This is a genomic window from Burkholderia sp. Ap-955 (genome assembly GCF_011753045.1).
GTDB classification, from domain to species: Bacteria; Pseudomonadota; Gammaproteobacteria; order Burkholderiales; family Burkholderiaceae; genus Burkholderia; species Burkholderia lata_D.
Genome location: NZ_VWWH01000033.1, coordinates 1 through 57,478, shown reverse-complemented (window position 1 = coordinate 57,478; position 57,478 = coordinate 1). Strand labels below are relative to the sequence as shown.

The 57,478-nt window shown below is 65.1% G+C and carries 48 protein-coding genes and 1 pseudogene (1 of these 49 cut by a window edge); 32 read left to right on the top strand and 17 right to left on the bottom strand.

The genetic code is table 11. The features are described from left to right. Positions 1-1,215, bottom strand: partial view of a bifunctional 3-(3-hydroxy-phenyl)propionate/3-hydroxycinnamic acid hydroxylase gene (locus F3J15_RS18980; protein WP_166893406.1) — the 5' portion only. 354 nt of this gene lie to the left of the window's left edge; only the first 1,215 of its 1,569 coding nucleotides appear in the window; the start codon lies at positions 1,213-1,215; its stop codon lies beyond the left edge, outside the window. Positions 1,216-1,369: 154 nt separating this feature from the next. On the opposite strand from F3J15_RS18980, the gene F3J15_RS18975 reads away from it, so the two are divergent. The 4 genes from F3J15_RS18975 to F3J15_RS18960 all read left to right on the top strand — a co-directional run bounded on the left by F3J15_RS18975 (position 1,370) and on the right by F3J15_RS18960 (position 3,878). Beyond that, positions 1,370-2,059: a TetR/AcrR family transcriptional regulator gene (locus F3J15_RS18975; RefSeq protein WP_089486771.1), complete on the top strand. Its 690-nt coding sequence runs from the start codon at positions 1,370-1,372 to the stop codon at positions 2,057-2,059. Between the two features lie 293 nt (positions 2,060-2,352). Further along, positions 2,353-2,778 (top strand): TOBE domain-containing protein, encoded by a 426-nt coding sequence (locus tag F3J15_RS18970; protein WP_069249909.1) that lies wholly within the window; start codon positions 2,353-2,355, stop codon positions 2,776-2,778. Positions 2,779-2,862: 84 nt separating this feature from the next. Beyond that, positions 2,863-3,453 (top strand): nitrogen fixation protein NifQ, encoded by a 591-nt coding sequence (locus F3J15_RS18965; protein WP_166893403.1) that lies wholly within the window; start codon positions 2,863-2,865, stop codon positions 3,451-3,453. Positions 3,454-3,512: 59 nt separating this feature from the next. Continuing rightward, on the top strand, positions 3,513-3,878 hold the full coding sequence (locus F3J15_RS18960; RefSeq protein WP_166893401.1) for a bleomycin resistance protein: 366 nt from the start codon (positions 3,513-3,515) through the stop codon (positions 3,876-3,878). 120 nt (positions 3,879-3,998) lie between these two features. Here F3J15_RS18960 and F3J15_RS18955 read toward each other — a convergent pair whose 3' ends face one another. Beyond that, entirely contained in the window at positions 3,999-5,060 is a 1,062-nt protein-coding gene (locus F3J15_RS18955; RefSeq protein ID WP_166893399.1) for a DMT family transporter, read from the bottom strand. A gap of 501 nt (positions 5,061-5,561) precedes the next feature. Next, positions 5,562-6,224: a ProQ/FinO family protein gene (locus tag F3J15_RS18950; protein WP_166893397.1), complete on the bottom strand. Its 663-nt coding sequence runs from the start codon at positions 6,222-6,224 to the stop codon at positions 5,562-5,564. Positions 6,225-6,954: 730 nt separating this feature from the next. Here F3J15_RS18950 and F3J15_RS18945 point away from each other — a divergent pair. Further along, on the top strand, positions 6,955-7,539 hold the full coding sequence (locus F3J15_RS18945) for a DUF2889 domain-containing protein (protein WP_166893424.1): 585 nt from the start codon (positions 6,955-6,957) through the stop codon (positions 7,537-7,539). Between the two features lie 94 nt (positions 7,540-7,633). On the opposite strand, the gene F3J15_RS18940 is transcribed toward F3J15_RS18945, so the two are convergent. Both F3J15_RS18940 and F3J15_RS18935 read right to left on the bottom strand, forming a co-directional pair. Continuing rightward, positions 7,634-8,125: an NAD(P)H-dependent oxidoreductase gene (locus tag F3J15_RS18940; protein ID WP_069249914.1), complete on the bottom strand. Its 492-nt coding sequence runs from the start codon at positions 8,123-8,125 to the stop codon at positions 7,634-7,636. A 194-nt stretch (positions 8,126-8,319) separates the two neighbouring features. After that, positions 8,320-8,973, bottom strand: a complete 654-nt coding sequence (locus F3J15_RS18935) for a TetR/AcrR family transcriptional regulator (RefSeq protein ID WP_166893395.1) — start codon at positions 8,971-8,973, stop codon at positions 8,320-8,322. Positions 8,974-9,056: 83 nt separating this feature from the next. Here F3J15_RS18935 and F3J15_RS18930 point away from each other — a divergent pair, with 83 nt between their 5' ends. The 4 genes from F3J15_RS18930 to F3J15_RS18915 all read left to right on the top strand — a co-directional run bounded on the left by F3J15_RS18930 (position 9,057) and on the right by F3J15_RS18915 (position 14,832). Next, the gene (locus tag F3J15_RS18930) at positions 9,057-10,181 is read left to right on the top strand and encodes an MBL fold metallo-hydrolase (RefSeq protein WP_166893393.1); all 1,125 of its coding nucleotides are present in this window, start codon (positions 9,057-9,059) and stop codon (positions 10,179-10,181) included. A 125-nt stretch (positions 10,182-10,306) separates the two neighbouring features. Beyond that, positions 10,307-11,323 carry an AraC family transcriptional regulator gene (locus F3J15_RS18925; RefSeq protein ID WP_166893392.1) on the top strand — a complete coding sequence of 339 codons (1,017 nt, stop codon included), beginning with the start codon at positions 10,307-10,309 and terminating at the stop codon, positions 11,321-11,323. A gap of 1,789 nt (positions 11,324-13,112) precedes the next feature. Then, positions 13,113-13,808, top strand: a complete 696-nt coding sequence (locus F3J15_RS18920; RefSeq protein ID WP_011350423.1) for a ParA family protein — start codon at positions 13,113-13,115, stop codon at positions 13,806-13,808. Next, the gene (locus tag F3J15_RS18915) at positions 13,801-14,832 is read left to right on the top strand and encodes a ParB/RepB/Spo0J family partition protein (RefSeq protein WP_166893390.1); all 1,032 of its coding nucleotides are present in this window, start codon (positions 13,801-13,803) and stop codon (positions 14,830-14,832) included. The genes F3J15_RS18920 and F3J15_RS18915 overlap by 8 nt, the downstream gene beginning before the upstream one ends. 94 nt (positions 14,833-14,926) lie before the next feature. On the opposite strand, the gene F3J15_RS18910 is transcribed toward F3J15_RS18915, so the two are convergent. Next, positions 14,927-16,243: a replication initiation protein gene (locus F3J15_RS18910; RefSeq protein WP_039369202.1), complete on the bottom strand. Its 1,317-nt coding sequence runs from the start codon at positions 16,241-16,243 to the stop codon at positions 14,927-14,929. 2,606 nt (positions 16,244-18,849) lie between these two features. Between F3J15_RS18910 and F3J15_RS18905 the strand changes: the two genes are divergently transcribed. Continuing rightward, on the top strand, positions 18,850-19,158 hold the full coding sequence (locus F3J15_RS18905; protein ID WP_046547226.1) for a hypothetical protein: 309 nt from the start codon (positions 18,850-18,852) through the stop codon (positions 19,156-19,158). A gap of 179 nt (positions 19,159-19,337) precedes the next feature. Here F3J15_RS18905 and gcvA read toward each other — a convergent pair whose 3' ends face one another. After that, positions 19,338-20,243: a transcriptional regulator GcvA gene (gene gcvA / locus F3J15_RS18900; protein ID WP_166893388.1), complete on the bottom strand. Its 906-nt coding sequence runs from the start codon at positions 20,241-20,243 to the stop codon at positions 19,338-19,340. Positions 20,244-20,382: 139 nt separating this feature from the next. Between gcvA and F3J15_RS18895 the strand changes: the two genes are divergently transcribed. The 3 genes from F3J15_RS18895 to F3J15_RS18885 all read left to right on the top strand — a co-directional run bounded on the left by F3J15_RS18895 (position 20,383) and on the right by F3J15_RS18885 (position 24,162). Continuing rightward, a complete protein-coding gene (locus F3J15_RS18895; RefSeq protein ID WP_166893386.1) occupies positions 20,383-21,681 on the top strand; it encodes an adenylosuccinate synthase in 1,299 nt (432 codons plus the stop codon). A gap of 300 nt (positions 21,682-21,981) precedes the next feature. Next, positions 21,982-22,923: a LysR family transcriptional regulator gene (locus F3J15_RS18890; RefSeq protein ID WP_069249922.1), complete on the top strand. Its 942-nt coding sequence runs from the start codon at positions 21,982-21,984 to the stop codon at positions 22,921-22,923. Positions 22,924-23,190: 267 nt separating this feature from the next. Beyond that, a complete protein-coding gene (locus F3J15_RS18885; protein ID WP_166893384.1) occupies positions 23,191-24,162 on the top strand; it encodes an aliphatic sulfonate ABC transporter substrate-binding protein in 972 nt (323 codons plus the stop codon). 79 nt (positions 24,163-24,241) lie between these two features. Here the strand turns inward: F3J15_RS18885 and F3J15_RS18880 are convergent, their stop codons facing one another. Further along, positions 24,242-25,222 (bottom strand): AraC family transcriptional regulator, encoded by a 981-nt coding sequence (locus tag F3J15_RS18880; RefSeq protein ID WP_166893382.1) that lies wholly within the window; start codon positions 25,220-25,222, stop codon positions 24,242-24,244. Between the two features lie 596 nt (positions 25,223-25,818). On the opposite strand from F3J15_RS18880, the gene F3J15_RS18875 reads away from it, so the two are divergent. The 4 genes from F3J15_RS18875 (at position 25,819) to F3J15_RS18860 (ending at position 32,933) form a co-directional block, all read left to right on the top strand. After that, a complete protein-coding gene (locus F3J15_RS18875; protein ID WP_166893380.1) occupies positions 25,819-26,703 on the top strand; it encodes a LysR family transcriptional regulator in 885 nt (294 codons plus the stop codon). Positions 26,704-26,934: 231 nt separating this feature from the next. After that, on the top strand, positions 26,935-28,191 hold the full coding sequence (locus F3J15_RS18870; RefSeq protein WP_089449022.1) for an efflux RND transporter periplasmic adaptor subunit: 1,257 nt from the start codon (positions 26,935-26,937) through the stop codon (positions 28,189-28,191). A gap of 15 nt (positions 28,192-28,206) precedes the next feature. Then, positions 28,207-31,398 (top strand): efflux RND transporter permease subunit, encoded by a 3,192-nt coding sequence (locus tag F3J15_RS18865; protein WP_089449023.1) that lies wholly within the window; start codon positions 28,207-28,209, stop codon positions 31,396-31,398. Between the two features lie 2 nt (positions 31,399-31,400). Further along, positions 31,401-32,933, top strand: coding sequence for an efflux transporter outer membrane subunit (locus tag F3J15_RS18860; RefSeq protein WP_166893378.1), 1,533 nt, complete (start codon positions 31,401-31,403; stop codon positions 32,931-32,933). A 144-nt stretch (positions 32,934-33,077) separates the two neighbouring features. Here F3J15_RS18860 and F3J15_RS18855 read toward each other — a convergent pair whose 3' ends face one another. The 3 genes from F3J15_RS18855 to F3J15_RS18845 form a co-directional block, all read right to left on the bottom strand. After that, on the bottom strand, positions 33,078-33,791 hold the full coding sequence (locus F3J15_RS18855; protein ID WP_069249928.1) for a dienelactone hydrolase family protein: 714 nt from the start codon (positions 33,789-33,791) through the stop codon (positions 33,078-33,080). Between the two features lie 348 nt (positions 33,792-34,139). Further along, positions 34,140-34,451, bottom strand: a complete 312-nt coding sequence (locus tag F3J15_RS18850) for a DUF4148 domain-containing protein (protein ID WP_069250304.1) — start codon at positions 34,449-34,451, stop codon at positions 34,140-34,142. Positions 34,452-34,767: 316 nt separating this feature from the next. Next, positions 34,768-35,733, bottom strand: coding sequence for a GlxA family transcriptional regulator (locus F3J15_RS18845; protein ID WP_166893374.1), 966 nt, complete (start codon positions 35,731-35,733; stop codon positions 34,768-34,770). Positions 35,734-35,947: 214 nt separating this feature from the next. On the opposite strand from F3J15_RS18845, the gene F3J15_RS18840 reads away from it, so the two are divergent. The 5 genes and pseudogenes from F3J15_RS18840 (at position 35,948) to F3J15_RS18820 (ending at position 38,729) form a co-directional block, all read left to right on the top strand. Beyond that, complete coding sequence (locus tag F3J15_RS18840) at positions 35,948-36,589, top strand: HD domain-containing protein (protein ID WP_089449026.1); 642 nt, start codon at positions 35,948-35,950, stop codon at positions 36,587-36,589. Positions 36,590-36,704: 115 nt separating this feature from the next. Beyond that, positions 36,705-36,981, top strand: a pseudogene (locus tag F3J15_RS18835) (catalase); the annotation flags it as partial. A 255-nt stretch (positions 36,982-37,236) separates the two neighbouring features. Further along, positions 37,237-37,440 carry a DUF1289 domain-containing protein gene (locus tag F3J15_RS18830; RefSeq protein ID WP_166893423.1) on the top strand — a complete coding sequence of 68 codons (204 nt, stop codon included), beginning with the start codon at positions 37,237-37,239 and terminating at the stop codon, positions 37,438-37,440. A gap of 357 nt (positions 37,441-37,797) precedes the next feature. Beyond that, positions 37,798-38,253 (top strand): antitoxin Xre/MbcA/ParS toxin-binding domain-containing protein, encoded by a 456-nt coding sequence (locus F3J15_RS18825; protein WP_039362838.1) that lies wholly within the window; start codon positions 37,798-37,800, stop codon positions 38,251-38,253. Then, complete coding sequence (locus tag F3J15_RS18820; RefSeq protein WP_069249931.1) at positions 38,250-38,729, top strand: RES family NAD+ phosphorylase; 480 nt, start codon at positions 38,250-38,252, stop codon at positions 38,727-38,729. The genes F3J15_RS18825 and F3J15_RS18820 overlap by 4 nt, the downstream gene beginning before the upstream one ends. 41 nt (positions 38,730-38,770) lie before the next feature. On the opposite strand, the gene F3J15_RS18815 is transcribed toward F3J15_RS18820, so the two are convergent. The 4 genes from F3J15_RS18815 to F3J15_RS18800 form a co-directional block, all read right to left on the bottom strand. Further along, on the bottom strand, positions 38,771-39,709 hold the full coding sequence (locus tag F3J15_RS18815) for a site-specific integrase (protein WP_166893372.1): 939 nt from the start codon (positions 39,707-39,709) through the stop codon (positions 38,771-38,773). An 81-nt stretch (positions 39,710-39,790) separates the two neighbouring features. Next, on the bottom strand, positions 39,791-40,303 hold the full coding sequence (locus F3J15_RS18810) for a DUF2165 domain-containing protein (RefSeq protein ID WP_166893370.1): 513 nt from the start codon (positions 40,301-40,303) through the stop codon (positions 39,791-39,793). A 274-nt stretch (positions 40,304-40,577) separates the two neighbouring features. Next, entirely contained in the window at positions 40,578-41,933 is a 1,356-nt protein-coding gene (locus tag F3J15_RS18805) for a uracil-xanthine permease family protein (RefSeq protein ID WP_166893368.1), read from the bottom strand. A gap of 58 nt (positions 41,934-41,991) precedes the next feature. Next, positions 41,992-43,116, bottom strand: a complete 1,125-nt coding sequence (locus F3J15_RS18800; RefSeq protein ID WP_166893366.1) for an aryl-sulfate sulfotransferase — start codon at positions 43,114-43,116, stop codon at positions 41,992-41,994. A 102-nt stretch (positions 43,117-43,218) separates the two neighbouring features. Between F3J15_RS18800 and F3J15_RS18795 the strand changes: the two genes are divergently transcribed. Beyond that, a complete protein-coding gene (locus tag F3J15_RS18795; protein ID WP_166893364.1) occupies positions 43,219-44,175 on the top strand; it encodes a LysR family transcriptional regulator in 957 nt (318 codons plus the stop codon). Between the two features lie 223 nt (positions 44,176-44,398). Further along, positions 44,399-46,384 carry a gamma-glutamyltransferase family protein gene (locus F3J15_RS18790; RefSeq protein WP_069249937.1) on the top strand — a complete coding sequence of 662 codons (1,986 nt, stop codon included), beginning with the start codon at positions 44,399-44,401 and terminating at the stop codon, positions 46,382-46,384. Positions 46,385-46,421: 37 nt separating this feature from the next. Here F3J15_RS18790 and F3J15_RS18785 read toward each other — a convergent pair whose 3' ends face one another. Continuing rightward, positions 46,422-46,799, bottom strand: a complete 378-nt coding sequence (locus F3J15_RS18785) for a hypothetical protein (RefSeq protein ID WP_166893362.1) — start codon at positions 46,797-46,799, stop codon at positions 46,422-46,424. Positions 46,800-47,106: 307 nt separating this feature from the next. On the opposite strand from F3J15_RS18785, the gene F3J15_RS18780 reads away from it, so the two are divergent. The 8 genes from F3J15_RS18780 to F3J15_RS18745 all read left to right on the top strand — a co-directional run bounded on the left by F3J15_RS18780 (position 47,107) and on the right by F3J15_RS18745 (position 56,267). Beyond that, entirely contained in the window at positions 47,107-47,649 is a 543-nt protein-coding gene (locus F3J15_RS18780; RefSeq protein WP_089487587.1) for a hypothetical protein, read from the top strand. A 363-nt stretch (positions 47,650-48,012) separates the two neighbouring features. Continuing rightward, positions 48,013-48,783 carry a hypothetical protein gene (locus F3J15_RS18775; RefSeq protein ID WP_166893359.1) on the top strand — a complete coding sequence of 257 codons (771 nt, stop codon included), beginning with the start codon at positions 48,013-48,015 and terminating at the stop codon, positions 48,781-48,783. Between the two features lie 124 nt (positions 48,784-48,907). After that, entirely contained in the window at positions 48,908-49,516 is a 609-nt protein-coding gene (locus F3J15_RS18770) for a hypothetical protein (RefSeq protein ID WP_144020747.1), read from the top strand. 78 nt (positions 49,517-49,594) lie between these two features. Next, the gene (locus tag F3J15_RS18765) at positions 49,595-50,137 is read left to right on the top strand and encodes a CbrC family protein (protein ID WP_166893357.1); all 543 of its coding nucleotides are present in this window, start codon (positions 49,595-49,597) and stop codon (positions 50,135-50,137) included. A gap of 64 nt (positions 50,138-50,201) precedes the next feature. Continuing rightward, positions 50,202-51,452 (top strand): DNA repair exonuclease, encoded by a 1,251-nt coding sequence (locus F3J15_RS18760; RefSeq protein ID WP_166893355.1) that lies wholly within the window; start codon positions 50,202-50,204, stop codon positions 51,450-51,452. 3 nt (positions 51,453-51,455) lie between these two features. Then, the gene (locus F3J15_RS18755) at positions 51,456-54,926 is read left to right on the top strand and encodes a YhaN family protein (RefSeq protein ID WP_166893353.1); all 3,471 of its coding nucleotides are present in this window, start codon (positions 51,456-51,458) and stop codon (positions 54,924-54,926) included. 120 nt (positions 54,927-55,046) lie between these two features. Then, positions 55,047-55,571: an HD domain-containing protein gene (locus F3J15_RS18750; protein ID WP_166893351.1), complete on the top strand. Its 525-nt coding sequence runs from the start codon at positions 55,047-55,049 to the stop codon at positions 55,569-55,571. A 9-nt stretch (positions 55,572-55,580) separates the two neighbouring features. Further along, positions 55,581-56,267: a DUF429 domain-containing protein gene (locus F3J15_RS18745; protein WP_166893349.1), complete on the top strand. Its 687-nt coding sequence runs from the start codon at positions 55,581-55,583 to the stop codon at positions 56,265-56,267. A gap of 182 nt (positions 56,268-56,449) precedes the next feature. Here the strand turns inward: F3J15_RS18745 and F3J15_RS18740 are convergent, their stop codons facing one another. Continuing rightward, positions 56,450-56,887, bottom strand: coding sequence for an ATPase (locus tag F3J15_RS18740; RefSeq protein WP_166893347.1), 438 nt, complete (start codon positions 56,885-56,887; stop codon positions 56,450-56,452). Positions 56,888-57,478: the final 591 nt, after the last annotated feature.

Here is a 57,478-nt window from a genome sequence, read left to right as displayed (position 1 = left end):
CATCCGGCCGACGACGCTCTCATCGCCGAGCGGGCCGCGCAGCCATCCGGCCGCGAGCACGGGCGGCGCAATCAACGGTGGTTCAGGCGCGTCCGGGCAGGGCGGCGCGGCAAGGGCTGCCTGCTCGTCCTCCGACAGTTCCTGCTTGATGATGCGGCCGAGTTGAACGGCAAGCTGCGTGTAGAACGTCGCGTTCGGCCGGCGTTCCGTCTCGTAGGCATCGAGAAAATCTTCGGACAACGTACCGTTCAGCACACCGGAAAGTTTCCAGCCGAGGTCGAAAGCATCGCGCATGCCGGTCTGCATGCCCGCGCCGGCCCATGGCGGCATCAGGTGCGCGGCGTCGCCGGCGAGAAACGCGCGGCCGGCACGCCACGTATCGGCCATGCGCGTGTGATGCCGGTAGAACGCATACTGATGGATCTCGACGTCGTCCTCGCTTACGCCAAGCGCCTTCAGCAGCGGCCAGACCTGCTCGTGGGTCGCGAAATCGGCTTCGCTTTCCCCGGGCTTGAGCGGAAGCTCCCAGCGATGATTGCCGCCGGACAGCGCGATATCGACCACGGGCCGCTCCTTGTCGGACCAGAAGGTCAGCAGGTTGCGATCCGGCCACCAGCGCTTCACGCGGCAGTCGATCACGATCCACTGCACGTCCAGCGTATCGCCAAGCAGCTTGATGCCCAGCATGCCGCGCGTCGCGCTGCTCCCGCCGTCGCATCCGATCACGTAGCGCACACGCGTGTCATTCGTTTCGCCGGTCGCCGTATTTCTCGTACGCACGGTGACGCCCGCGTCGTCCTGCGTCAGCGAGATCACCTCGAAGCCGTAGCGCACGTCGATCTCGCGCTCGTACTTCGCCGCGCACTCGCGCAAGGCCGCTTCCATCGTCGGCTGATAGATGTTGAAGAAGCGCGGCTTGATGCCGAGCGTCGACGGCGGGTGTTCGATGCGCATGATCTCGGTACCGTCGTAGCGCATCCAGCGCAGCGCACGTTGCGGATCGATGTGTTTCAGCACCGCTTCGTCGACGCCGAGATTCTGGAAGATCCGCATCGTCCAGTCGTTGACCGTCACCGCCCGCGCCCGCGGGTAGATCTCGCGATGCCGTTCGAACGCCACGCAGGAAATGCCGTGCCGGGCCAGCGTGAGCGCGGCGATGACGCCGGTCGGACCATAGCCAACGATCGCAACGTCGGCGTCGTACTCGTGAGTCATGGGGTGTCTCCTTCTCCTGTAGTGCGTTCGTCACGTGGTGTGACGGTCCACGCCGTCGATGGGCGAATTGTACCGATAGGTCCAATACTGAAAATCTAGGGAAAACGCGTATTGGACCGATCGGTACAATAATTGGGAGGCGTATACTTTTGCCATGGACAATCCACAACAAATCGGTAACCGGCGCGGTCAGAAATCACGCCAGGAAATCCTCGACGCGGCGGCTCGTGTCATGTCGGCCTATGGCTATGCCGGCACATCGATGTCTGCGCTGGTCGAAGCGACCGGCATCCCGAAGAGCGCGATCTACCATCACTTCGGCTCCAAGGCCGGATTGCTCGCGGAAGTGATGGCGCAAGGCGCGCGGGGGTTTTTCGATGCGATGCGCAATGCGCACGCGAACCCGCCCGACGGCACGCCGCGCGAGCGGCTGGGCTGGTATCTGCAGAAGACCGGCGAGGTCTTCCTGCATCGCGAGAATTTCCTGCGCCTGCTGTTCGTGATGGTCATGAGCAACGAGGCGGCGGAGCCGGAAGCGATGCAGACCGTCGTCGATGTGCGGAATGAAGGTCGCGACTACATGCGCGAAATGATTCGCAACGCGTTCGGCCAGGATGGCAAGGGGATGACCGCCGCCGCCGCGGACGATCTCGCGTACTTCGGCATGATGGGTTTCGACGGCGCGTTCGTCTCGTTGCAGTCCGGCGACCCGAGATCGATGACGAAACACATGGCGCAACTGACCGATGCACTCGTCGCGCTGGGCGAGACGCGAGCCACCCCGGCCCGCAAGACGGCTTCGCGTCAGGCCGCGGCGCCGCGCAGCGCATCGAAGCGCAGCTAGGCGCGCTGGCCGCGAACGGCAGCGCGCTACGCGTCGTCCCGCAGCGCAGCATGGATTGCGGGGCGACCGTGACGCCGCCGCGCGACTCGCCGGGCGCTGCGCGCGAGGCCGCCCGGAGGCCGGCCGGAAGCTTCCGGCGAATGCCCGCCGGGCAATCGAGCGACCGTTCGCAACCGGAATGCCGGGCATCGCAAACCCGAGCCGCATTTCGCCGGCATTGAAGGTAAACTCGTCCGCAATTTCCCGTCTCTTACCCACCGCCCGCCGGGCGGCTCATTTTCCGGAGATCCACCATGCGAACCAGCGCCCGCAACCATTTCGCCGGCCAGGTCAGCGCCGTCAAGACCGGTGCCGTCAACGACGAAATCACGCTCCGCACGCAGGACGGCCTCGACATCGTCGCCGTGATCACCCACGGCAGCGCGGCTTCGCTGGGCCTCGCGGCCGGCTCGAAGGCATTCGCGCTCGTGAAGGCGTCGTCGGTGATCGTGATGGTCGACGTCGACAGCAGCAAGGTGTCGGCCCGCAACTGCGTCGCGGGCACCGTATCGTCGGTCGCGAAAGGCGCGGTCAATTCGGAAGTCGTGATCAAGGCAGCGGGCGGCGCCGAGATCGTCGCGATCGTCACCAACGACAGCGTCGATCGCCTCGGCCTCGCGAGCGGCACGGCTGCGTCCGCGATCTTCAAGGCATCGAGCGTGATCGTCGGCGTCGAGTGAACGCATGACGATCGCGATGGCGATCCGTTTGGCGCGGCGCATTCACACGAATCGCGCCGTGCGGCTGCCGGTGGGATGCGTGCGATGACAACCGCGTTCGATCACGCTCGGCAACGGGCGCTGCAGTCGTTGCTGTCCGCAACGGCCAGTGCCGACACACCCGATGCACGCCTGTTCGGCGCACTCGTTGCGGCACGCGCGCGCCGTGATGAACTCGGGCTGCTCGGCCTGTCTCATCGTCAATTGGCCGGCCTGCTGACGCGGCAGTTTCCGCGCCTGCCTGCGGCCGATGTCGCAGCGCTCGCGCCAACGGCCGCGATGGCAGTGCTGCCATCCACTCACGCGGCGTTCGTCGCAACGCTGCACACGCGGCTGATGAACGACGCGAATCCCGCCGCCGACCGCGACGACGCCGGCTGTCTCGCGTCGATCATCGCGCACGCCTGCCTGCGCCCCGATCATCTGTGGCGCGATCTCGGGCTTGACGGGCGTGGCGCGGTATCCGCGATGCTCGATCGCTATTTCCCCGCGCTTGCTGCGCGCAACATCGCTCACCTGCGCTGGAAGAAATTCCTCGCACAGGAAGTGGCCGCCTCGCTCGATGTGCCGCCGGGCCCTGCCCCCGGGTGCCCGGGCTGCGAGGATTTCGGCTTTTGCTTTCCGCACGCGCGATAACCACCGCGGCGGGCGGTCTGCCCATTCGAGTCGCCGCGTCGCCATCCGGAGAACCCGCCATGACCGACATTGCAAGCCCCAACCTGCCGTCGCGCGATTTCGAAATCACGTCCCGGTTCTACGAAAAACTGGGGTTCGCCGAGACCTGGCGCGATGACGGCTGGATGATCCTCAAGCGCGGCGACCTGTTGCTGGAATTCTTTCCGCACCCCGAACTCGATCCGGCGACGAGCTGGTTCAGTTGCTGCTTCCGGCTCGCGGACGTCGGCAGGTTCTTCGACGACGTGCTCGCAGCCGGCATTCCGGAGCAGGCGACCGGCTGGCCACGCGCGCACCGGCCGACTTGCGAAGCCTGGGGCGGCACGGTCGGCGCACTGATCGATCCGGATGGTTCGCTGATCCGGCTGATCCAGACCGAAGACTAGGCTCGCCCCCGCTGCTGCGGTCGCGCTCGGGCGGCGCTGCAAACAGATGCGCGCGCGATGCAACGCACGCCCCATAAACGGTTACCTTGCAAACCGTATCGCCTGCTGTTCGTGACGCGGTCAATGCCGGTGCCGGTGATGAATGTCCGGAAAATGCGCATGGCTGTGCGTGACCGGCAGATGCACGTGCGGATGCGTGTGCGGTTCGTTGCCGTCGTACGCAAAATCGTGCGCATGCTGGTGGTGTTCGTCGTGCCGATGCCGATGCGTGTGCTCGAGCTGCTCGTGCGTGTGCGTGTGTTCATGCCGTTCGCGAACGTGAAGCCAGATACCGAGCGCCATCAGCGCGGCCGCGATCCAGAACGTCGCGGGCGGCAGCGCGGGCCAGATCAGCAGCGACAGCACGACGCCGAACAGCGGCGCGATCGAGAAATAGGCGCCCGTGCGCGCGCTGCCGAGATGACGCAATGCGACGACGAACAGCACGAGGCTGATCCCGTAGCCGCCGAGCCCCGTCAGCATCGCGGCAGCCGTGACCGGGACAGCCGGAAGCGTCGCGCCGGTCGCCAGCGCGATGCCGATGTTCACGGGTCCGGCGATCAGCCCCTTCGCGCACGCGATGACCATCGCGTCGTTCGCGGCCACGTTGCGGGTCAGGTTGTTGTCGACCGCCCAGCACAGGCATGCGCCGACGATCAGCAACGCGCCGACCGGCACGCCGACCTGGCCCGGCGTCCACGACAGCAGCGTGCCGCCGGCGACGATCGCGACCATCCCGAGGAACACCTGCGAATCCACGTTCTCGCGAAACACGACCCACGCGATGACAGCCGTCAGCACGCCCTCGAGATTGAGCAGCAACGCGCTCGTCGCTGCTGGCGTGCTCGACAGCCCGAGCATCAGCAAAGCCGGGCCGGCCACTCCACCCGCCGCAATCGCGCCGGCCAGCCAAGGCAGGTCTGCACGCTGCAGCGGCGCGGCGCCTGCGGTCGGTGCGTGCCGGTTGTGCAGGCGGCGAAACAGGATACCCATACCGAGCCCGACGCCGCTGCCGAGATAGAACAGGCCGGCGACCATGAACGGCGACATCGCGCCGATCAGCGCCTTGGCGAGCGGTGTCGCGGCGCCGAACAGCGCGGCAGCGGTGAGCGCGACGAGAATCGCGGAATGTCTCGAGTGCATGATCCGGTTTGAATTGACGTTGAAGGGCGCCGGCCGTCGCAGCGGGTCGCGTCGCGGAGGGCTTGTCGTACCTTTCGCAATGCAAGCTGCATCGCAGGCGGCCAGCTTGCGCGCGACCTGACGGCCTCGGCGAGATTATCGCGCGTCATCATGTCACGATGACCGGTCGCAAACGTCCACGCGCCAGTCAGTGGTTACAGCATGCCTCTATGTTAGGAAAACGAATTAATTGAACGACGCGTTGCCGTATTCGGGGCATGCGTACCGTCCATGCGCAAACGACACAATCGAAACAACGCGCGTGCAGCGTCGATCGGCGAACTTTCTTCGTCCGGTCGCGTGGTCTGTTCGAGGTGGGACAGGTAAGAGCCCGGCACGTCGAGCACCGGTGGGAGCAGTCCTGACCTGCCTCGGTCGAGGCAGGTCAGTCCGTCGTGTCATTCACCGCGGGCGATGTGCCTGCGGGACTGCGCCGTGCGATATGCAGCGGCGCGGTGCGGATTACGCGTTTCCGGCCGTTTGCTGCTCGACCTGCGGCGCTGCGTCGGCTTGCGCTTCCACGTTGGCCGGTTGCGGCTCGGCGGCGGCCTCGGCCGGGTGTTCGGCCTTCGGCTGCTGCGGCGCGCCCTTGGCCGCTTGTGTCGCGCCCTTGCCGGGGCGGCGTGCCTTCAGCCGGCGCGCCCGCGCTGCGTCGTCGTGCGTGACACGCCCTGCTTCGTTACCCTGCAGATCGACCCGCACGGCGTCTTCGACGAGGCACGACCAGTAACGGTTGCCACGGCACCACGTCGACATCGCTTCACGCAGTTCGGCTTCGTTGAGCCCGACGGCCTGTGCTTCACGTGCGAGGTCGTCCCAGATACCGACCTTGAGCGGCACTTTGGGGGCCGGATTCTTCGGGAACGCACGCGGAAACTTGCGCTGCAGTTTGCCGATCGCAACGATGACCGGATCGACCGGCGCCGCCGGCTTCGCCGAAGCCGGCTTCGCGCGGTGCGCTGCTTTGCCGCCGGCCGCAGCCGGCTTGGCGCCACGCTGCGGCTGGTCGCCGGACTTCGGCTTCGCGCCGGTGTCCGCCGGCGCTGCCGGCCGCTTCGCGTTGCGCTCCTGCTTGGCCTTCGCTGCGAGCTGCGCCCGCAATTCGGCAAGTTGTTCAAAACCCATAAATTCAATCCACCAGGAATATAAGGTGTGGTTCGTGCGGCCATGCCGCGCGGCGCACAAGCTTCGCCGCCATGCGTGCGACCCGTCTGCCGCCGATGCGGAATACGACGGGGCCGCATCGCGCACGCCACTCTGTTTTCAGGCACCCGGCCACGATGCCGGACAAGGCAGGAGTGGAAGTATACCGGTACGCGCGGCGGCCGGTTGACTCACTGGTCTGCATTGGCCTGATTCGGGGTACCGGAAATGCGTCCATGCGGTCGTGTTGCGCATTATATGGATACGTTTCCGGAAGTCACGCCGTTCACTCTCGTTGGCGGAAATCGGGGCCATTTTCCGTGCTGCGATTGCCCCGGCAGTAATGATCGACGTCCGACACGTGGTATTCCGTCTCGGGACGTCGAATGCGATCGTGCCGTATCGGTGCGTCGCGGGCCCCGGCTGCGATTCTGCATCCCGGTTAGCGGCGTCGGCCGCGTGCGAATCAAAGATCACGGCGACGAATCGGCGCAAGCGCCGTGCCCATTCGAAAGCATCGGTGCCCGCACACGACTCGTTGCGTCCGCACCCATCCCGTGGCGCACGAAGCGGCCGAAAAGTGCGTAGTATGGCCGGTTCGATGTCGTCGGCAGCGTACCTCGGCCCGTTTCGCCTGGCCCCACGGGCGAGCCGCCGGCATCACGCTTGCCAGCCAAAAGAACGAACCGGTTGTACAAAACGGAGCAGATACATGGTTCCCCCACACGACATCCCGCACGACGGCATCATGCGCGAGGAGATTCACCATCGGCAGATCGATATGCGCGGCTATCGGCGCAGCGACGGCCGGTTCGAAGTAACGGCCTGCCTCTCGGACCGCAAAACCTTTGATTTCACGCCGCCGGGCGGCACGCGAACGGTCGCTGCGCTGTCGCCGATCCACGACCTCGGCGTGACACTGGTCTTCGACGCCGACATGGTCGTCCGCGCCGTATCCACGTTCCTCCGGTCGCATCCGTATGCGCAGTGCCCGGGCGGCGGCGACTCGCTGCAGGCGCTCGTCGGACTGAGCATCGGCGCGGGGTGGAACAGCGAGATTCGCAAACGCCTGCCGTCCTGCGATACGTGCACCCACCTGAAGGAGTTGCTCGGCCCGATCGCCACCACGGCCTATCAGACGATGGTCGGCATGCGGAAGTCATCGCTCGAGGCGCGCGACAGCGACGGAAAGCCGCTCAAGATCGACAGCTGCCATGCCTATGGCGCATCGCGCGATCTCGTGAAACGTCTTTGGCCCGAATATCACCGGCCTTCGGAGACGGCAAAGCGCAGCTAAAGGCCCGGCATTCTGCCGGTGCCGTACCGACAGAATGCGTGCGTGGCGTGCACAAACGTGCGTCGAGCAGTCGTCGCAGTTGCAGCGCCTGCGATCAAAAAACGCCCAGTGCAAGCCCCGCTGCAAGACCGGCGCCCAATTCGGCGCAGCGCGCGAGATCGCCGGCGTCGATCGTCTTCGCCGCGAGGATGCGTTCCGGCGTCTGCGCGTGCGTGCAGACGATCAGGCCCGGTGCCACGTTCTTCAACCGCCATCCGGTCGCGATCCGGTCGATCTGGCGCAGCGCGTTCTGCCCGTCGCTTCCTGCACAGATCATCACCGCATACGGGCGGCCGTTCACGCGATCGAGCGCCGCGTAGTAGCAGCGGTCGAAGAAATCCTTCATCAGCCCCGACATTGCCGCGAGATTCTCCGGTGTGGCGAACAGATAGGCGTCGGCGGCCAGCACGTCGTCCGCGCTCGTCGCATCGGCGCGCTGCAGCCTCACGTCGACGCCGGTTTGCTCGCGCGCAGCGCCGGCGGCCGCTTCGGCCATCTGTTGCGTGCCTCCGGTCATCGTGTGATAGACGATCAACAGCGTCTTCATTCGTCGTTACTCACGTTCGGTTTCAGGTGCGCTGACGGCATCGCCGATTTCCGCTGAATGGCCGGAGACCCGATGAGGCAATCCCGCATTCGCTTGCGCGGATCTGCCGGTTTGCCGGCTCGTCGTTGCGAGGCACGTATCGATCGTGCACGTCGCGCCAGGCTCGATTCGCGCAAGTTCGACCGGATACACGATCAGTCCGTTGCGTCGCGCGATGCGTCGGCGCGTTCCGGTTGCGCGTAGTACGCGAGAAACATGTCGGCAGCGGATTCAGCGACTTTTTGTTGCTCGGGCGCCGCGAGCGGCGGCTGGCCCATCGTTACCTGCGGCCAGAACGCGAATACCTTCACGACACCGTGCAACTGGTGCGCGGCAAACACCGGATCGGTGACCGACAGGCGTCCGGCGGCCGCGGCCGTCCGCACCCAGACTGTCATGTCTTCCTCGCGTTCGCCGAGGCGCTCGACCATGTCACGCGCACGTTCCGGCGAATGGATGGCCGCACCGATCGCGACGCGTGCGAGCGACAGAAATGCCTCGTCGCTGAGCAGGCGCATTTTGCGATCCAGCAACGCAAGCAATTGTTCGCGCAGGGGCACATCGGCACGATAGGTGGGCGAACTGCCTGTCCGGGTCGCATCCCACATTTTTTGCAGGATGGCGGCGAACAACGTTTCCTTGCCCGGGAAGTGGTTATAGACCGTGCGCTTCGACACGTCGGCACGCGCAGCAATGCGGTCCATGCTGGTCGCGTCGTAACCCGACGCGAGAAATTCCTCGATGGCCGCGTCGACGATGGCCGCGCGCTTTCGATCGGTCAGGCGCTGAGGGGGAGTGCTGGTATCCATTCAGAAATTTTACACCGGGTAGTTTACTTATCCCAGAAATAAACTACACTGTTTAGTGTACTTTCTATTCCGGACGAACCGACATGGCATCGCCTCTCGTTTTGATTCATCGCATTCTGGGTTTGGCGGCCGCCCGGCGCGGCCGCGCACTGTCTGGCGGCTCGCCGCAGCACAATGGCGAGCGTTTCAGCAATGTCGCGCCCCGTCCGGTCGAGGGGTTGGGCAAGACGCTCGGGATCGCCTGGAACGTGCTGTTCAACAAGCCGCGCAATACCGTGCCCGCAGGGCGGCTACCCGTCGATTCGCTGACGCGCGCGGAACTCGACGCTGCCCCCGATCGCAGCCTGTACCGGCTTGGCCATTCGACGCTGCTGCTCAAGCTGCGCGGCGAATTCTGGCTGACCGATCCCGTGTTCGCCGAGCGCGCGTCGCCGTTTCGGCGCGTCGGGCCGAAGCGTTTCCATGCGCCGCCGATCGCGCTTGAAGATCTTCCGCCGCTGCGCGGCGTGATCCTGTCGCACGATCACTACGATCATCTCGACCGCGACACGGTGCTCGCGCTCGCGGCAACCACTGGCGTGTTCGTGACAACGCTGGGTGTCGGCGACCGCCTGATCGAATGGGGCATCGACGCGAACAAAATCCGTCAGCTCGACTGGTGGCAGAGCGTCGACGTCGCCGGCCTGACGCTGACCGCGACACCTGCCCAGCACTTTTCCGGGCGCAGCCTGTTCGACGGCAACAGCACGCTGTGGGCGTCCTGGGTCATCGTCGACGACGACTTGCGCGTGTTCTTCAGCGGCGACACCGGCTACTTCGACGGTTTCCGGACGATCGGCGAGCGCCTCGGGCCGTTCGATGTCACGCTGATCGAAACAGGCGCCTACGACGCGCAATGGCCGTACGTGCACATGCAGCCGGAAGAGACCGTGCAGGCGCACATCGATTTGCGCGGTCGCTGGCTGGTCCCGATTCACAACGGCACGTTCGATCTCGCGATGCATCGCTGGCAGGAACCATTCGAGCGCGTCACGGCGCTGGCGATCGTGCGAGGCGTCGATCTGTCGACGCCCAGGATGGGCGAACGCCTCGCACTCGACGAACCGCATCGCGGCGAGCGGTGGTGGCGCACGGTCGACGAGCGCGTGACGTCCGTTGCCACGAAATCGCGCCGCTGGACGCTTTGCGCGTCGCAGGCCACGAAGTAAAACCCACCATCGTTGTACATTTTTTCCCCGGAGCGCGGCAATGTCGCGACTCCGGCAGGCGCGTTGCCGGCGTACCCGCACGTCGACGGGTTGTCTGTAGACCCGATTACCTGAGTAGAGAAGTCATGCCTCCGACACCCGTCCGATACGCACCAGGCCAACCCGTCGACGACGCCACCATCGCCGCATTCAACCCGGCAGTCCCCCGATCGACGAGCCATAGCCGGGAGAACGACCTGCGGCAAACGCTCGCAGAGCGCGTCGCGAGATGGACGGATGACGTCGATCACCTCACCACGGCCATTCCGAACCTGAGCCTCCATCGAAGGGAGGCGACAACGCAGCCGATGGACTGCATGGTCGAGCCGAGCTTCGGTCTCGTCGTCCAAGGCACGAAGCGGCTCATTCAGAGCGGCGATGTGTATCTCTGCGACGCCAACCGCTTTCTGATCACGTCTCTCGACTTGCCCGGTTCGACGCAGATCATCGAGGCCAGCCGCGAAAGGCCGTTTCTCGGAATCGGGCTCAAGCTTGATTTTCGGGTCATGGCTGAACTGATGGCGCAGGTCGCAGCGGATCACGAGGAAGCCCCTGCCGGCCGCGGCCTCGTCGTCGGGGATATGAACGAACCGCTCTACGACGCAGTGAATCGCTTGCTGGCGTTGCTGGATGATCCGAATGCCATTGCAGTTCTTGCACCGTACGTCGAGCGGGAAATCTATTACCGGCTGCTGACGAGCGACCAGGGCGCGCGTCTGCGCCAGATTGCGTCCGCCGGCAGTCAGGGCAACCGCGTGTCGCGGGCGATCCAGTGGTTGCGGACCCATTACGACGAGTCGCTTCGGGTCGACGATCTGGCGGCGCAGGTACAAATGAGCAGCTCGACCTTTCACCACCACTTCCGCCAGCTCACCGGCATGAGTCCGCTGCAGTACCAGAAATGGATACGGCTAAACGAAGCACGTCGACTGATGCTGTCCGAGCGGCTCGATGCCGCGTCGGCATCGTTCAGGGTCGGATATGCGAGCCCGACTCAGTTCAATCGCGAATACAGCCGGTTGTTCGGTAATTCTCCGCGGAGAGATATCGATAGCCTACGAAGTGGAGCGGATGTTGTTCTGTCGGTGGCCACGACGTATTGATCGCGGGGACGGTACTTGAGATGCAGGATCCGTGTTTGGTGGTATCCGTAGACGGGTCGCATCGACTCTCCACGTGAAAGGTCGATCCGGTTGAGCCGGACGAGCGCAGCGGGATACGCGCTTGTTGCTGACCGCCGGATTGATTGCCAGGCAGCCCGCCGCGAATTTCGATTTGAGTATCGAGCGGTCCGACCAGCACCCGAACTCGCAAGTGTTCCATCGGCGGGAGACGAGTCGTCTCATACCGACCTCATGAACTGATGGGGGCTTTGGCTCCTCTGCAACCAAGTCGCCTTAGTGCCCTCCTGTCGCTCGGCCACGTACTCTCCAGTGCCGGAAGTCTCGCGCCTCGTTGCAGCCCAACGATTCGCGCGGTGAGAGTGTGCGTTGTCACGTGACAACTCTCGCTGAGAGATCAGCGCAGGCACCGGATATGAGTGTTCTGGTTCGTGTCGTGAGGTATCGGATTCGCCTCACTTCGATTCAGCTCGATATCAGCCCAACAAAGACGTCTTGAATACTACGTATTACGTATCTAATGATACAATTTTCAGTGCCTCCTTACCGTCTTTGGCACGAAGCATGCGAAATGATCATACGCCCCTATTTACAAGGGTGATATCGGCGATTGGGCGTGAAACAACATGAAGAATAGAGCGCAACCCATTGCCAGGTAAGGATTTCCACGAACGTCGAATTTCCTGGAAATGTTTCACGATCCGGCCCGTCTGAGTTGTAATGTAGCCTTCAACACTGCAGTTCGTCGCAAATCAGAGCCTCGCATGCAGAGTTGTCGCGCAGAAGTTCCGGGCTTAACTCAAGGCTACGCGCGACCAAGGTCATACCCCCCCCCTTCCGACCCAAACATGGGCAAAGGTGATTCGAACAAAACACCCCGCATAAATGGGGTCATATCAAACACACCCGTGATACGTACTCACGGGTGCAGCCCGGCAAGCTAACCGGCGCCTTTCTTCTGGCATATGACTACGGATAGACAATGATGAAGCTCCCGGGTCTGCGAAGCAATTGATGACCATACTCTTCTACATAGGACGCCCCTCGTCCGACATGCGGCGCAAGCCGCCACTTCGACACCCAAGTCCCCCGATACAACACGCCAGTTGTCACGTGACAACGCCGCAGCCAATCCATCCAGGAAGCTGCATATTGCGATAAGTCCGCGACGCGAATCTCTTCTTTAGCGATCCACGTGCTCATGCTCTATTGAGTCCAATCACAACCCCTCCAGAGGAACGATTCAGCACTTCCGTTACCTTCCGCTCTGAATCGATTGTCACGTGACAACTCATCGCACGAGAGGCGGTCATTCCAAATCCAAAGTCGTATTTCGGGCATCGAATGATCTCCCCATTACCATAAGAGCGATCAAATCAGCGATGTTCGCGCACTGGACCACCTTGAGAAGGAGCAAATCCCTTCTGCTTGTCACGTGACAACCACGTTTCGTCGCGACGCCCATGAATTGGCTAACGGAAATTGTGGTGAGTCCTGCCGGAGACACTGCGACTCAAGGGGCCCGTCTCCATTCGCAAACGCAGGCATCGGCAATTTGTCGAACTTCCTCCCGATCTTCGTACGTAATTTCCAACCGCGATCGTCAGTTTTATTTTTACTCGACCGCCAATCACGATTGACTCGTTAGCCATTCGGCCCACTTGTCACGTGACAACCACATCGATCTTCAAGACATACATCACGTCGAAGGCTTTTCTGGACATTTCGATAACAATTGAATATATTACGCAAAACTCCGTGGAGGAATTTAATGGCTTTCAAGATCGCCGTCAGTAATCAAAAAGGTGGAACTGGAAAGACAACCATCTCCGTCAATATCGCCGCTGCATTCGAAGCCGGCGGCAACAAGGTCGCCCTGATCGATGCCGACCCTCAAGGCACGTCCGTCCGGTGGGTGACGAGCGGCGAGAACACGCTGCCGATGACGGTTCTCTCTCTGGCCCCTGCCGGTCGCGGCATCGGCGGCGAGATCAAGAAACAGGACGCGAACTTCGACGTGATCGTTGTCGACTGTCCTGGCAACCTCGAAGACCCACGCATCGCCTCCGTCCTCGAGGTCGCCGACTTCTGCCTCGTGCCGCTGTCACCGTCGCCAGCCGATCTCTACAGCACGGTCGCGATGATCCGCATGATCGAGTCGATGCGGTCCGTCCGTAACCCGAATCTTTCTTCCGCATTAATGCTGAATAGCGTTAATGGAAAAACTAAAATGCGTGAAGAAATTTTAAAAATTCTAAGGGCTGAAGAAATAGGGGAGCATCTGCTCGACAGCCAGATCGCGCAGCGCGAGGTCTACCGTCAGACGTTTGCGCTCGGCACCACGATCCATCACCACAATCGATATCTGAAGGGCCTGAAAGAAGCCCGTGCGGAAATCGAAAAGCTGGTCACGGAAATGGCCCAATACATCGCGTCGACGCGCGCTACCGGAGCCGCCCATGGCTAAGGACACCTCGAAGGACAAGAAGCCGACCGGCAACCTGCATCTCGCAGCCGGCCTGCTGCGCGGACTCGCGCAGGAGAATGCGGCACTCGAAACGCGGCTGCCCGAACCGGCGGCTGCACCGAATGTCGTCGGCGAAACGGCACCCGCCAGTGCGCCGGCCGCGGCCACGCCAGCCAGCACACCGGATCTTGGCGCGCCTCAGAAGGTATTGGTCAAGGATTGCATTCCGAACCCGTTCAACCCGCGCGTGTTCTACTCGGAGTCGAGTCTGCACGAGCTCGCTCTGACACTGAAACGGGAAGGGCAGATCGAGCCGATCAAGGTTACGCGCCTCCCGGAGTTTCCCGGCAAGCTCGTGGTGATCGATGGGCAACGCCGGCTCCGCGCGACGAGCATCAACGGCGATGAAACCATCAACGCCACGTTCCGCACGGATCACACGCCTGAGCAGCTCTACACGATCGCGTATCGCGCGAACCACGACCACGAACGCCAGACGATCTTCGATGATGCGGTCGCGTGGAAGCGTCTCCTCGACGAGAAAGTCTTTGCCGACCAGAACACGCTGGCGGAAAAGATCGGCAAGGACAAGGCATCGATCAGCAAGACGCTGTCGCTCAACGCGCTCCCGAACACGCTCCTGGAACGGATGGCGAGCGCGAACGACGTGGTCGGCCTGCAGGCGGCATACTTCCTGAAGCTGATCTTCGAACGCCTGGGCGAGCCGACTGCCGACCGGTTGTTGACGGCCGTGATCGACCGGAAAAAGTCGGTTCGTGATCTGGAGAATTTCCTGCGTGCACAAAGCGACGGCAGCAAGAAAGCGGGGCGTACGCGTTACAGCGTTCGCCATGACTTCGCGCTCGAATCGCGAGCGATCGGCCAGCTGAAAACCTATCCGGACGGACGTCTGGATCTGCAGCTCAAGGGCGTCGACGCATCGCACCAGGAAGCGCTCGCCGACAAGCTCAAGACCGTCATCGACGCGTACGTTGCCGAACTGGCAACGGCCACGCAACAGTAACGCGCGAAAAGCAGAAGGCCTCGCATCCGCGTTGCACCGCGAAGCCGGACGACGACGTCCGGCGCGCGACACACATCCGGCTGCGAGGCCTTGTTCAGTTGCCGGCGAGACTGCTTTTCAGCAGGAATTCCAGCAAGTCGTCCGAGGTCGGTTCGCCCCACGTATCCAGCGCGAGCCATCGGAAGAAACTGGTCTGCGCGAGCTTGCTCGCCTTCTTCTTCGGCGACAGCGTCAGGTCCTTCGAGCCTGCTACCGTCTCGTTGTAACGCTCGATCAGCTTGGTCTGATCGTCGATCTCCAGTTCGCGGAAATACGCGCCGGCTTCCTCGACCTTCGCCGCCAGATATTTATCGCGAATCTGCTCCTGCTTGCTCTGTGCAGATTCCTTCGCCGGGGCCGCCGCTTCCGTTCCCTGCCCGTCGGACAGCGTGTAGCCGTGCGTCAGCGCCTTGCGGAAATACGCGGCCACGTTGTCGACCGGCGCCGCATTCTTCTTCGTAGTCCGATTGAGCGTATAGGCAATCGCCGCCTTGATGCGCTGCACGCCGTATTGCGTGATCAGCCGGCGCGCTTCCGAGCGCGGGATGCCGAACTTGGCGACCTCCTCGACCAGCGCTTCGTTCTTGACGTCGCCGTCCTCCACCGTATCGGTGCTCTGCTTGCGCGTCACCTTGAACTGAACCGCCTCCACGCTCCGGCCGGACTTGTGTTCGATCAGCTCGAGCGTGTGATCCGAAACTTCGTTCACCTCCTGAATGCACGGCACCAGGACCTTGCTCTTGAACAGTTTGTATTCCTTGTACGACTGCGACGCCTTGTCCTGGCCGAGAATGAGGTCACGAAATTTCGGCAGCGGAATCTTCGCGGTGATGCCGATCCCCTCGTAGCGCACCGTGTTTTCCCACAACGCGAGCGAGTGCGACCGCCGGAACTCGCGGGCGATCCGCATATCGATCAGTGCGTAGATCTCGGGGTTGAGCAACTCGCTGCGAATCTGGTCGGAGAAGCTGTACTTCAGCACCGATTGCTCGAGCTCCGCGCCGGCGAGCAGGCCCGACGCTTTCCAGACTGTCGATCGATCCGCGGCCAGATAGTCCCAGTTGACGACGGTACTGATCAGCGAGTTGACCGTGTCCTTCACGTACTTCGTATTGTTGCTGTTCAACCCGCTCTCGTGCGAAAGCGACGCAAGCGAGATCGAGAAGCTCGTCCGCCCCGGCTCGAACGCCTCCTGGCGTAGCGCGTTCTTGATCAGCGAACTGAACATCTTGCGCTGCTGCAGGCCGATCTTTCCGGACTTGGGCGCGATATGAATCGCCTGGACCGCCTTGCGCAGCAAGTCGGGAGGCTCGGGGGTCTGAAACAGCGAAACCTGTTTGTCTGAGCCTTTGCTTGCGGGCTTGCGCGGCATCGTAATGTCCGGATAAGGTCACCTTGTTGAGAGCGGACTTTATACCTTTTCGCGCCAACGAGCAACGTCCTTGTTCCGGATTTACTTGCACTATCTCCGCTAACCTACAGATATAAAAGGAAAATTCACAATCAGACGATCTGTGCGGAACCCCATATCCAGCTACCTTTCGACAAAAATGCTTCCCACAACCCGCTACCTTTCCTGCCCGGACGCGGAAACCCGGCATGAGATTTGCCCCCTGGCAAGGTAACCATCCATGGGAAGCAAATGCGGAGAATCGAGACCGTTGGGCGAATTCGTGGTGCTCTGCAGCACAGACCTGCTTTCTTCCCATAACTTGCTACCTTCACCGATTCCCACAGGAGGGTACCTTTCGACCGGCACCGGCTGCGTTGGCTGCGCTGATTCCAGCCCTGAAGGCAAACATCGCTCCCATAAACGGCAACCCATTGTTTTCCCCATAAAAGGTTACCTGTCGGTCCCATCGATCCTGTCCATGGGAGCCAGCCACAGGAAATCCGGGAGAGAAGCAATCGAGCCACCCCAGATGTGACCCATAATCGGCTACCTTTGAGGGGCCCCATAACCGGCTACCCGAGAAAAATCACTGTGCGGCCCTGCGTTCACGGATCCCCAAAAGCGCCCCATAAAAGGTTACCCACGGGCATTCCCATAGACGACTACCCAACGCGTTTCCGGGCCGATTTCCCATAACCGGGTACGCTTGCCCCATATCCACAACCCCGATTCCCCACAACGGGGTACCCCAATCCCCAAATCCACAGACCTAAACTCCCAAGCCCTTACACCTGTGCTCCCATAAATGGGTACCGAACCCTCATCAAACCCTTGTCAGATAAGGCTGTGAGCCGTCTAAAAGTAGTTAAAGAAGTAAACGTGGTTTACAAAAGATGTAAACACACGTGCGCTTCCGCAGAAAGACGAACCCCATAAACCGCTACCAATGGGTAGCCATCTATGGTGTCGCTCGCCTCTCAAACCTTCGATTCAAGCGTGGAAACAATGACTTGGCGCCCTGTTCCACACAGGCTCAAGGCCCGACAAGGCTCGCAGAAGAGGTGAGTACACACTCACATGAGCCCGAAACGTAGAAACCTATGGGAGAAAAACTGGAAGAAGGCTCCGTTTCCACGCACAGGTTCCCGTTTATGGGATCAAAAAAACCGGCTTCGTGACCCTGGCAGCGCGTATCACCGACCCGCAAAGCGGATCAACGATCCGGAAACATGAATCTCTCTGGTTTCGTTCACAGCAGTTTGAAATCATCCGGGACGGCAGCCGAAGGGTTTTTTGCACTCATGCGTCCCTGTCCGTGGACAAGTTTTTCCGCTTGCCCGCGCGCGTCTCTGGTCAAATTTAGCCTGTGGGCTGTGTACAGAGGCAATCGACGTCGTTCGCTTTGCTGCCTCGGTGGTCTTCGAACTTTCTACCTTTGAAACCACCAACCGAAGTTCAATGCTGTGCACCAGGTCACAAGGAGAGGCCCGGGAACGGCTTCCCGCGGATGAACTGGTTGGGTGGCGCTATCTGCACGCATCGCCGACTCCTGGGTCGATCCAGGGCACGTCGCGAACCAACGTGAAGATGCGGGCGACCGGGAAGCTCACCGCAATCGAATTCAAGCGATGATCCCGAACATGCTCACCTTCCGACAGTTCCGAATCCTGTAAAAGCTCACCAACCAGGCAAGGCCGCAGGAATCGGCATGCTGTGCAGGCAGCGGCACCCGTCTGGATTCCGGGCGAGCCAAGCGGCGGAACGAAAAACCTGTGATTCGCACCCGTTGCGCGGTGCGTTCCTGAGCCGAATCGCACGGATCACAAGCGTGGCCGCGACATCGCAACCCGACGTGCCACGGTCACCAGACGAGCGCAACGACATCGGCGCGGCACCGTCAGCGCAGCCGTGAAGTGAATCCCGCCGATATCTTCACCACACGCGATGTGTTCACACCATTCGTCATACGGACCCACAGGATCACGCGGTGACGCGTTGTACCGGCCCACGTAGCGCTCGGCATCACAGTGCGGCGATTGGTTGCCGGATCGAATGCTGCGCGCCGTGGCGATGCAATCGTGCATGCGTTGATCGCCGCAAAACCGAATCGTGGTCGTTTATGGGAGGAACCGTCGCTTGAACCGCGTCGACTGGCAACGCGGCACACAGTTCGACTGCTGATGCTGTGATCGTGAATGGTCTGATAACAGTCACCTCAGGCGCGAGCGTGCCGGCAACACCCCCTATGAAACGGTCCTGGGTCACTCACATCGCACTGCACCGGGCGCACATGACCCATCCTCCGCGCTGAATCGCGGGTATACCGACCGCGTCCTGTCTCCGCCGCAGCGCGATCGGCGCACGCGTCGACACGCGCCACACAGTTCGTCCTGTCGGTGACAGTCGACCGGCATCCACGTTGTCTCCCATACGTGTATCCCCATTCCGTTCCCACGTTGGCGCCACATTTTTCGCGGCGCGGTTATGATGCACAGGTCCCGAACTCGGCATGACAACCGATCGGGACAGGGGCGGTATCTCGATGGTCTTTCAATCCGTGATAAACCAGAAAAGAGAGTTCAGCGATGCAAATCCAGATCAGAAAACTCACGCTGGCTGCTACCGCAGCCGCGTTCCTGTTCGGCTCGGCAGTTCCTGCGTTTGCGCAGACCGACGCCAGCGCACCCGCGGCACAGGACGCGAAGGCAGCGAAGAGCCAGGCACGCAAGGCGGCCCGGGCCCAACGCAAGGCAGAGCACAAGGCAGCACGTGCGAAGAACAACGCCGAGCTGAAGAAACTCGAAGACGCCGGTTACAAGCCCGCGGCCAATGATCCGAACTATCCGCAGAACCTGCAGAACGCGGAGAAGAAAGCCGCCGGCGCAAGTCAGTAAGCGCCGGCCGGCGGCAAGCCACGGTTCGATCCGCGGCTTGCCGCGTGCGTCGCGGCTCCGCGGCGCACCTCGAAAACAGCATTCCCGGTATCGACGAAGGCAAACGCGGTCCAGGCGCTTGCGTTATTTGTTTCGCATTCCTGTATGTCTCGGCGCGTGCGCTTTGCACACCGACACAGTCAGCTCCGCACTCCCGGTGCCGCCGTATTTCCCGCCACCTTCAACCAGTCCTTGAACGCCCGCACCGATTCGTCATTCGCGCGTGCCGAGGCCACGTACGTGAAGTAGCGCCACGGCGGCAGTGCCGGTTCGCTGAACGGCTGCACCAGCCGACCTTCTGCGATGTCGTCCGCGACGAGCGCGATCGGTCCCATCGCGACGCCAAGCCCGTCGAGTGCGCCTTGCAACGTCAGGTAGAAGTGCTCGAGCGTGAGCGAGTGGCGCGGCACGAGATTCGGCTGTCCGGCTGCCGCGAGCCATTCAGGCCACATGCCGGGGTAGGTGGCCGCGTGCAGCAGCGTGAAGCCGGCCAGATCGGCAGGCGTATGCAACGGCCGGCCTTCCAGCAGCTTCGGCGCACACACCGGCAGCCGGACTTCGGACAGGAATTCCTCGGCAACGTAACCGTCGATGGCCTGCGGGCCGCCGCGAACGATCAAGTCGACCTTGTCGCGCAGCTTGTCGATCGGCTCGTTCGACGTCGACAGCCGCACCTCGATGGCCGGATGGGCGACCTGGAACGACGACAGCTTCGGCACCAGCCAGCGCAACGAAAACGTCGCGGGGGCGCTGACGCGCAACACGCGCTGCTGCGCGTGGCCGAAATGCTGCGCGGTGGCGAGCGCGATCCGGTCGAACGACGCGCCGACCTCGGCGAGATACGCGCGGCCCGAGTCGGTCAGCTCGACCCGCCGGTTATGGCGTTCGAACAGTGGCCGTCCGAGCCAGGCTTCCAGCTGCTGCACGTGCCGGCTGATCGCGCCATGGGTCACGCACAGTTCGTCCGCGGCCAGCGTGAAACTGCCGAGGCGCGCGGCGGCTTCGAACGCACGCAGCGAATTCAGCGGAGGGAGTCGTCGGGCCATCGGATCGTTCGTGTGATATTTACTCACACGATGGTTCAGGTTTAATCGTTTGATAGGGTGCTCAAGCTTCGCCAATATGGCATACAAACGGCCCGGTCGGCCGAATGATTGTCTGAATTTCTCACATGGAGTGCGGAGCATGCCGAACGTGGTGGTCGTGGGCGCCCAATGGGGCGACGAAGGTAAGGGGCGCGTCGTGGACTGGCTGGCGGCACAGGCCGATCTCGTTGCACGCTACAACGGCGGCCACAACGCGGGTCATACGCTGGTCGTCGGCGGCAAGACGTACAAGCTCGCGCTGCTGCCGAGCGGTATCGTGCGCGGCAAGCGCGGCGTGATCGGCAACGGCGTGGCGCTCGATCCGGAAGCGCTGCTCGCGGAAATCGGGCGGATGGCCGAGCTGGGGCTGTCGGTGACGCCGGATAACCTGTCGATCGCCGAGAACGCCACGCTGGTGCTGCCGATCCACCGCGCGATCGATCAGGCTCAGGAGCGTCTGCGCCGCGAGCCGATCGGCACCACGCTGCGCGGGATCGGGCCGGCCTACGAGGACAAGGTCGGGCGTCGCGGGCTGCGCGTCGGCGATCTCGCGGAACCGGGCCGGCTCGCCGCCAAACTGGATGTGCTCGTCGACCATCACAACGCGTGGTTCCGCGGCCTGGGGCTCGACGAGTATTCCCGCGACGCGATGCTGGCGACGCTGATCGACCTGGCGCCGCGGATCCTGCCGTTCGTGCGCTCCGTCTGGGCCGATCTCAACGACGCGACCGACCGCGGCGAGCGCATCCTGTTCGAAGGGTCTCAAGCCGTGATGCTGGACATCGACTGGGGCACGTACCCGTTCGTGACGTCGTCCGGCACCGTTGCCTCGGCGGCGGCGGCCGGTACCGGGCTGGGTGCGTCGAAGCTTGGCCACGTGCTGGGCGTCACCAAGGCGTATGCGACGCGGGTCGGCGGCGGCCCGTTCCTCACCGAGCTGTCCGACGCGACCGGCGAAACACTGCGTGCGCGCGGGCAGGAGTTCGGCGTGAATACCGGCCGACCGCGCCGCTGCGGATGGCTCGATGCCGCGCAGTTGCGTCAGGCCGTCAGGGTCTCGGGCATCGATTCGCTGGCGCTCACCAAGCTCGACGTGCTCGACGGTTTCGAGTCGATCGCGCTGTGCGTCGGCTACGAACTCGATGGCGTGCGGGTGGATCATCTGCCGGCGAGCCTCGATGCGCAGGCGCGCGCGAAGCCGGTGTACGAGCGGTTCGACGGCTGGCGCGGCACCGTGAAGGGGGTACGTGAACGTGCGGCGCTGCCGCGCGCCGCGCAGGATTTCATTGCACGCGTCGAAGCGGTCGCCGGCGCACCGGTATCGATGATCACGACCGGCGCGGAGCGCGACGACACGATCGTGTTGCGTAATCCGTTCGATGCGGCCGCCGGGGCCTAATACGTCATCCATGCCGTGAATCGCGCGGCGGCATCGTGGTCGCCGGGTAGTTTTTGCCGATCCGATGCCGGTCGCGTGCCGGCGCGACGGGGGCGCGTATGCGCTCGGTCCGTACACCGCGCGCAGGGCGACTCGGCGACACGATTCGGCATCCGGATTACGCCGAATACGACGAACTGGACACGTCTGCACGGCTGCTGTACTGTTCCGCACAATTCGCGCCAGACCGGCCTGCGCCGGCGCTGCCGGCACCATGGCCGCACGGTGGCGCGACGTGATCTCAATCCCGGGGACAGGCCGATGGACACGTTACAGATGATGCGCATTTTCGTCCGGGTGGCGGAGGAGGGCAGCTTCACGAGCGCCGCCCAGCGCCTGGACATCACGACGGCCTACGCATCGCGGTCGGTCGCGCAGCTTGAAACGCATCTGCGCACGCGCCTGCTCAACCGCAGCACACGCCGTATCGCGCTGACCGACGCCGGGCAGCGTTATCTCGACCGCTGCCAGCGCATCCTCGGCTATATCGACGAGGCGGAAGCCGAGGCGGCCGACGCACAGGCGAAGCCGTCGGGACGGCTGCACGTTCACGCGACGACGAGTTTCGGCCAGTCCTACGTGGTGCCCGCAGTCGTGCGCTACCGTGAGCGCTATCCGTCGGTTGCGGTCGAACTGACGCTGTCGCAGCATGTGCCCGACATCATCGACGAAGGCTATGACGTATCGCTGCAGTTGAGCACGACCGAGTTGCCCGATTCCGGGCTCGTGTCGCAGCGGCTCGGCGAAGTGGGCAGCGTGCTGTGCGCGTCCCCCGCATACCTGAAGGCGCGCGGCACGCCGCAGACGGTGAGCGACCTCGCCGGGCATGCGTGCCTGCAGATCGTCACGCCGCTCTTTCCGCGCGACCGTTGGCATCTCGATGGTCCCAACGGACGCGAAACGTTCGAACTGCCATTGCCGGATTTCCAGGTGAACATCGCCGATGCGCTCGGCGCCGCGCTGCGTGCCGGACTCGGGATCGGTTCGCTGCCGATGTCGGCCGCCCTGCCCGGGCTCGCGAGCGGCGCGCTGGTGCGCGTGCTGCCCGAATACCGGTTGCAGAAGCTGACGGTCTACACGCTGTACGCGTCGCGCCAGTATCTCGATGCGAAGATCCGCACGTTCGTCGATTTCCTGCGCGAATGCGTGCCCGAGTTGCTGGCTGCCGACGAGGCTGCGCTGACCGCTTCCTGCAAGTCCTGAAGTCGAACCTTCGGCGTGTGAGCCCGAGGCTGCGCGTCAAACGATAAATAATACGTAGTCCTTTGTTTTTGCGCGGATGTCGGCGGCGTCCTCGCGACCGACCCGGGCAATGATGCCCGGGTAACCGGCGTGCCCTTATGAAAGCGCTTGCTTTCGTTATCGAACATCGTTGGTTCGATGCGCGGCGCCACTCCCCTAGAATCGGTTCGACCGGCTTCATCGCATGCGTGCGCAACGCCGCATCCTCTTCATCGAACCCGATACGACATGGCAGACCAACACTCCACAACCCGCCGCCGGCTCCTGCATGCCGGCCTGGCGATCGCGGCGGGCGCCGCTGCGCATCCGGGCTTTGCGCTGGCGAGCACCGCCCGCGCGCGTACGTTGCGCATCGGCTATCAGAAAGGGCCGCTCAGCCTGTTGAAGGCACGCGGTACGCTGCAGAGCAAGCTCGCGACACTCGGCGTGACCGTCACGTGGACCGAGTTTCCGTCGGGGCCGCCGCAGCTCGAGGCACTGAACGCGGGATCGATCGACTTCGGCGATGTCGGTGAGGCACCGCCGATCTTCGCGCTCGCGGCCGGCGCGCCACTCGTCTATTACGCGCAAACGCCGGCCGGCCCCGCGGCCGAGGCATTGGTGGTCGCGAAGGATTCGCCGGTCAGGACCTTCGCGGACCTGCGCGGCAAGCGCATTGCGCTGGTGAAGGGATCGAACACGCACTTCCTGCTGGTCCGGCTGCTGCAGTCCGCCAAGCTCAACTATGGCGACATCTCGCCGGTCTGGCTGTCGCCGTCCGATGCGCGCGCCGCGTTCGAAAATCGTTCGGTCGATGCGTGGATCATCTGGGATCCGTTTCTCGCGGTGGTCCAGCAGGCGTTCGGCGCGCGCATCGTCGCGGACGGCACCGGGCTCGTCGAGAATCGTAGCTACTACTTTGCGTCGCGCACCTATGCGCAGCGCAATGCCGACGTGCTGGACGCGGCCGTGTCGGAATTGACGGCGGTCCAGCGATGGCTCGATGCGAACCGCGCGCAGGGCGCGGCCGAGTTCTCGAAGCTGTGGGGGATTCCGGAGCCTGCGGTGGCGCTCGCATTTCGCCGCGCGCGCTTCGGTGTCGAGCCCGTCACGCGCGACACGCTCGCGTATCAGCAGCGTATCGCCGATGTGTTCTACCAGACTGGCGTCCTGCCGAAACGCGTCGACGTCAGTCTGGCCGCGCCACCTGCGCTCGCTTGATGGTCCGGCCGGCCAGTAACCGCTCAACGGCGGAATGACCGTGCCACACCCTCCGCAATCGGGCACGCGTCGAGCCGGCCTACGGCGCGACGCGGGATAGCGGCACCGCTTCGTCGCGCAGCTTCAGCACATCACGGCCCGGCGCATCGCCGAACAGGCGTGCGTATTCGCGGCTGAATTGCGACGCACTCATATAGCCGACACTGCGGCACGCCTGCCGCGCATCCATTGCCGACAGGCACATCAGTCGGCGCGCCTCCTGCAGCCGCAGTACCTTCTGGCATTGCAACGGGCTCATCGACGTGACCGCACGAAAGTGGTGATGGAAGGTCGAAGGGCTCATGTCCACCTGCCGCGCGAGCGATTCGACTGTCATCGGATCGAGGTAGTGGTCGCGTATCCAGGCGACGGCGCGCGAGATGCGCTGCGTCGTCGAATCGGCCTGGCCGACCTGCGCGACGCGTGCACCCGACGGGCCCCGCAGCAGCCGAATGAGGATTTCGTCGACGATCAGCGGCGCGAGCAGGTCGATGTCGTCGGGGTGCGCGACCAGTTGCATCAGGCGCACGATGGCGTCGACGATTTCACGCTGGGCATCGTGCGTATCGAGTGCACGGCAGTCGACCGCCTTCGGCAGCCCGAGCGGAAACACGCGTGGCGTGAGTGCCGCGATGCGGGCCGGGTCGAGTTCCAGTTGCGCATAAAGGAGTGGTTCGGCCGGGCTCGCGCGCATCACGCGGCCGGTGACGGGCAGGTCGGCTGTCGCCACCAGCATCCGTGATTCGTCGATCACGTAGGTGTCGTCGCCAACCTGCGTCGATTTCGCGCCTTGCCCGACGATGCTCAGGCACGCGTGGTGCACGCCATGGTTCCAGTGCGGCGGCGACGCGGAGGCACGCCCGATGCGCATGCCACGTACCGGGAGCGCGAACGTGCCGTCGTGCGGTGCATACGCGGCGATCAGCGCAGCGAGTCGGGCCGTGGGCGACCGGGCCGGCGACCGAGGGTCGTGATCGGGCGTGATGCGCTGTAGCGGCGGCGTTCGGGCGTCGATTTCCATGGTGCGTGAGCGGATGGCGGAGTGGTCGGTGCAAGGTGCGCGGCTGCGATTCCCTGTTGGTGTCCCGGCAGGGGGGCCGGCACGGCGGTCACATCGTACGGCGAGTCGCGTGCACGTGATTGCCTAAATCTGTGGGAAATTAGCCCGATCATCCGGATCTGCATGGCCGGTGACCGCGTCGCTCGCCGCTGCGCGGTGTGCAGCGCACAAATTCGGAAATTAAGGCAAAACAATCGCAGGATCGGGCAAGCCATTTTCCGGCCGTTTTCATACCATTGCACCTGCTGAAACAAACGTGATCCAGTGCGCGCGGACGATGCGTGCATGAGCGTCGCATGGCCGGCGGACGTCGCCGGCGTGGTCGCGGCGAACCACTGGAAAAGACTCAGGACTGCTATTCGAATATTCATGCATCGGGCCAGCCGAGGCCGGCTTGCGTCCGTTGCCTGCCGGCCCGCGTCTGGCGCGAGCGTGCCGACCGACCCGGCGTGGCTGGCGTCGGTGCGGCCGCATTGGCCGGGCCGTTGCATGTCGGTCGCGATGCGGCGACGGGCGCCCGCGTCAAGGCAGTCGACCGCGCAGGGGAATCCGGACAAATGGACCAACTTCAATCGATTCGGGCATTCGTGACGGTGGCAAGGGAAGGCGGCTTTCGCCGGGCGGCAACCCGGCTGCGCGTGTCGACGGCGATGGCGAGCCGGCTGGTCGATGCGCTCGAGACGCGCCTGGGCGCGCGCCTGCTTCAACGCAGCACCTGCCACCAGTCGCTGACGGAAATCGGCGAGCTGTACCTCGCGCGCGTCGAGCGGATTCTCGGTGCGATCGACGAGATCGACGGGCGTTTCGTCGCGATGGGCAGCAAGCCGGAAGGCGCGCTGCGCATTGCCGCTCCGGTCGCGTTTGGGCTCAGCCAGTTGAGCGCATTGCTCGATCGTTTCGTGAACCGGTTTCCGGACGTGCGGCCGACCGTCACGCTGACCGATGCCCATGTCGACCTGACATCCGAAGACATCGATGTCGCGTTCCTCACCGACGGCATGCCGGTGACAGGTGCGCATGCGCTGCACACGCTGGCCGCCTACGAATCCGTGCGCGTCGCGGCGCCGACTTATGTCGACGCGCATGGCGGCGCGGCTGCGTCGGGCGACTGGCCGGACATCACGGCCGTGCGGCTCGATCTGCCGGCGCCCGGCGATGACGATGCGGCTGCGTTTCGATCCGACACCGCGCCCGGCGCCAGTCCGGGCGTCGGCCATCTCGAGATGGCGCGGCGGCTGGCTGTGGCCGGCATGGGCGCTGCAGTGCTGCCCGCGTATCTCGTCGACGCCGATCTGGTGGCCGGCACGCTGGTGCGCGTCGCGCCGATTCGCCCGCTCGCGCCCGTCACGCTGAAGCTCGCGCATGCGCGCACCGCGCATCTGCCGGCCGCTGCACGGGCATTCGTCGAATTCGCCGGCGCCGCGTTCCGGCCCGCGCGCTAGCAGCCCGGTTGATCGCCGCAGCAACGCCCGCCCGCCAGCGCTGCGGGCTCATGGTTCTTTTTCCTCGGAAGCCGTTCGACGAACGAACGCTCCGCAGGGCGCAACGCACGCCCGAAATACGCGACCGCATCCGCGGCAAACAGGAAGCGACAGCATTCCGGCCGCGCGTGCAGGTCACGAGGAGATCTGGTGATTCCCATTGAAGGTCGTCTATTTGTGAGAGGTCGCTCCATGCGCGTCGAACGGGTTCCATACCGCTTAATCACTGCCGCAACGGCTGCCGTATTCCTGGCCGCGTGCGGGAAAAAAGAATCGGCACCGCCGCCCCAAACGCCGGAAGTCGGCGTCGTCACCGTCCAGCCGCAGGCCGTGCCGGCGGTAACCGAACTGCCGGGCCGCACCAGCGCGTTTCTCGTCGCGCAGGTCCGCGCACGAGTCGACGGCATTGTGCTGCGTCGCGAATTCACCGAAGGCACCGACGTCAAGGCCGGCCAGCGTCTGTACAAGATCGATCCGGCGCCGTACGTCGCCGCACTGAACAGCGCGAAGGCAACGCTCGCGAAGGCGCAGGCGAACCTCGTCACGCAGAACGCACTGGTCGCGCGCTACAAGGTGCTGGTGGCCGCGAACGCGGTCAGCAAGCAGGACTATGACAACGCGGTGGCCACGCAGGGCCAGGCCGCGGCGGACGTCGCGGCCGGCCAGGCGGCGGTCGATACCGCGCAGATCAACCTCGGCTACACCGATGTCGTCTCGCCGGTTTCAGGCCGCGTCGGCATCTCGCAGGTGACGCCGGGCGCGTATGTGCAGGCGAGCCAGGCGACGTTGATGTCGACGGTGCAGCAGCTCGATCCGGTGTACGTGGACCTCACGCAGTCGAGCCTCGACGGGCTGAAGCTGCGTCAGGACGTGCAGAGCGGCAAGCTGAAAACGAGCGGCCCGGGCGCGGCGAAGGTGTCGCTGATCCTGGAAGACGGCAAGACCTATTCGGAAGCCGGCAAGCTTCAGTTCTCGGACGTGACGGTCGACCAGACCACCGGCTCGGTGACGATTCGCGCGATCTTCCCGAACCCGGGCCGTGTGCTGCTGCCGGGCATGTTCGTGCGTGCGCGGATCGAGGAAGGTGTGAACGAGAACGCGTTCCTGGTGCCGCAGATCGGCGTCACGCATGACCAGAAGGGCCAGGCGATCGCACTGGTCGTGAACGCAGCCAACAAGGTCGAGACACGTCCGTTGACGACGGCCGGCACGTATGGCCAGGACTGGATCGTCGAACGCGGTCTGGAAGCGGGCGACCACGTGATCGTGCAGGGCGTCGACAAGGTACGCCCGGGTGCGACCGTGAAGACCGTCGCGGCGCAGCTCGCACCGGCGCCGGACGCAGCGTCCGGCACACCGGCAAGCGCCGCGAATGCGTCCGGCGCCGCGCCGGCGAGCACTGTCGCCCATGCTGCCGCGCGTTCGACCGCCGCGTCGGCCGCGCAATAACAAGGAGTCCGTTTCATGGCCAAGTTCTTTATCGATCGCCCGATCTTTGCGTGGGTGATCGCGATCGTGCTGATGCTGGCCGGCGTCGCATCGATCTTCAAGATGCCGATCGCGCAGTATCCGACGATCGCACCGCCGACGATCCAGATCCAGGCGAACTATCCGGGCGCTTCCGCGAAGACGGTGGAAGACACGGTGACGCAGGTGATCGAGCAGCAGATGAGCGGTCTCGACAACTTCCTGTACATGTCGTCGACGAGCGACGACTCGGGCAACGCGACGATCACGCTGACCTTCGCGCCGGGTACGAATCCGGACGTCGCGCAGGTGCAGGTGCAGAACAAGCTGTCGCTCGCGACGCCGAACCTGCCGCAGGTCGTGCAGCAGCTCGGCATGCAGGTCACGAAGTCGAGCAGCAACTGGCTGATGTGGTTCGCGTTCAACTCCGAGGACGGCAGCATGTCGAAGGAGGATCTGACGAACTACGTGGCGTCGCACGTGCTCGATCCGCTCAGCCGCGTGAACGGCGTCGGCCAGACGCTGCTGCTCGGTTCGCAGTTTTCGATGCGCATCTGGCTCGACCCGGTCAAGCTGACCAACTACAGCCTCACGCCGACCGACGTGTCGGCTGCGATCACGCAGCAGAACGTGCAGATCGCGGGCGGCCAGATCGGCGGCACGCCGGCGAAGCCGGGCACGATGCTGCAGGCGACGATCACCGAATCGACGCTGCTGCGCACGCCCGAGCAGTTCGGCAACATCCTGCTGAAGGTCAACCAGGACGGTTCGCAGGTGCGCCTGAAGGACGTCGGCCGCGCGGCGCTGGGTTCGGAGAACTACACGTTCGACACGAAGTACATGGGGCAGCCGACGGCCGGTCTCGGCATCCAGCTCGCGACCGGCGCGAACGCGCTGGCCACCGCGACGGCGCTGCGGGCCAAGGTCCAGGAGCTGTCGAAGTACTTCCCGCACGGTCTCGTCGTCCACTATCCGTACGACACGACGCCGTTCGTGCGCCTGTCGATCGAGGAAGTGGTCAAGACGCTGCTCGAAGGTATCGTGCTCGTGTTCCTCGTGATGTACCTGTTCCTGCAGAACCTGCGGGCGACGATCATCCCGACGATCGCGGTGCCGGTCGTGCTGCTCGGCACGTTCGCGATCATGGGCGTCGCCGGTTTCTCGATCAACACGCTGTCGATGTTCGGCCTCGTGCTCGCCATCGGCCTGCTGGTCGACGATGCGATCGTGGTGGTCGAAAACGTCGAGCGCGTGATGGCGGAAGAGGGGCTGTCGCCGAAGGAGGCGACCCGCAAGGCGATGGGCCAGATCACCGGCGCACTCGTCGGCGTGGCGCTCGTGCTGTCGGCGGTGTTCGTGCCGGTGGCGTTCTCGGGCGGCTCGGTCGGCGCGATCTATCGTCAGTTCTCGCTGACGATCGTGTCGGCGATGGTGCTGTCGGTACTCGTCGCGTTGATTCTGACGCCGGCACTGTGCGCGACGATCCTCAAGCCGATCCCGCAAGGGCATCACGAAGAGAAGAAGGGTTTCTTCGGCTGGTTCAACCGCACGTTCGATCGCAGCCGCGATCGCTACACGAGCGGCGTGAACCACGTGATCCGGCGCTCGGGCCGCTGGCTCGTGATCTACCTGGCCGTGTTCATCGCGGTCGGCGTGATGTTCGTGCGCCTGCCGAAGTCGTTCCTGCCGGATGAAGACCAGGGCTACATGTTCATGATCGTGCAGACGCCGTCCGGCTCCACGCAGGAAACGACCGGCAAGACGCTCGACAACATCAACACGTACCTGACCACCACCGAGAAGGATGTGGTCGACTCGGTGTTCACGGTCAACGGCTTCAGCTTTGCGGGCCGCGGCCAGAACGCCGGTCTCGTGTTCGTGAAGCTGAAACCGTACGAGCATCGTCAGCGTTCGGACCAGAAGGTGCAGGCGCTGATCGGCCGGACGTTCGCACACTACGCGCAGTACAAGGACGCGATGGTGATCCCGTTCAACCCGCCGTCGATCCCTGAACTCGGCACCGCTGCCGGCTTCGACTTCGAGCTGACGGACAACGCGGGTCTCGGCCACGAAGCGCTGATGGCCGCGCGCGGGCAGCTGCTCGGGATGGCCGCGAAGGATCCCGCGTTGGCACTCGTGCGCCCGAACGGCCTGAACGATACGCCGCAGTACAAGGTCGACATCGACCGCGAGAAGGCGAACGCGCTCGGCGTGACGGCTGCCGCGATCGACCAGACCTTCTCGATCGCGTGGGCGTCGCAGTACGTGAACAATTTCCTGGATACCGATGGCCGGATCAAGAAGGTGTACGTGCAGTCTGACGCGCCGTTCCGGATGACGCCGGAAGACATGAACATCTGGTATGTGCGCAACAGCGCGGGCGGCATGGTGCCGTTCAGTGCGTTCGCGACCGGCCACTGGAGCTACGGTTCGCCGAAGCTCGAACGCTACAACGGCGTGTCGTCTATCGAGATCCAGGGGCAGGCCGCGGAAGGCAAGTCGACCGGGCAGGCGATGGCGGCGATGGAAGCGCTCGCGAGCAAGCTGCCGGAAGGTATCGGCTACTCGTGGACGGGCCTGTCGTTCCAGGAAATCCAGTCCGGTTCGCAGGCGCCGATCCTGTACGCGATCTCGATCCTCGTCGTGTTCCTGTGTCTCGCGGCACTGTATGAAAGCTGGTCGATCCCGTTCTCGGTGATCATGGTCGTGCCGCTCGGCGTGGTCGGCGCGCTGCTCGCGACGATGCTGCGCGGTCTCGAGAACGACGTGTTCTTCCAGGTCGGCCTGCTGACGACCGTGGGCTTGTCCGCGAAGAACGCGATCCTGATCGTCGAGTTCGCGCGCGAGTTGCAGGCGGGCGGAAACATGGGGCCGGTGCGCGCGGCGATCGAGGCGGCGCGCCTGCGGCTGCGTCCGATTCTGATGACGTCGCTCGCGTTCATGCTCGGCGTGCTGCCGCTTGCGATCAGCAACGGCGCGGGCTCGGCGAGCCAGCACGCGATCGGTACGGGCGTGATCGGCGGGATGATCACGGCGACGTTCCTCGCGATCTTCATGATCCCCATGTTCTTCGTGCGGGTTCGTGCGATCTTCAGCGGCGAGACGGAAAACGTCGACGACGCATGGCGTCTCGTGCAGGGCGACCTGCAGCGCGGTCACGACGACGCACACGATTCGAAGGGGCAGTAACGATGCAAAAACACGCTTTGACTGCAACCGCGGTCGCCCTGGCTGCCGCGTTGTTCGCCGCGGGCTGCACGATGGCGCCGCGTTACAAGCGGCCCGACGCACCGGTCGCGCAGGCGTACCCGGCCGGCGGCGTCTACGCGACGCAGCCGGGTGCGGCCGGCGCGCGCAGCGCGAACGGGCAAGCTGCGACCGCCATCGGCTGGCGCGAGTTCTTCGTCGATCCGCGCCTGCAGCGGCTGATCGAGATCGCGCTGAAGAACAACCGCGACCTGCGCGTGTCGGTGCTGAATATCGAGGCGGCGCGCGCGCAGTACCAGATCACGCGCGCGGGGCTGTTCCCGACGCTCGACGGTACGGGCACGGGCAATATCCAGCGCGTGCCGCAGGGTCTTTCGCAGACCGGTGCGCCGTACATCTCGCGCGCCTACAACGTCGGGCTGTCGGCGTCGTGGGAGCTCGACCTGTTCGGCCGCGTGCAGAGCCTGAAGGATCAGGCGCTCGCGCAGTACCTGTCGACGTCGTACGCGCGGCAGGCGTCGGAAATCTCGCTGGTGTCGCAGGTGGCGGATCAATACCTGACGCTGCTGTCGACCGACGATCTGTTGAAGGTCACGGAGAACACGCTGAAGACCGCGCAGGCGTCGTACGACCTGACCAAGCTGCAATTCGACAACGGCACGGGCTCCGAGCTCGAGCTGCGTCAGGCGCAGACGGTGGTCGAGACGGCGCTCGCGAACCAGCAGGCGCAAGCACGGGCACGCGCGCAGGCGCTGAACGCGCTGGTGCTGCTGATCGGCGAGCCGCTGCCCGATGATCTGCCGGCGGGCATGCCGCTCGACGCGCAGAACCTGCTGACGGACGTGCCGGCCGGGTTGCCGTCGGATCTGCTCACGCGTCGTCCTGACGTGATGCAGGCCGAGCAGACGCTGCTGGCGGCGAACGCGAACATCGGTGCGGCGCGCGCGGCGTTCTTCCCGAAGATCTCGTTGACGGCCGCGTTCGGTACGGCGAGCCCGACGCTCGGCGGCCTGTTCAAGGCCGGCACGGCGGCGTGGTCGTTCGCGCCGAACATCGCGTTGCCGATCTTCGAAGGCGGCTCGAACATCGCGAACCTCGATCTTGCGCACGTGCAGAAGCGCATCGAAATCGCGAACTACGAGAAGGCGATCCAGTCGGCATTCCGCGAAGTGTCGGATGGTCTCGCCGCCCGCGGCACGTACGACCAGCAGATCGCGGCGCTCGAGCGCAACGAGCATGCGCAGCAGCGACGTTTCGACCTGTCGGACCTGCGTTACAAGAACGGCGTCGACAGTTACCTGTCGGTGCTGACCGCGCAGACGGACCTGTATTCGGCACAGCAGTCGCTGATCAGCGCACGTCTGGCACGCTGGACGAACCTGGTGACCCTCTATCGAGCGCTAGGCGGCGGGTGGGTTCAGCGCGCCGGCGAAACGCCGCGCGCGCCGGATGCACCGGTCGACTACGACAAGGCGGCTGCTCCGGTGCCCGCGTCGGCAACGGCGACGAACGGGTAAGCAGGATCACGGGCAGGGGCAAGAAGCCATGACCCCTGTTCGCGGCGGCTGCCCGATGTGAAAACGAAAACGCCACGGATGAAAATCCGTGGCGTTTCTTTTTACGCAGTCTGCGTAGCCGCTCGCGTTGGAAGCGGCGTTACGTTACGCCTGCTTTTCCCAAAGCGTGCGGCCGAAGAACGTCAGCGTGCGATCCCACGCCATTTGCGACCACACCGGATCGAACTGCGTGCCGGCGATGCGGCCGGGGCCGACAGCCGTTTCGTTCGCGAATGCGTGATGCGCGAGATAGCGATGGAATTCCAGATCGACCTTCGCATCGGTCAGCTTCTTCTCCAGTGCATCGACCTGGTCGATCGCGAAGAATGCGTCCTGCGTGCCCCAGTGGCCCATCAGCGGCACCTTGAGCTTCGCCGGATCGAGGTAGTCGAGGGGCGGGAGGCCGTACCACGTGACGCCCGCGTCCGCATCGGCGAACTGCAGCGACAGCAGCGTGAGTGCGCCGCCCATGCAGTAACCCGTCACCGCGACACGCGAGGCAAGCGTCTTCAGATGCGTCACGGCGCCCGGAATGTCCTGCGAAGCCGCGTCACCGAAATCGAGCCCGGTCATCAGGTGGTGTGCTTCTTCTTCCTCGACCGTCGATTTGCCGCGGTACAGGTCGGGCACGAGCGCAAAGTAGCCGCAGCGCGCGAGGCGATCCGCGACGCCACGGATCTGGTCGTTCAGCCCCCACCATTCCTGGATGACGACGACCGCGGGTGCGCCCTCGGTCTTGGCCGGCGTGGCGAGATAGCCCTGCAGTTCCTGGCCGTCCGGGCGTCGAAACGTGATCATGGAACCGGATGTTTGAGACATGAAACCGCTCCTATTCGAAAAATGCGATGAGTGCGGCATCGGGGCCGGCCTGCGGGCGCGGCGACGATCGGACAAGCCGTGCGTCGTGGTTCCGCTCGCGTTCGTTTCGGCCGGCACCGACCACGCGGCCATTCTATGCGCAAACACAGGCTGCCGTCGTGAACGGAGCCGCGCGGCACGCGATCCGCAAGATCGCATCGATCGGGCGCGCAACCCCGTTCCGGCAGCGGGCGACCGGAAAACAAACACCCCAAAGGTCGGATCAAAAATCCAACTTTTGGGGTGCAGTTCAGAGCGGGGTGTTTCGTTTGCTGCGCGCGTATCGGAATACGCGGGCGCGTCTCCGGCTTACTGGCCGAAATACACGGAGTCGCGGCCATCCTGCTTGACCGCGATCGCGCGGCCGGCGCGTACGCCAGCGGCGGCTTGCGCGCCGTAGCCGGTTTCATCGGCGTTCGTCACGCGGGCCTGGGCGGTCTGCAGCGCGCGCGGATAGTACGGGTCGGAGACTTCGGGCTTGTAGCCGGCCTGTTCGAGCTGGACGAGTTCCGCACGCACCTGCGCACGCGTCAACTGGCCCGACGGATTGGATTGTGCAAATGCGCCGTACGAGGCGGACAGGGCGGTTGCGGCGACGACAGCGTAGATGAACGACTTCATGATGACCTCCGGTTTCATTGATTTCGCGCTTCGCTTGTTGCGTTCAGCGGTTGATTGCATCGTAGCGATCGCGTTACCGGTCGGAAATACGCGTTCCAGCGAATGATTATTGCAACTGGGTAAACGATCCGGAGCGATGGGTATTTCATCTGATGATTGCGAGGCTGTCCGGCGCTTGATAGGGACTGCGGACGGAGCGACGCATGGGCGATATCGTCGAGCGGCGGGGGCCACAAAACGATCAGTTAAATCGCATTTCGAAGTATCTGAGTGAGGCCGTTGATAGCGTTCGTTCCGTATCGCGCGAACTGCCGCGTCACTCGACCGGTACCGCCTGCCGTTTCCGGTATTCGGCAGGCGTGATTCCGACGTGCCGGGTGAACGACCGCCTGAGCGTATCGACATTCGCGAAGCCGCATTTCGCGGCGACCTGTTTCGGCGTGTCGTGACCGTTCTCGAGCAAGTGGCGGGCGGCGGAAATGCGGGTTGCCTCGACCCATGCGGCCGGCGTCATGCCGACTTCCGCGCGGAACAGGCGTGCGAAGTGGCGCGGGCTCATGCCTGCATGCTTCGCCATTTCCGCCACCGAATGCTCGAGTTCCGGATTCGCCGCGATCCAGCGCTGGACCTCCTGCAGTACCGAACGTCCGGCGGGGCGCGCCTCGCCCCTGCGGCTGAACTGGAGTTGTCCGCCCGGGCGCTTGAAGAACATGACCAGTTGCGCGGCGACGCGCCGCGCGATCTCGCGGCCGAGATCTTCCTCGACCAGCGCGAGCGCGAGATCGAGCCCGGCCGTGACGCCGGCGCCGGTGCGCAGCTTGCCGTCGCGCACATACAGCGCGTCCGCATCGACGGCGAGCGATGGATAGGCTTCGGCAAGCGCGTCGGCCGCCGCCCAGTGCGTGGTCAGGTGACGGCCTTTCAGCAGGCCGGTGGATGCGAGGATGAACGCGCCGGTGCAGATCGAGCCGTAGCGCTTGCTCTGTACGGCTGCCGCCCGCAGCCATGCGAGGACGTCGGTGCGCAGTGCGATCCGGCCGGCGCTCGGCGCGCCGGCGACCAGCAGCGTGTCGATGCGCTCGGGAATGTCGGGAACGATCCAGTCGGGCAGCAACTGCGCACCGGACGAACTGCGGATCGGACCGGATTCGCTGGCAATGATCCGCAACGTATAGAACGGCTTCCCGCATTCGGCGTTCGCTTGCGCGAAGACGTCGAGCGGTGCGGAGACATCGAGCAGTTGAACGCCCGGAACGGCGAAAATTCCTACGACCTTCGGCATGATCGTTTGTGTGTCGTGTCGAACGTGACGGGTAGCAGTATAGAGGCGCCAGCTGCGCACGATGCTCGTAGACGGGCCTGTTTCCGGTGTTCTTCTCGCTGCGCGGGCGCCGTGTCCGTCCATCGCGCAAAATGGCAGGATATGACGTAACACGTCTATTGGAGACAGCTATCGGACTCCGGAGAATCGAGGGTGTTTTCAATGGAGGTCGATCATGACTGAGAACGTTGCAGGCATCACCATTCCCGATAGCCAACTGACGCGCGAGATCACCGAGCTCGTTCGCGATACCGCGTCTCCGTTGCTGTTCCATCATTCCAGCCGAGTGTTCTATTTCGCGGCGCTTGCGGGCCAGCGGCGCGAGCTGAAATACGATCCCGAGTTGCTCTACTGCGGCTGCATGTTCCACGACATGGGGCTCACGCACGAACACAGCAGCGCGTGCGAGCGTTTCGAGGTGGACGGCGCCAACGCCGCCCGCGATTTCCTGAAGGGCAAGGGCATCTCGCAGCAGGATATCGACGTCGTGTGGACCTCGATCGCGCTGCATACCACGCCGGGCATCCCGCAGCACATGCATCCGGTGATCGCGCTCGTTACCGCGGGCGTCGAGATGGATGTGCTGGGCCTAACGTATCCGGAATACAGCGACGTGGAGCGCGAGGCCGTCGTTCGTGCGCATCCGCGTACGCCGCACTTCAAGGAAGACATCATTCAGGCGTTCTACGACGGGATCAAGCACAAGCCTGGCACGACGTTCGGCAACGTGAAGGCCGACGTGCTCGCCGACAAGGATCCGCATTTCCACGCAGGCAATTTCTGCAGCGTGATCCGGTCGTCCGCGTGGGCCGGCTGATTGCTCGCGGGATGGCGCACGATCTCGGGTATTGAGCGAAGGTCGTGCGCGAAAGGCGAATCGTGGCTCCTGAATTACTAAGTAGTGCGATTGTATATGGCAACCGCGCGATCGAATCCGGGCACACGTGAACGCCGCATCGTCAGGCGGCAACGCCATCATTCAGACAGCCGGCCCGAGCGGCCCCGCACCGTTGCAGGACGTCTGGCGCGATCGCGCGGTGATCCCGGCGCAGCGCATGCATGCGAAGGGGGGGCGGCGCGTACGGCACGTTTGCCGTGACGGACGAGGTCGGCCGATGCGTGAGGGCGGAAACCGCCTCGGTAATCGGTAAGCAGACGCTGGTGTTTGCGTGCTTCCCGACGGTTAGCGGCGGATGGGGTGCGGCAGACGTCGTTGGATAGCAGCGCGCGTCACATCGCCCGGGTGTCGAAGGCCATCCTTCACGACAAGTCGACAACTGCGCGAAGTCCGGGCCGACTGTATGACGCGGGCATCGCGACGACACAGGTTCGGCTGGCTGCGTCGTCGAGGCAAGCAGGGCGGGTGGGTGTTGTGGCATCGGCCGCGTCGCGGGCGGAAAGGTACCCGTGTATGGGAGCGTGACTCGTTACGCTGCCGGATTTTCAACCGATACGAGCGTTCCAATGGCTTACACACTTCATGACTTACCCGACAGCCCCTGTGTCGGTGTGTGCTCGACGTTGTTCGACGATGTCTGCAAGGGATGCGGCCGAACGGCCGACGAGGTCTCGCACTGGGTGTTCATGAACGATGACGAGAAACGCGCGATATGGGAACGCATCCGGCGCGCGTGCACGGCGATGCGATTCCGTCGCGGCGGACGGTAAATCGTCGGGAGCGGCGTTCCCGGTGACGGTGGCACGCTTGAAGAACATCTCCTTGTGCTGATCGTATCGCTCGACCTTGTTCGGAGGGATGAACCGGCGAAATGGGAGCAAATGAAACAAATTGAAAAGTTGTTACGTGACAACCGTCCGACATTTGCCGTGACTTTATATACTGAATAATTGCTCCCCACCCCCAGGCGAATCTTCGATTCGCGGCGACAGAAGCTTGCCTCCAGGTGAATGGGACATGTCACCTTCGCGCGCACCTTGCTGAGCACCTCAGGCGCGCCCATCATCCACGTCCGCATGTTTCCGGCAATACGCCTATAATGATTGGGCAAATTGCCGGGAGAGGTTATGAGCACCATTGCTTTCCATCCTTCGGGCGTCGCGCATCCGCGTCAGGCCGAATTCACGATTCTCGAACAGCTGCTGGCGATCCGTGTCCGATCGGGGGCCGATCTTGCCGAGCTGGCGAGCGCACGCGTCGACGTCTCGGTGATCGACCGTCTGTCCGAGCGCGGGCTGAAATCCGACGAGCTCGCCTTCATCATTCCGCGTCGCACGCTGAGCCATCGTCGTCAGGCGCACGAACGCCTGTCGCAGGAGGAATCCGACAAGGCGATCCGTCTCGCGCGCATCGTCGCGCAGGCGACGGCCACGTTCGGCGACCAGGAGAAGGCGATGGCGTGGCTGCGCAACGGGCTTCAGCGCTTCGGCGGCCGCACGTCGCTCGACATGGCGAGCACCGAGCATGGCGCGCGGCTCGTCGAGGAGGTCCTCACGCAGATCGACGAAGGGTACTTCGCTTGACGACGCTGTGGCGGATCAGCAATTTCGCCGATCTGAAGGGGATCGGCGGGTTGCGCGCCGGCGGCCGCTGGCATTTTGCCGGGCAGCCCGTCGTATATCTCGCCGAGCATCCGGCGCTCGCACTGCTCGAGACGCTTGTTCATTTCGAAATCGCCACGGTGGCGCAATTGCCGAGCGGATACCAGTTGCTTCGCATCGAGGTGGCCGATTCGATCGATATCGCCGAAATCGCGGAGGGCGACGCGCCGGACGACTGGCGAACCAACGTCGACTGGACCCGCAGCGCCGGCACCGAATGGCTGCACACGCAGCCGAGCGCGCTACTGCGCGTGCCGAGCGTCGTCGTGCCGCACGCGCACAACTTCCTGCTGAATCCGCTGCATCCGGCCGCTTCCGAGGTCCGTATCGCGGAAGTCATGCAATCGCCGTACGACACCCGTATTCTGCGGCTGATCCAGTCGCCGCCGGGCGAATAGGGCGCCGAACGACACGCGGCCCGCGCCGAGCGCGGGCGGGATCAGCGTTCGTGTGCGGCGCGGTCCGCGGCCGCATCGGGCGGCAGTGTCTGCCGGATGCGCGTGACCGTTCGCGTGCTGACAAGACCGAGCATTGCACTGACGTCGGCATGCGCGTGGCCTGCAAGCAACTGGCGGCGTGCATACGTATTGCGCAGCACGCGCGGGCTCATGTCCGTCGCGTGGAAGCCGATCGCGGTCAGCGCGTCGCGCACCACGAGCAGCAGGAACATGTCGTTCATCGCGCCACCGCCGCGCGGCGCGGGAAACAGCAACGCGGATGCCGGTGTATCTGTCGAGCGCACCCGCCATGCGGCGAGCGGCGCCAGCGCAAATTCGGCGAGCGTGATTCGACGCGCCGGCCGCGCCCGATCGCGCGGCACGGAGAGCGCAGGCGGCTGCGCGTCGAGATCGGGCGCGTCGCAGGTTGTCGCACGGATCTCGGCCGACGTGATGCCGCTCGCCAGCAGCAGCGCGACGATCGCGCGATTCCGGCAGTCGGTGGGCGTGTCGTTTGCTCGCGGCTGCACGTGGCGCTGCAGCGCCGCGTCGGCATCGGGCGGCAGATAGCACGGCTCGGGCTCGCTGTCCGGCCATGCGAAATCGCGCGTCGTCCGGCCGGCCGGATGGAACCTGCGCAAGCCGACTTCGACCAGATGCCGGCCCAGCCGGTCGATCAGCTTTGCGTAGCGCACGCGGGTCGACGTGCCGGGCGCGCAGGTGCGATCGAGTTCCGCCAGAAAGGCCACGACGTGGTCGGGTCCGAACGTGGCCACCGACACGCGTCGTCCGGTCAGATAACGCAGGAACCGTTCGAACATCGCGACGTGCTGCACGACCGATCGCGGCGCGAACGGTCGGCGATCGGCGCCGGTCGCGGCGGTTTCCTGCCACGCGCGGAAGGCGCCAACGGGGTCGTGAATCCAGCGATTCGTGTCCATGCACGATTTATAGCCGGACGCGGTCATGCCGGCAATCGTCCCGATGTCCTTTTGGCCGCCCGGCCCGATGCAAGCGACGTGTCAGTGCGCGGTACGCGTGTCGTCGATGCCGTCGTTGTTCATCGTCAGGTAGACGAGCACGAGCAGCAGCGTGATGAAGAAGCGGAACGCATCCGGCACGCCGTTCCATTGCTTCGACATCCACATGCCGAACCACTCGCCGCCGACCGACATGAAGGCGACCTGCCACGTGAGGAAGCCGAGCGTCAGGCCGGCGATCGCATACGCCTTGGCCGCGCGGAATGCCGTATCGCCGGTGCGTCGCGCGCGCAGCAGGCGGACCCCGCCGATCCAGCACAGTACGGCCGTCAGCGTTTCCATCGAGATGATGCCGAGATAGCCGGCATGATGAACCCACGTCGTGCCGATCGCGCGATACATGATCCCGTTGCCGGGGAACGTCGTGTCCATCAGGAACACGTGATGCACGAACGCGAAATTCGTCGCGTAGTCGGTGATGTTGCCGAACGCGACGAGCGAGGCGAAAAAGGCCACGGCAAGCACCATGGCTGCCTTGGAAAGACGAACCATCATAATGGACTCCGAAATGAATGGGCGGGCGAAAGCGCGACCGCGCGGCGATCAGCCGGCGTTCGGGGCGATACCTGCGTGAGCGTGTCCGGCGGGGCCGGCGGTTTGCGTGCATGGCACGGCGGCGCGGAGATCGGGACTGGAAAACCTGAAGCCGGGGTGGCGTCGAGGAGACGCACACGCCGGCTGGATCGAGTGCCCGCGCCAGGAGGGAGCGGCGATTGTCGGTCGAACGACGGGTGTCGTCAAGCGGGGGTGGCTCTGCCGGCCGCCGCCGTCATGCGTCGCGCGAAGGCGCAGTTGCCGCTGCCGTTCCTGCCTGTCCGCTCAGTCGCGCCAATGCAGTGAACGCCAGTTGCGTCGCGATGGCCGCGAGCGTGCCGGCCGCCATGCCGTTGCCGAGCACGATCTGCACCGGCGCACCGAAATGGCGATACAGGTTCGGTACCAGGATCGGCGCAAGGCCGACGACGAGCGCGGCCGCAAGCGTGTACTGGTTGGCGCGCGCATGCAGGTCGACGCCGGCGAGCAGCCGGATGCCCATCACGCCGATCATTGCGAACACGACCAGCGCGGTGCCGCCGACCACGGCGGCCGGAATCGCATACGCGAGCCGCGCGAGCGGCGCGAACAGCGCGATGACGATCAGGATCGCGCCGGCAGCGGCCGTCACGTAGCGCGAGCGCACGCCGGTCGTCTGCACGACACCGATATTCTCGGCGCTGGTCACGATCAACGGCGTGCCGAACAGCGCGCCGGCCAGCGACGCCAGCGCATCGCCGCGTATCGTCTTCGGCACGTCGCGCGACAGCGAGATCGCCTTGCCGCACGTTTCGCCGACGGCGACCGTCTGCGCGGTGGCCTCGGCCATCGAGATCGCGGTGAAGATCAGCAGCGGCAGTGCGGCCACCACGTCGAAGCGCGGCATCCCGAATGGCAGCCATACCGGATGGGTGAACAGCGGGCCGTGCCACACGTCGGCGAGCGCCGGCATCGCATCGAGCGCCCAGCCGAGCGTCGCACCGGCCATCAGGCCGATCAGCACCGCGAGTCGCCCGAGCGTGCCGCGGAACGCACCGGCCACGACGACGGTGGCGACGATCGTCGCCAGCGCCAGACCGAGCGCGCGCGGCTGCGCGAAATCGGCCGAACCGGGCTGGCCGACGACGATCGTCGCGTAGATCCGGATCAGGTTGACCGACACGAGCAGCAGCATCGCGCCGACGACGATGCGCGGAAAGAGCCGCAGGCAGCGCGTGAAGACGGGCAACAGCACCCAGTAGAACGCACTGGCGAGCAACGCCGAGCCGGCCGCCGTCGGCAGGCATGATTGCGCGGCGATGCCGGCGAACAGCATCGTCGGTGCACCGCCGGGCACCATCACGAACGGCATGCGCGCGCCGATCGCGCCGACGCCGAGCGATTGGACCAGCGTGCCGATCCCGCACGCGAAGAACGTCGCGCCGATCAACTGGACCGTCAGGTCCGCCGGCAGCGCGAGCACTTTTGCGATCAGGAACACGGCAGTGATCGGGGACGCGGCCATCGACAACACGTGCTGCAGCCCGAACAGCGCGAGCTGCCATGCGGGCAGTCGCGCGTCGACGGGCGTTGGGTTCGGATCGTGCGACACGGCAGGCCCCTTCGAAGCGAACGGCGACGAGCGCCGGAAACCGGCGGTGAACGGAAGGTCAGGCCCGCAGCCAGGGCAGTTGCGCGGCGCTGTAGCGGAACGTCTGGAACACGCTGTTGAGCTGGCCTGGCCCGGTTTTGCGCGCGGCCTCGTCCGGGTATTCGGCGAACCACGGAATCACGTATTCCCAGACGACCTCGCCGGCGGGCGTCACTTCGAACAGCCGGCCCGTCGACGATTCGGTGACGTGCGTGTTGCCGTTCGGCAAGCGTTGCGCGTTGCCCATGAACGGCGTGTAGAACAGGTTCACGACGTCATCCGCATACGACCACACGACGCGCTGTGTCGCCGGATCGATCTCGACGACGCGCGAGAACACGACGTGCGCGCCGTGGCGGAAATTGCCGTTGTCGAACGCTAGGATGTTGCCGTTCGGGAGCGGCACCGGCGCATGCTGGTGCGACACGACGTCGGGCCCGATCCGCAGGTCGACGCGGCCGGTTTCGCGATTCACGCCGATGATGCCGGACGTCGTGCGCAGGCTCATCAACACGCGGCCGTTCGCATCGACCGCGAGGCCGTTGACGAGCGGCCAGTGATAGCGCCCGAAACCGGCCGCGATCGGGAAATCCTCGGGCCGCAGATGGTCGCGCGCATGCCATTCCCAGACGATCTGACCGGCCCGGTTCACTTCGCGGATCACGTCCGCATACATCACCTCGTCGTCGCCGTGCGGCGTGCCGCCCGGCACGCGCCGCGCGAACGCGGCATCGACCGGTTCGCACGCGGCGTAGAGCAGGTTGCCGTTCGGCAGCCACTGCGCATCGTGGTGGTGCGCGGGATCCTCGTAGCGCCACACGGTTTCGCCTTGCGGCGTGACTTCGTAGAAGTCGCCGCCATGCCACATCGACCACGGCGCATAGCGCGATTCGGATTGCGGATGGTTGCCGTTATAGCCGAGGTTGCCGTTCGGGAGGATCACCGCATGGCGGCCGGGGCGCACGGGCATCTTCCACTGATGGGCGACTTCGCCGTCGATGCCGACGAGATAGACGTTGCCGTCGGCCGTCTGCGGCGCGATGAGCGTATAGCCGCCCGCGGACAGGGCGGGATCGTGGGCGATGAGGCCGACGCCTCGGCGGCGCTGGGTAATCTGGTCGACGGTTGTCACGGCTGTCTCCATTCGAATCGGATACGGGGATGCAGCGGAATCTAGACGATCCGGACGGTCAGTAAAATCGGATTATTCTTGACGGCCTGTTCGGAAAAATCTAACGGACCTTTCATGCGTTCGATATCGCAGACATTCCGCTGTTTCGACGAGGTCGCGAGGCGCGGCTCGATTCGCAAGGCGGCCGACGCGCTGCACCTGACCGCCGCGGCGGTGCACCAGCAGATCCGCAATCTCGAGGAGCAGGTCGGCGTGCCGCTGTTCGACCGGTTGCCGCGCGGCATGCAGTTGACGCTCGCCGGCGAGATCGTGATCGCGGCCGTGCGGCGCGGCCAGCGCGACTTCGACAACGCGCTCACGCAGGTCGAGGACCTGCGCGCGCTGCGGCGCGGGCACGTGAACCTGGCAGTACCCGCGTCGACCGCGGAAAGGCTCGTGCCCGACGCGATCCTCGCCGCGATGCAGCGCTATCCGGGCGTCACGTACAGCGTGCGCTCGGGAAACGGCGAGAGCATCGTGCGCTGGGTCGAGACAGGCGAGGCCGACATCGGCTATGCGTTGCGCCGGCGCACGTCGGCGGGCGTCGTCGAGGTGCGCGCGTTCGCTCAGCCGCTGGGTGTCGTCACGGCACCGGGCCATCCGCTGGCGGCGTCCGGCGGCAAGGTGCGGCTGCGCGACTGTTTCGCGCATCCGCTGATCCTGATGACGCCCGACACGGAGCTGCGCGCGATGTTCGACCAGATCGATGCGCGACAGCCGCGCAACGTGCGGCCGCTGATCGAGACGGGCTCGGTGCCGATGGTGCGGCGCCTCGCGGCCGAAGGCGCGGGCGTCGGCTTCCTGATCGCCGAGAACGTCGCGGACGACGTGGCCGCCGGCCGGCTCGCGTGGACGCCGCTTGCCGATGCAGGTGCCCGCTCGTTCAGCTGCATCTACCAGCGGGCGGACATGAGCGCGACCGTCGCGATGACGATGTTCCTCGAATTCTTCTCCGAGGCGATCGACGCGATGGAGAGCGGATTCGCGCGGGACGGCGGGGCAGCCCGCAAGCGCCGTCGGGCAGCAAAGTAACGCCATCGGCCGCGCGGGCGCATCGCACTGCGATGCAGTGCAACACGCGAACCCGCATGCGAAATCGGTGACGTTGCGCACACAACATCGGGCCGTACTACGCCGTTCCCTTATTGCGGAAAAAATTTTGTTCATGGGACTATCGAACGCGTTGCCGGCGCACCGAGGGGGGCGCAGGCAGCGTGATGTCCATCGCAACGACCTACGAGAACATCGGCAGACAATGAACAGAACAGCGATTTTTCCGTATGCGTCCGCATTGCTCGCGGCCGCCCTGTTGACGGCGTGCGGCGGCGACGTCGAGAACGAAGCAGGCCGCACGCCGACACCTTCCACCGATGCGAGCTGCCTCGCGGTCGACAACAGCGGCGCGACGGTCGTGGTCGGCTCGAACCAGCCGGGCGACCCGTCGCTGCCGGAAGCGTCGTCGGGCTATCGCACCGGGATGAAGCCGGTCTATGCGAAGACCTATCTGGTGGCCACGTCGAACGCCTACGCGAGCGCGGCCGGCTGCGCGGTGCTGAAGAAGGGCGGCACGGCCGCCGACGCGGCGGTCGCCGTGCAGGCCGTGCTCGGCCTGACCGTGCCCGAGGCAACGGGCCTCGGGTCGGGTGGCGTGCTGCTCTACTACGATGCGCGCGGCAAGACGCTGCAGGCGTATGACGGCCGGGAAACCGCGCCGGCCGCCGCGACGGAAAACTATCTGCGCTACGTCGATGACGCGACCGACCACTCCGCGCCGCTGCCGAACGCACGGGCGAGCGGCCGGTCGATCGGCACGATCGGCGTGCCGAGGCTGATCGAGGCGCTGCAGCAGGATCACGGCCGCCTGCCGTGGCAGAACCTGTTCGGCGATGCGATCACGCTCGCGACCAACGGCTTCCCGATCGGTGGCCGGCTCGCCGACGCGATCGCGGCGAATGCCGCGAACCTGAAGCGTGACCCCGAGGCCGCCGCGTATTTCCTGAACGCCGACGGGACGCCGAAGACGCTCGGCACCGTGCTGAAGAATCCGGCCTATGCACGCACGCTGACGCTGATGGCGCAGTCGGGTGCGAACGCGCTGTACACGGGGCAGATCGCGCAGGACATCGTTGCGAAGATCGCGACGACGAAGGGCGCGGACGGGTCGACGCTCACGCCGGGCAAGACGACCGTAGCCGACCTGGCCGCGTACCAGGCGAAGCGCCGCGAGCCCGTGTGCACGACCTATCGCAGCTACTGGGTATGCGGGATGCCGCCGCCGTCGTCGGGCGGCATCGCGGTCGCGTCGGCGCTCGGCATTCTCGAGAACTACGACCTGAAGTCGCTGAAGCCGACGGCGATCGATCTCGAAGGTGGCAAGCCGACCGTCGCGGGTGTGCACCTCATCACCGAGGCGGAACGGCTTGCGTATGCCGACCGCGACAAGTACGTGGCCGATACGGATTTCGTGCCGCTGCCGGGTGGCACGTGGAACACGCTGCTGAACAAGCCGTACCTGAAATCGCGCGCGGCGCTGATCGATCCGGCCAAGAGCATGGGCACCGCACAGCCCGGCAATCTGGGTGCAGTGCCGCTCGGTGTCGACACGACGCTGATCGAGCACGGCACGAACCAGTTCACGATCGTCGACGGCGACGGCAACGTGCTGAGCGCGACGACCACGGTCGAGTCGAGCATGGGCTCGTTCCACATGACCAACGGCTTCCTGCTGAACAACCAGCTGACCGATTTTTCGGCGAACCCGGTCGATAGCGCGGGCAATCCGGTGGCCAACCGCCTGCAGCCGGGCAAGCGGCCGCGCAGCTCGATGGCGCCGACGATCGTGTTCGGGCAGGCCGCGGACGGCTCGCGCGGCGATTTCGTGATGGCGACCGGTTCGCCGGGCGGCGGCACGATTCCGCAGTATGTGGTCAAGACGCTCGTCGGCGCGCTCGACTGGGGGCTCGATGCGCAGCAGTCGGCGGGGCTCGTCGACTTCGGCGCGAGCAACAGCCCGACGACCACGATCGGCGGCGAGCATCCAAACGTCAACACGACGAACAACGGAGCGAACGATCCGCTGATCACAGGGCTGCTCGCGCTCGGGCACAAGGTGTCGACGTCCGCGCAGGCGAGCGGCGTCAATACCGTGATGCGTGTCACGGTCGGCCAGTCGCCCGCGTTGCAGGGCGGCACCGATCCGCGTCGTGAAGGCGTCGTGCTCGGCGATACGTTCCGACCGTAACCGGGCAGGACGCGCGGCGCCGGACTGCCTGTCTGCATCAACGGGCGGTCGGGGCCGCGCATCGTGAAGGAGACGCAATGACGAACGCGCATCTGCTTGACATGGATGCGATCCTGTCGGTGCCGGGTTTTTCGAGTTCCTCGGCGACCTGGATTGCGACCGCGCGCTGGACAGTCGCGATGCCGAGCCGTTTGATGCGCAGTGGATGGCGTCGTTCGACGAAGTCGATGGCGATCCAGGCACAGCGGTCGACCGGGCGGCCGTGAGCGCGCTGAGGGAAAAAGCGTTCAAGCTCGCGTTCGGCGCAGCGGGGAACGCCGGTGTGGCGGCATGCGTATCCGACGATATTGAACTCATCGCGAGGAGCCGGTTGTCGGGTCGCACCGACGGCTGGCCGATACACGTGCTTTGGCATGCTTGCAGAAGCGGCCGGTTTCCCTGCTAGCCGTTTCGCCTGCCTGGTTTCCCGATCGGTCGCGGCATGCTCCGCGCGGCACGCCTCCAGCTTCCCCGATCTACCGTTCAATTCCGCCACAAGCCCCCGATTGTCAAACAGTGTGAGTCAATCGTCAGCATTTGCAACGGAAGTAACAGTCCCCGCAAATCAGTCGTTTTGCTCGTCCGCGCCGCTACATTAGCTCCACCTGCCGCACGTCGCGGCAAGGCATGCGACAAGCCGCACGAAGGCGGCCCGCAGCAACAACGTCTTTGGGAGAATGACCATGAACAAGATTCGTACGATTCTGGTGGGTGCTGCACTGACGGCGATGGCGACTTCGGCTGCGTTCGCACAGACGGCCCAGACCGGCGCCCAGGGTTCCGCAGGTGTCGGCGCGCAGGTTCAGACGCCGCTGCTCGGTGGCGGCGTGGGCGTGCAGGCCGGTGCCGGCGCGAATGCGGCAGGCTCGGGTTCGGGCGCGGGCAACGTCGTTGGCGGCGCGCTGAACGGCGTCGGCAAGACGGTCGGCGGCGTGGGCTCGGCAGCCGGCGACGCGGTTGGCGGTGCGACGCAAGCGGTCGGTTCGGCAGCGGGCACCGCGAAGGATGCCGCCGCATCGGCCGCCCACTCGACGAAATCGCACGTGAAGCACGTCGCGGGCACGGCAAAGAGCCACGCGCAAGGCGCGGTGTCGACGGCAGGCGACGTCGCAGGCGGCGCGAAGGCGAAGGCCGGCGAGGCGCTCGAAGGCGCGACGAACTCGGTGCAGGGTGGCGCATCGGTCGGCGTGAAGGGTTCGGCGTCGGCACAAGGCGGCGCGCTGTAAGCGTCACGCTTCCCGACAAAGCCCGGCCCGCTTCGATGCGGGCCGGGTTTTTTTTATTGGCGCGCGCGGTGCGCCGTTCATCTCATCCTCGATACCGGGATGCGTCGGCGTTCGCCACCCATCCGGCGACGCGACGAGCCTGATGCCCGCAGGCACGAACCGGCAGCGGGCGGCGTGTGCGCCCCCTGCCCATCGCCCTTCCGCCATGCTTAAATAGCGAGGCTCCCGGTTGGCGGGTTGCCGCGATCGCGGCGCCGGCCGATACGGGCCAGCATGTCCGATCGACATCGTGACGACAGACGACACCAAAACGCCGTTCCGGCCAGCCCGGCGCGGCCCGATAACATTCCGAGGCATCACGTCATGAACATCCTGTTCCGTTTTCTCGCGCTCGCCTGCGTGCTCTGGCTGGCCGCCTGCGCAGCGTCGCCCCCGCCGTCCGGCAGTACCAGCGCATCCGCCGCCGCACCGGACGCCAGCGAACGCCGCGGGCTCGGCACTGCATGGGGCGAGTCGGTGCGATCCGAAACCCGTCAGGTCGATTTCGAGCGCGCGGATCCGGCGAAGCCGACGGATCTTGCGTCGGTCTACTACAACGACGCGTTGCCCGGACATCCTCCCGCGTCCCAGGTTCGCCGGTTGCCGACCCGCGTCGCGCTCGCCAACGGCGACATCGCGCTGTCGTTCACGGACGAAAAGGGCGCGCCGCTGCGTCTCGCGCGCAGTGACGGCCGCTGGCACATGGCGGGCGTCGAAGGTTCGCGCTACATGATCGTGCTTCGCAACCAGGGGCGCCGTACGTTCGAGATCGTGTCGAGCGTGGACGGGCTCGACGTGCTGTCGGGGCGGCCCGGCAGCTATACGAACGGCGGTTACGTGCTGTATCCGGGCCGCACGCTGACGATCGAGGGTTTCCGCAAGAGCCGTGACGAAGTCGCCGCCTTCCGCTTCGCGGCGGTGCCCGACAGCTATGTCGCGAATTCGAAGTACGGCGATGCCGCGAACGTCGGCGTGATCGGCGTCGCGGTGTTCGCGCAGAAGGAGAGCGACGAGGAAGCGCTGCGCCGCAACGCGAATCCGTTCCCCGGCAATGACAACGGCTATGCGCCGCCGCCGGTACCGCGTGGCGAGTGACGGCACCTCGTGGATCAGCCGCGTGCGTCGTGACGAACGACGCGCGCGGGGCGATCCTGGATCGGGGCTGCCCGAACGGCATGCCGGCGCATGCGATGAACTTCACGACCATCCTGCGCGATTCATGCGGACACGGATCATCCCGACGAAATCGATTGCGTTGAAGCTCGCGGCGCTGGCGCTGCTGGCCTCGAGCGCCGCCGTTGCCTTCGCCGAAACGCCGGCGCCCGAAGCGGTGCGGCTCGCCAATGGTCACGAGATCGAATGGGTGCGCCCGAGGTTGTTCAAGGTCGATGCCACCCGCCACAAGAAAACGGCACTGATCGTGCCGGCCGCGCTCCGCCGTGCGTTGGCCGATGCATCGAGCGTCGCGTTTCCGTCGGACCGCTCGAAGCGGATCGACGGCAAAGACTATCTGCTGGTCGTCGTCAACCGCTCGTCGAGCAGCCGCCCGACCGGATATTGCGGCGCGGGCGAAGAAGGGGCGCTGTACGTGCTGGAACTGCACGGCGCCCATGCCGTGCCGCGTTTCTCGCTGCCGGTTCAAAGCTGCCTCGACTCCGTTTCGCTCGACACCGACGGTGGAGCGCAATCGCCCTACCTGGCGATCGCGTGGCGCGACGACCCGGTCGGCATCGACATCCGATGGGAAATTCTCCCTCACGGCGGTGCAACGCATCGCGTCTATCGTTTCGTGAACGGCACGTTTGTCGAGACCGGGATTCCGCAGTAACGTGGCCGGGCTGCGGCACAATGGCCGTTCGAATGCGCATCGCGTGTTTCCCCATGTTCCGGTACGACGGAGAACCTCATGTCGCTGCCCGCTTTCAGGTACCATCCGGACCCGCTCGCAACGGGCAGCGTGATCCGCTCGGACGCGCGCTGCGTGTGCTGCGGTGATGCACGTGGTTACGTATACGCCGGCCCCGTGTATGCGGTTGACGAGTATGAGCAATGCATCTGCCCATGGTGCGTCGCCGACGGTTCGGCACACGCGCGGCTCGATGCAGTCTTTACCGATACGTACGGCATCGGCGGCGGCGAATGGGATGAAGTGCCTGACGCGGTCGTCGATGAAATCGCCTGTCGCACGCCGGGCTTTCGGGGCTGGCAGCAGGAACGGTGGTGGACGCATTGCGGCGATGGCGGGCAGTTCATCGGCCGTGCGGGTGCCGGCGAACTGACCGCGCTCGGCCCGCAGGCCGTTGCATCGATTCGGGTATCGACCGGACTCGCCGAGGGCGCCGAATGGGCGCGCTTCTTCGCGGTACTCGACAAGGACGGCTCGCCGACAGCGTATATGTTTCGCTGTATCCATTGCGGCGAACTCGGCGGCTACCAGGATTGCGATTGATGGCCCGGCTGGCGGCATCGCACGGCGGTCGCTGGCCCCATCGTCATGAAACAGAGGAATCTTCGTGAAGTTCATCCACGCGGCAGACATACACCTTGACAGCCCGTTGCACGGCCTGAGCGCGTATCCCGACGCGCCGGCCGCGCAGTTGCGCAACGCGTCGCGCGAGGCGCTGCGGCAGCTCGTGGATCGTGCGATCGAAGAGGAAGTCGCGTTCCTCGTGATCGCCGGCGACCTGTACGACGGCGACTGGAAAGATCACAACACGGGCATCTTCTTCGGCCAGCAGATGGGGCGCCTGCGCAAGGCCGGCATCCGCGCGTTCGTTCTCGGCGGCAACCACGATGCCGAAAGCGAGATGACGAAGAAGCTGACGCTGCCCGACAACGTCACCGTGTTCGGCCACCGCAAGGCGGAAACTCACAGGCTGCCCGAATTCGACGTCGCGCTGCACGGGCAGAGCTTCAAGGACAAGGCTGTCGTCGACAATCTCGCGATCGGCTATCCGGACCCGGTGCCCGGTTACTACAACATCGGCGTGCTGCACACGGCGCTCGAAGGCTATGCGGCGCACGCGAACTATGCGCCGTGCACGCTGGCCGAACTGCATGCGAAAGGCTATGACTACTGGGCGCTCGGCCACGTGCACGAATTCCAGCAATGGTCGGGGCCATCCACGGTGGTGTTTCCCGGCAACCTGCAGGGGCGCCATATTCGCGAGACGGGCCGCCGCGGCGCGGTGCTCGTGACGGTCGAGCAGGGCCGCACGCAGGTCGAGCGGCTGTATCTCGACGTGCTGCGGTGGGAAGCCGTGTCGGTCGATGCGGTCGATTGTTTTACCGTCGCCGACCTGTCGAGAAAGATCGGCCAGTCGCTGGAAACGCTGCTGACCGTCGACGGCCATGTGCCGCGCGCGGTGCGCGTGACGGTCACGGGGCGCACACCCGCGCATGGTCTCTTTTTCGGCCGTGCGCCGCAGTTGCGTGCGGAGGTGCTGAACCAGATCGGCATCATCGGCAACGAGCGGCTGTGGCTCGAGAAGGTCCGGCTCGCGACGTCCGCGGCGGATCATCAGCCGGGCGAAAGCGAGCAGCTTGAAGCGCTGGAGGACCTGAAGCAGATCCTGGCCGACGCCGCGCGCGATCCGGAGTTCCTCGAGCTGCTCGAGCGCGACCTGAAGCCGTTCGTCGGCAAGGTGCGCAGCGACGTGAAGGAAGAGGTGCCGTTGTTGACGATGGCGCGCGCGGGCGAGCTCACGGCACTCGTCGAACAGGTCGGGCCCGCGTTGCTCGCGCGGCTGGCGAGGGGGGAGTAAGGAATGCGGATCAACCAGCTCGATCTGATCAAGTACGGCAAGTTCACCGACGAGACGCTGCGATTCCCGTCGGCCGGCGAGGATTTCCATGTGATCGTGGGGCCGAACGAGGCCGGCAAGTCGACGATTCGCACGGCCGTGTCGGAACTGCTGTTCGGGATGAAACTGCAGACGCCGCTCGATTTCCTGCACAGCACGCCCGAACTGCGGATCGGCGGCGTGCTGGAGAGCGGCACGGGCGAACTCGCGTTCCACCGCGCGCGGGGGCGCAGTCCGCTGCGCACACCCGCCGACGACAAGTTGCCCGACGACTATCTGGCCGCCGTCCTCGACGGCGCCACGCGCGAATTCTTCGAACAGATGTTCGGGCTCGATCACGGGCGTCTGGTCGACGGCGGCCGGAGCATTCTCGACGCCTCCGACAAGCTCGGCCAGGTGCTGTTCGAATCGGCTGCGGGTGTCGGCAGTCTCGGGCCGGTGCGTGAGGAGCTCGATGCGCGCGCGCTCGAATTGTGGGCGCCGCGTCGCAGCGGCAGCGCGTTTGCACTCGCCGAATCGTCGTTCAACGAAGCCGTGACCGAACTGAAGACGGTCCAGGTGCGCACGCGCGACTGGGTCGAACGCAAGGACGCGCGCGAAGCGGTCGAACAGCAGATCGAGCAGGCACGCGCGGAACAGCGCCGGCTCGAAGCGCTGCGCTCGAAGCTCGAACGCGTGCGACGGCTGGCGCCGTACCTGAAGGAGCTGACGGTCAAGGACGCGGCGCTGGCGGAGCTGGGCGCGGTCGTCGAGTTGCCGCCCACCGCGTATGCGGACCTGCTGAAGGCGCAGGGCGATCTCGCGGCCGAACAGAAGGTGCTCGAGGAACGGCGTGCCGACCTGCATGCAAAACGGCAGGCGCGCGATGCGATCGACGCCGACGCCGACACGCTGGCGCTTGAAGCCGACATCGAAGCGCTCGACCGGCTGCGCGGCGCGTGCATGAATCACGCGCAGGATCTGCTGTTGCTCGGCGCGGATGTCGAGCGGCACCTGTCCGCTGCATTTGCAGCGGCCGGCCAGCTCGACTGGCCGACGGACGAAGCGTCGCTGCGCGCGTCGCTGCCGACCGCGTTGTCACTGAAGACCGTTGCAAACCTGCTGCGCGAACACGGTGCGCTGCACCAGGCACTTGCCGGCGCGCGCGAATCGCTCGACGAGCGCACGCGCGAGCTTGCGCAGGTGCAGGAACAACAGGCGCGCCTGTCGACCGTCGAAGTGCCGGAGGCGCTGCGTGCGGCGTTGGCCGATGCACAGGGCTTTCGCAACAGTGGCCAGCGCGAGCAGGCGCTCGAACAGGAAATCGCCGCCGCCGAACGCACGTTGTCCGGCGCGCTCGATGCGCTCGGCCAATGGCGCATGCCGGTCGATACGCTGCGTGCGCTCGACGTGCCGTCGGCGGCGCGGCTCGGCACGCTGCTGAAGGAAGGCAGCGAACGCGCGAGTGCGGTCGCGGCTGCACGCGACGCGCGGGACGGCGCGCTCGAAGAGCTCGAGCGGCTCGAACTGCAGGAGAAGCACTTCGCGGAGAACCACAAGGTCGTCACGACCGCCGACGTGCTGGCGGCGCGTGCGCGACGCGACGGCGCGTGGGGTGATATCCGCAGCGGCGCGGTCGATCTCGCAACGGGCGCGCCTGCGGTCGACGACGCGATCCGCCTTGCGGACGAACTCGTCGATGCACAGCTCGGCGCGACGCAGGCGGCGGCGACGTTGCAGTCGCTGCGTCAGCAGGTCGAATCCGCACATGCCGGCGTGACGCGCAGGCAGGCCGCATTGGACGAGCGCGAGCGTGAGCTCGCCGCGCATCGCGACGCATGGGCCGCGCTCGCGACAGCGGCCGCGGTGCCCGGCATGCCGCTGGCGGCGATGGGCGACTGGCTTGCGAAGCGCGACACGGTGTTCGCCGCGCAGGCCGATCTCGACCGGCTACGCCGCGAATTCGACACGATTCGCGCCGCGCGGGCGGGTGCCGAAACCACGCTGCGCACGGCACTGCGTACCGTGTCGCGAGGCGGTGAGTCGGATGGCCTGGCGGCGCTCGTCGCGATCGCCGAGACCTTCGTGCAGTCGGCCGAGAAAGCGCTCGCGCAGCAGGACAGCCTGGAGGATCGCGCGCGGGAGGCGGAACGCGGATGCGCGACGGCACAGTCGCGCGCCGGCCACGCGCAGACAGCCTACGATGCGTGGCATGCGCAATGGCGCGACGCGCTGGCCGACGCCAAGCTGTCCGCGAGCGCGGCGACGCTGGCTGCGGCGGAGGGTGCGCTCGGGCTCGCCAACGCGGTGACGGCCGAACTGGCCGATGCCGATGCGCCGCGCAACCGGATCGCCGCGATCCGCGCCGAGCTGGCCGCGCTCGAGGCGGGCGCAAGGCGGCTTGCCGAAGCGCTCGCGCCGGAATGGCTGGCGAGCGGAGACTGGCCGGACGTCGCGCGCCGGCTGACGATGCGCCTCGCGGCCGCCCGAGAAATTGCGCGTGCGATCGGTCGTGCCGACGAGGCCGTGCGTCAGGCCGACGGCAAGGTCGCGGACGCGGCTGCCGCGGTGGCCGGTGCCGATGCACGCATCCAGCCGCTGCTGCAACTAGCCGGCGTTGAGTCGATCGACGCGGCGCTGCCACTGGCCGAACGCTCGGATCGCCAGCGCCAGCTTCGGCAGGCGGTCGATGCCGCGCACGAGGCACTGGTGCGCGATGGTGACGGCCTGTCCCGTTCCGCCGTCGAAGCGGAAGTCGCGGAACAGGACATCGCCGACGTACCGGCGCAACTCGAAGCGGTGAAGCAGTCGCTCGGCGACGTCGGCAAGCGGCTGAACGAGCTTGCACAGCAGCAGGTCGTGGCCGATCAGGCGTTCGGCGCGATCGACGGCCAGGCGAACGCGGCCGTTGCCGAATCGAAACGCCAGGAAGCGCTGGCGGCGATGGGCGAAGCAGCCGAACAGTATCTGGAGGCGGCCACGGCGAGCCGGTTGCTGAAGTGGGCGACGGATCGCTATCGCGACCAGAAGCAGGGGCCGATGCTCAGGCGTGCGGGCGAGATTTTCGCCGGGCTTACGCTGGGCGAATTCGCGCGGCTGACCGTCGATACCGAACGGACGCCGCCCGCCCTGTATGCACGGCGGACGAAGGGGGTATCGGTCGAGGTCGCCGGGTTGAGCGAAGGAACGCGCGACCAGTTGTTCCTCGCGCTGCGGATCGCGGCGCTGGAACTGCAGCTCGGCAGCCGGACCGCACTGCCGTTCGTGGCCGACGACTTGTTCATCAACTTTGACGATGCGCGCGCGAAGGCCGGCCTCGATGCGCTGCGCGATCTGTCGACGCGAACCCAAGTGCTGTTCCTGACGCACCACGACCATCTGCTGCCGCTCGTAAGGGATGTATTCGGCGCGCGGGTCAACGTGGTCGAACTGCAGCGCGCGCCGGCCGGTGCGTGATGCGGGGCGTGCGTGGATGCTGACGCACGGGCAGGGTCATCGCGAACAGGTAGTATGTGCGGTTCCGAAATGCACGCGTCCGGTTCTGCCGGTCGCGGTCAGGCCACACGAGGGGGGAATATGAAAAAGCTGGTAGCCGCCATCGCGTTCGCGGCGGACAAGCATCGCAATCAGCGGCGCAAGGACGAAGAAGCGTCGCCGTACATCAACCATCCGATCGCGCTCGCGGATGTGCTGGCCAACGAGGCCGGCGTCGAGGACGAGCGCGTGATCGTCGCGGCCGTGCTGCACGACACGGTCGAGGACACCGAGACGACCGAGCAGGAATTGCTGCGGCTGTTCGGCAAGGACGTGGCGGACATCGTGATGGAAGTCACCGACGACAAGTCGCTGCCGAAGGAGGAGCGCAGGCGCCTGCAGGTCGAGCATGCGGCGACCATCAGCCGGCGCGCGAAGCTCGTGAAGCTGGCCGACAAGATCTGCAACCTGCGCGACATCGCGCGGCATCCGCCCGCGGACTGGCCGCTCGAACGCAAGCAGGCGTATTTCGACTGGGCGAAGTCGGTTGTCGACCCGATGCGCGGCGTGCATCCCGGTCTCGAGGCGATCTTCGACACCGCCTACGACGCACGGCCGGCGGACTGAGGCGCCCGCATGCGATCGGCTCGATCCGTCGGATCCGTCGCGCGGCAATCGCAGGCCGTGGCGGGTGTCGATGTGGGTGGCGAAAAGAAGCGATGCGATCTCGTGATCCTGCGCGGACGGACGGTCGTCTGTCGCGAGGAGCGGATCGCGCCCGAAGCGGTGCCTGCGCTGTGCCTCGCCCATGATGTCGTGGCCGTCGGTGTCGACGCACCGAGCCTGTGGTGGACGGGGAGTGGGCGCCGCGCGGCCGAACAGGTGCTCGCGCGCGAACGGATTTCGTGCTTTCCGACACCGTCTCGGGAGCAGGCGGTTGCGAGCACGTCTGGCTTCTTCGACTGGATGTTCATGGGAGAGCGTGTCTACCGCGCGCTCGCGGACGCCTATCCGCTGCTGAGCGGCGCCCGCTATGCGGGCGGGCGCGCGAGCTTCGAAACCTATCCTTATGCGATCACCTGCGCGATGCTGGGGAGGGCTGTCGCATCGGCGAAGCAGAAACGCAACCAGCGCCGGCAATTGCTGGAACGACTGGGAGTCGACGTGTCGACGCTGAAGTCCGTCGATGCGCGAGACGCGACCCTTTGCGCGTTGACGGCGCAATGCGTCATCGACGGGAATGCGCACGCGTATGGCGATGCGGAGGGCGGATATATCCGCGTGCCGATCGTGAGCGAGACGATCGTTCTCGACGCGCTGTAGTCGGGTCGCGCGGCCCGGGCGAGGGGCGTAGCGAAAAGGTGAGCTTTTGCGGGAGGAGCGTGACCTCCTGGTCTGTGTGACGACCCAGGCGTCTCGTGCTGCGACTTTCGGTTGGCAAGCATCGGGATGGCGGGCGCACACGACATGACGCCGGTGCGCGACGCGATCCCGAGCGGCGTGACTTAATCCTCGAGGATGGCTTTCGGCACGCTGGACAGATCGCAGGCTTGTGCCTGATCGAAGTAGCCTTCCGCATCGTTGATCATCACGACCGCGACGTCGATCAGCTCGTCGAGCCGTTGCAGCAGCGATTCACGCCATTCGATGTCTTCGTCGCGCTCGGGCGTCTTGTCCAGCTGCTCGATGATCGAGTCGGCCGTCTGCAGGAAAGGAATCGCCTGCTGATAGTTTTCGATCGAGACCATCGCTGCGTTGCGCGCGCCGACGAGTCGCTCGCGGTGCTCGTCCGCCAGTTCGGATTCGCCGCTGATCCGCGGCAATACATCAGAGATGCGTTGCAGAAGCGGGGGAGCCTGTTCTTCCAGGATGACGGCGCGCTCGCGCAGCGCTGCATATTCGTCGCGAAGGTCGGCGTCGCCGGGTTGAGTGGTGCTGTCCATCGTAGCTATGAGTGCGTGGTTCGGTCGCGGCATGATACTCGACGGCACCCGATTCCTTGCCCGTTCGGCGACCTCATACTTATATATAGCGGGACGAGAGGTATACGTCACATCAATAGAGCGTGGCCTGTGTCGTGATGCCCGGCCGGTCGTACCCGAGCCCCCGTGTGCGTCAGCGCACGGGGGCTTTTTCAAAATATTTTCACAAAGGGGCTTGCGTAGATGGGGGTGGGTGCTTAGAATCACGCCTCTTTCGCGCTAACGGAAACCCGGCGCGGGGGAAGGGAAGCAGGGCGGGTGGTGCGCAGCAGTCTGGAGCGCGCAGCCGGCCTGGAAGTTGAGCCCCGCAGTCGCAACGGCGCAGTAAAAAAGTTGTTGACGAACTGCGAAACACGGTTCATAATTTCGCTTCTCTGCTGCTGAAAACGCAGCGCTGCTGAGAAACGCGAAGTTTCTCGCAGAATGCTCTTTAAAAATTAACAGCCGATAAGTGTGGGCGCTTGATGGAAGCGAGCTGATCCTCGGATCAGATAGCGAAAGTATCAAGAGTCTCACACTAAAGTAAGTCAGGTTTATGAAGTGATTCATATT

Excerpts from the sequence above, each read along its gene's own strand:
- F3J15_RS18740 (WP_166893347.1), bottom strand. The coding sequence starts at position 56,887 with ATGGACAGCACCACTCAACCCGGCGACGCCGACCTTCGCGACGAATAT.
- F3J15_RS18755 (WP_166893353.1), top strand. The coding sequence starts at position 51,456 with ATGCGGATCAACCAGCTCGATCTGATCAAGTACGGCAAGTTCACCGAC.
- F3J15_RS18960 (WP_166893401.1), top strand. The coding sequence starts at position 3,513 with ATGACCGACATTGCAAGCCCCAACCTGCCGTCGCGCGATTTCGAAATC.
- F3J15_RS18850 (WP_069250304.1), bottom strand. The coding sequence starts at position 34,451 with ATGAAGTCGTTCATCTACGCTGTCGTCGCCGCAACCGCCCTGTCCGCC.
- F3J15_RS18865 (WP_089449023.1), top strand. The coding sequence starts at position 28,207 with ATGGCCAAGTTCTTTATCGATCGCCCGATCTTTGCGTGGGTGATCGCG.
- F3J15_RS18845 (WP_166893374.1), bottom strand. The coding sequence starts at position 35,733 with ATGCCGAAGGTCGTAGGAATTTTCGCCGTTCCGGGCGTTCAACTGCTC.
- F3J15_RS18895 (WP_166893386.1), top strand. The coding sequence starts at position 20,383 with ATGCCGAACGTGGTGGTCGTGGGCGCCCAATGGGGCGACGAAGGTAAG.
- F3J15_RS18970 (WP_069249909.1), top strand. The coding sequence starts at position 2,353 with ATGCGAACCAGCGCCCGCAACCATTTCGCCGGCCAGGTCAGCGCCGTC.
- F3J15_RS18910 (WP_039369202.1), bottom strand. The coding sequence starts at position 16,243 with ATGCCGCGCAAGCCCGCAAGCAAAGGCTCAGACAAACAGGTTTCGCTG.
- F3J15_RS18745 (WP_166893349.1), top strand. The coding sequence starts at position 55,581 with ATGCGATCGGCTCGATCCGTCGGATCCGTCGCGCGGCAATCGCAGGCC.
- F3J15_RS18885 (WP_166893384.1), top strand. The coding sequence starts at position 23,191 with ATGGCAGACCAACACTCCACAACCCGCCGCCGGCTCCTGCATGCCGGC.
- F3J15_RS18940 (WP_069249914.1), bottom strand. The coding sequence starts at position 8,125 with ATGAAGACGCTGTTGATCGTCTATCACACGATGACCGGAGGCACGCAA.
- F3J15_RS18950 (WP_166893397.1), bottom strand. The coding sequence starts at position 6,224 with ATGGGTTTTGAACAACTTGCCGAATTGCGGGCGCAGCTCGCAGCGAAG.
- F3J15_RS18830 (WP_166893423.1), top strand. The coding sequence starts at position 37,237 with ATGGCTTACACACTTCATGACTTACCCGACAGCCCCTGTGTCGGTGTG.
- F3J15_RS18815 (WP_166893372.1), bottom strand. The coding sequence starts at position 39,709 with ATGGACACGAATCGCTGGATTCACGACCCCGTTGGCGCCTTCCGCGCG.
- F3J15_RS18975 (WP_089486771.1), top strand. The coding sequence starts at position 1,370 with ATGGACAATCCACAACAAATCGGTAACCGGCGCGGTCAGAAATCACGC.
- F3J15_RS18935 (WP_166893395.1), bottom strand. The coding sequence starts at position 8,973 with ATGGATACCAGCACTCCCCCTCAGCGCCTGACCGATCGAAAGCGCGCG.
- F3J15_RS18775 (WP_166893359.1), top strand. The coding sequence starts at position 48,013 with ATGAACATCCTGTTCCGTTTTCTCGCGCTCGCCTGCGTGCTCTGGCTG.
- F3J15_RS18890 (WP_069249922.1), top strand. The coding sequence starts at position 21,982 with ATGGACACGTTACAGATGATGCGCATTTTCGTCCGGGTGGCGGAGGAG.
- F3J15_RS18750 (WP_166893351.1), top strand. The coding sequence starts at position 55,047 with ATGAAAAAGCTGGTAGCCGCCATCGCGTTCGCGGCGGACAAGCATCGC.
- gcvA (WP_166893388.1), bottom strand. The coding sequence starts at position 20,243 with ATGGCCCGACGACTCCCTCCGCTGAATTCGCTGCGTGCGTTCGAAGCC.
- F3J15_RS18880 (WP_166893382.1), bottom strand. The coding sequence starts at position 25,222 with ATGGAAATCGACGCCCGAACGCCGCCGCTACAGCGCATCACGCCCGAT.
- F3J15_RS18965 (WP_166893403.1), top strand. The coding sequence starts at position 2,863 with ATGACAACCGCGTTCGATCACGCTCGGCAACGGGCGCTGCAGTCGTTG.
- F3J15_RS18915 (WP_166893390.1), top strand. The coding sequence starts at position 13,801 with ATGGCTAAGGACACCTCGAAGGACAAGAAGCCGACCGGCAACCTGCAT.
- F3J15_RS18765 (WP_166893357.1), top strand. The coding sequence starts at position 49,595 with ATGTCGCTGCCCGCTTTCAGGTACCATCCGGACCCGCTCGCAACGGGC.
- F3J15_RS18875 (WP_166893380.1), top strand. The coding sequence starts at position 25,819 with ATGGACCAACTTCAATCGATTCGGGCATTCGTGACGGTGGCAAGGGAA.
- F3J15_RS18905 (WP_046547226.1), top strand. The coding sequence starts at position 18,850 with ATGCAAATCCAGATCAGAAAACTCACGCTGGCTGCTACCGCAGCCGCG.
- F3J15_RS18860 (WP_166893378.1), top strand. The coding sequence starts at position 31,401 with ATGCAAAAACACGCTTTGACTGCAACCGCGGTCGCCCTGGCTGCCGCG.
- F3J15_RS18925 (WP_166893392.1), top strand. The coding sequence starts at position 10,307 with ATGCCTCCGACACCCGTCCGATACGCACCAGGCCAACCCGTCGACGAC.
- F3J15_RS18945 (WP_166893424.1), top strand. The coding sequence starts at position 6,955 with ATGGTTCCCCCACACGACATCCCGCACGACGGCATCATGCGCGAGGAG.
- F3J15_RS18790 (WP_069249937.1), top strand. The coding sequence starts at position 44,399 with ATGAACAGAACAGCGATTTTTCCGTATGCGTCCGCATTGCTCGCGGCC.
- F3J15_RS18855 (WP_069249928.1), bottom strand. The coding sequence starts at position 33,791 with ATGTCTCAAACATCCGGTTCCATGATCACGTTTCGACGCCCGGACGGC.
- F3J15_RS18870 (WP_089449022.1), top strand. The coding sequence starts at position 26,935 with ATGCGCGTCGAACGGGTTCCATACCGCTTAATCACTGCCGCAACGGCT.
- F3J15_RS18800 (WP_166893366.1), bottom strand. The coding sequence starts at position 43,116 with ATGGAGACAGCCGTGACAACCGTCGACCAGATTACCCAGCGCCGCCGA.
- F3J15_RS18785 (WP_166893362.1), bottom strand. The coding sequence starts at position 46,799 with ATGCCAAAGCACGTGTATCGGCCAGCCGTCGGTGCGACCCGACAACCG.
- F3J15_RS18930 (WP_166893393.1), top strand. The coding sequence starts at position 9,057 with ATGGCATCGCCTCTCGTTTTGATTCATCGCATTCTGGGTTTGGCGGCC.
- F3J15_RS18825 (WP_039362838.1), top strand. The coding sequence starts at position 37,798 with ATGAGCACCATTGCTTTCCATCCTTCGGGCGTCGCGCATCCGCGTCAG.
- F3J15_RS18840 (WP_089449026.1), top strand. The coding sequence starts at position 35,948 with ATGACTGAGAACGTTGCAGGCATCACCATTCCCGATAGCCAACTGACG.
- F3J15_RS18920 (WP_011350423.1), top strand. The coding sequence starts at position 13,113 with ATGGCTTTCAAGATCGCCGTCAGTAATCAAAAAGGTGGAACTGGAAAG.
- F3J15_RS18955 (WP_166893399.1), bottom strand. The coding sequence starts at position 5,060 with ATGCACTCGAGACATTCCGCGATTCTCGTCGCGCTCACCGCTGCCGCG.
- F3J15_RS18795 (WP_166893364.1), top strand. The coding sequence starts at position 43,219 with ATGCGTTCGATATCGCAGACATTCCGCTGTTTCGACGAGGTCGCGAGG.
- F3J15_RS18810 (WP_166893370.1), bottom strand. The coding sequence starts at position 40,303 with ATGATGGTTCGTCTTTCCAAGGCAGCCATGGTGCTTGCCGTGGCCTTT.
- F3J15_RS18770 (WP_144020747.1), top strand. The coding sequence starts at position 48,908 with ATGCGGACACGGATCATCCCGACGAAATCGATTGCGTTGAAGCTCGCG.
- F3J15_RS18780 (WP_089487587.1), top strand. The coding sequence starts at position 47,107 with ATGAACAAGATTCGTACGATTCTGGTGGGTGCTGCACTGACGGCGATG.